General features: G+C 53.3%; 39 protein-coding genes and 3 tRNA genes. 16 read left to right on the forward strand and 26 right to left on the reverse strand.

Annotation, left to right across the window (positions count from 1 at the left end; all coding sequences use genetic code 11):
- From HMPREF3107_RS12620 to HMPREF3107_RS08270, 13 genes are all read right to left on the reverse strand, one after another.
- Positions 1–445, reverse strand: a 445-nt coding sequence (locus tag HMPREF3107_RS12620; RefSeq protein WP_246828618.1) for a tetratricopeptide repeat protein, incomplete at its 3' end; no start/stop codon positions are given.
- A 125-nt stretch (positions 446–570) separates the two neighbouring features.
- Positions 571–1,653, reverse strand: a complete 1,083-nt coding sequence (gene mraY, locus HMPREF3107_RS08220) for a phospho-N-acetylmuramoyl-pentapeptide-transferase (RefSeq protein ID WP_041961294.1) — start codon at positions 1,651–1,653, stop codon at positions 571–573.
- 91 nt (positions 1,654–1,744) lie between these two features.
- Positions 1,745–2,170, reverse strand: coding sequence for a DUF2127 domain-containing protein (locus tag HMPREF3107_RS08225; protein ID WP_070454864.1), 426 nt, complete (start codon positions 2,168–2,170; stop codon positions 1,745–1,747).
- Positions 2,171–2,184: 14 nt separating this feature from the next.
- A complete protein-coding gene (locus HMPREF3107_RS11935; RefSeq protein WP_141742863.1) occupies positions 2,185–2,349 on the reverse strand; it encodes a hypothetical protein in 165 nt (54 codons plus the stop codon).
- 2 nt (positions 2,350–2,351) lie between these two features.
- Entirely contained in the window at positions 2,352–3,719 is a 1,368-nt protein-coding gene (gene murF / locus HMPREF3107_RS08230) for a UDP-N-acetylmuramoyl-tripeptide--D-alanyl-D-alanine ligase (RefSeq protein WP_070454865.1), read from the reverse strand.
- A 39-nt stretch (positions 3,720–3,758) separates the two neighbouring features.
- Positions 3,759–4,619 (reverse strand): peptidase, encoded by an 861-nt coding sequence (locus HMPREF3107_RS08235; protein ID WP_070454866.1) that lies wholly within the window; start codon positions 4,617–4,619, stop codon positions 3,759–3,761.
- 27 nt (positions 4,620–4,646) lie between these two features.
- A complete protein-coding gene (locus HMPREF3107_RS08240; RefSeq protein ID WP_070454867.1) occupies positions 4,647–5,168 on the reverse strand; it encodes a M23 family metallopeptidase in 522 nt (173 codons plus the stop codon).
- Between the two features lie 130 nt (positions 5,169–5,298).
- Positions 5,299–6,315, reverse strand: a complete 1,017-nt coding sequence (locus tag HMPREF3107_RS08245) for a PDDEXK family nuclease (protein WP_070454949.1) — start codon at positions 6,313–6,315, stop codon at positions 5,299–5,301.
- A 98-nt stretch (positions 6,316–6,413) separates the two neighbouring features.
- A complete protein-coding gene (locus tag HMPREF3107_RS08250; RefSeq protein WP_070454868.1) occupies positions 6,414–7,892 on the reverse strand; it encodes a UDP-N-acetylmuramoyl-L-alanyl-D-glutamate--2,6-diaminopimelate ligase in 1,479 nt (492 codons plus the stop codon).
- A gap of 30 nt (positions 7,893–7,922) precedes the next feature.
- Positions 7,923–9,920, reverse strand: coding sequence for a peptidoglycan D,D-transpeptidase FtsI family protein (locus HMPREF3107_RS08255; RefSeq protein WP_070454869.1), 1,998 nt, complete (start codon positions 9,918–9,920; stop codon positions 7,923–7,925).
- Positions 9,921–9,941: 21 nt separating this feature from the next.
- Complete coding sequence (gene ftsL, locus HMPREF3107_RS08260; protein WP_070454870.1) at positions 9,942–10,202, reverse strand: cell division protein FtsL; 261 nt, start codon at positions 10,200–10,202, stop codon at positions 9,942–9,944.
- A 15-nt stretch (positions 10,203–10,217) separates the two neighbouring features.
- Positions 10,218–11,186, reverse strand: coding sequence for a 16S rRNA (cytosine(1402)-N(4))-methyltransferase RsmH (gene rsmH / locus HMPREF3107_RS08265; protein ID WP_070454871.1), 969 nt, complete (start codon positions 11,184–11,186; stop codon positions 10,218–10,220).
- Positions 11,183–11,638: a division/cell wall cluster transcriptional repressor MraZ gene (locus tag HMPREF3107_RS08270; RefSeq protein ID WP_003774032.1), complete on the reverse strand. Its 456-nt coding sequence runs from the start codon at positions 11,636–11,638 to the stop codon at positions 11,183–11,185. Before HMPREF3107_RS08270 ends, rsmH begins: the two co-directional genes overlap by 4 nt.
- A gap of 322 nt (positions 11,639–11,960) precedes the next feature.
- Here HMPREF3107_RS08270 and HMPREF3107_RS08275 point away from each other — a divergent pair, with 322 nt between their 5' ends.
- The 4 genes from HMPREF3107_RS08275 to HMPREF3107_RS08290 all read left to right on the forward strand — a co-directional run bounded on the left by HMPREF3107_RS08275 (position 11,961) and on the right by HMPREF3107_RS08290 (position 14,345).
- The gene (locus HMPREF3107_RS08275) at positions 11,961–13,115 is read left to right on the forward strand and encodes a class I SAM-dependent methyltransferase (protein ID WP_070454872.1); all 1,155 of its coding nucleotides are present in this window, start codon (positions 11,961–11,963) and stop codon (positions 13,113–13,115) included.
- A gap of 97 nt (positions 13,116–13,212) precedes the next feature.
- A tRNA-Met gene (locus tag HMPREF3107_RS08280) sits at positions 13,213–13,289 on the forward strand.
- A 6-nt stretch (positions 13,290–13,295) separates the two neighbouring features.
- Positions 13,296–13,371: transfer RNA gene (locus HMPREF3107_RS08285), tRNA-Ala, on the forward strand.
- A gap of 137 nt (positions 13,372–13,508) precedes the next feature.
- Entirely contained in the window at positions 13,509–14,345 is an 837-nt protein-coding gene (locus HMPREF3107_RS08290) for an alpha/beta hydrolase (RefSeq protein ID WP_070454874.1), read from the forward strand.
- A gap of 42 nt (positions 14,346–14,387) precedes the next feature.
- Here the strand turns inward: HMPREF3107_RS08290 and HMPREF3107_RS08295 are convergent, their stop codons facing one another.
- Positions 14,388–15,890, reverse strand: coding sequence for a YifB family Mg chelatase-like AAA ATPase (locus HMPREF3107_RS08295; RefSeq protein ID WP_070454880.1), 1,503 nt, complete (start codon positions 15,888–15,890; stop codon positions 14,388–14,390).
- A 230-nt stretch (positions 15,891–16,120) separates the two neighbouring features.
- On the opposite strand from HMPREF3107_RS08295, the gene HMPREF3107_RS08300 reads away from it, so the two are divergent.
- Entirely contained in the window at positions 16,121–16,894 is a 774-nt protein-coding gene (locus HMPREF3107_RS08300) for an SPOR domain-containing protein (RefSeq protein WP_070454881.1), read from the forward strand.
- Positions 16,895–16,920: 26 nt separating this feature from the next.
- Complete coding sequence (locus HMPREF3107_RS08305) at positions 16,921–17,619, forward strand: thiol:disulfide interchange protein DsbA/DsbL (protein ID WP_070454882.1); 699 nt, start codon at positions 16,921–16,923, stop codon at positions 17,617–17,619.
- A 245-nt stretch (positions 17,620–17,864) separates the two neighbouring features.
- Here the strand turns inward: HMPREF3107_RS08305 and HMPREF3107_RS08310 are convergent, their stop codons facing one another.
- Positions 17,865–18,557 (reverse strand): hypothetical protein, encoded by a 693-nt coding sequence (locus HMPREF3107_RS08310; RefSeq protein WP_070454883.1) that lies wholly within the window; start codon positions 18,555–18,557, stop codon positions 17,865–17,867.
- 232 nt (positions 18,558–18,789) lie between these two features.
- On the opposite strand from HMPREF3107_RS08310, the gene HMPREF3107_RS08315 reads away from it, so the two are divergent.
- Entirely contained in the window at positions 18,790–20,013 is a 1,224-nt protein-coding gene (locus tag HMPREF3107_RS08315) for an aspartate kinase (protein WP_070454950.1), read from the forward strand.
- A 79-nt stretch (positions 20,014–20,092) separates the two neighbouring features.
- Here the strand turns inward: HMPREF3107_RS08315 and HMPREF3107_RS08320 are convergent, their stop codons facing one another.
- The 4 genes from HMPREF3107_RS08320 to plsY all read right to left on the reverse strand — a co-directional run bounded on the left by HMPREF3107_RS08320 (position 20,093) and on the right by plsY (position 23,387).
- The gene (locus HMPREF3107_RS08320; RefSeq protein ID WP_003774023.1) at positions 20,093–20,521 is read right to left on the reverse strand and encodes an EamA family transporter; all 429 of its coding nucleotides are present in this window, start codon (positions 20,519–20,521) and stop codon (positions 20,093–20,095) included.
- A 39-nt stretch (positions 20,522–20,560) separates the two neighbouring features.
- Positions 20,561–21,079, reverse strand: a complete 519-nt coding sequence (locus HMPREF3107_RS08325) for a thioredoxin family protein (RefSeq protein ID WP_246828619.1) — start codon at positions 21,077–21,079, stop codon at positions 20,561–20,563.
- Positions 21,080–21,204: 125 nt separating this feature from the next.
- Entirely contained in the window at positions 21,205–22,689 is a 1,485-nt protein-coding gene (locus HMPREF3107_RS08330) for a patatin-like phospholipase family protein (protein ID WP_070454884.1), read from the reverse strand.
- 92 nt (positions 22,690–22,781) lie between these two features.
- Positions 22,782–23,387 (reverse strand): glycerol-3-phosphate 1-O-acyltransferase PlsY, encoded by a 606-nt coding sequence (gene plsY, locus HMPREF3107_RS11590; protein WP_083284660.1) that lies wholly within the window; start codon positions 23,385–23,387, stop codon positions 22,782–22,784.
- A 60-nt stretch (positions 23,388–23,447) separates the two neighbouring features.
- Here plsY and folB point away from each other — a divergent pair, with 60 nt between their 5' ends.
- Positions 23,448–23,804, forward strand: coding sequence for a dihydroneopterin aldolase (gene folB / locus HMPREF3107_RS08340; RefSeq protein WP_070454893.1), 357 nt, complete (start codon positions 23,448–23,450; stop codon positions 23,802–23,804).
- Positions 23,805–24,260: 456 nt separating this feature from the next.
- Here the strand turns inward: folB and fic are convergent, their stop codons facing one another.
- From fic to HMPREF3107_RS08355, 3 genes are all read right to left on the reverse strand, one after another.
- Positions 24,261–25,370, reverse strand: coding sequence for a protein adenylyltransferase Fic (fic, locus tag HMPREF3107_RS08345; RefSeq protein ID WP_070454895.1), 1,110 nt, complete (start codon positions 25,368–25,370; stop codon positions 24,261–24,263).
- A 2-nt stretch (positions 25,371–25,372) separates the two neighbouring features.
- Positions 25,373–26,413, reverse strand: coding sequence for a tyrosine-type recombinase/integrase (locus tag HMPREF3107_RS08350; protein WP_070454898.1), 1,041 nt, complete (start codon positions 26,411–26,413; stop codon positions 25,373–25,375).
- A gap of 220 nt (positions 26,414–26,633) precedes the next feature.
- Positions 26,634–26,718, reverse strand: a tRNA-Leu gene (locus tag HMPREF3107_RS08355).
- A gap of 222 nt (positions 26,719–26,940) precedes the next feature.
- Between HMPREF3107_RS08355 and HMPREF3107_RS08360 the strand changes: the two genes are divergently transcribed.
- The 4 genes from HMPREF3107_RS08360 (at position 26,941) to HMPREF3107_RS08375 (ending at position 30,364) form a co-directional block, all read left to right on the forward strand.
- Positions 26,941–27,627, forward strand: a complete 687-nt coding sequence (locus HMPREF3107_RS08360; RefSeq protein ID WP_070454900.1) for an SCO family protein — start codon at positions 26,941–26,943, stop codon at positions 27,625–27,627.
- An 84-nt stretch (positions 27,628–27,711) separates the two neighbouring features.
- Complete coding sequence (gene hisG, locus HMPREF3107_RS08365) at positions 27,712–28,362, forward strand: ATP phosphoribosyltransferase (RefSeq protein WP_070454901.1); 651 nt, start codon at positions 27,712–27,714, stop codon at positions 28,360–28,362.
- A 40-nt stretch (positions 28,363–28,402) separates the two neighbouring features.
- The gene (locus HMPREF3107_RS08370; RefSeq protein WP_070454902.1) at positions 28,403–29,107 is read left to right on the forward strand and encodes a hypothetical protein; all 705 of its coding nucleotides are present in this window, start codon (positions 28,403–28,405) and stop codon (positions 29,105–29,107) included.
- A gap of 93 nt (positions 29,108–29,200) precedes the next feature.
- On the forward strand, positions 29,201–30,364 hold the full coding sequence (locus HMPREF3107_RS08375; RefSeq protein WP_070454903.1) for an NnrS family protein: 1,164 nt from the start codon (positions 29,201–29,203) through the stop codon (positions 30,362–30,364).
- Here HMPREF3107_RS08375 and HMPREF3107_RS12175 read toward each other — a convergent pair.
- From HMPREF3107_RS12175 to HMPREF3107_RS08385, 3 genes are all read right to left on the reverse strand, one after another.
- On the reverse strand, positions 30,316–30,492 hold the full coding sequence (locus HMPREF3107_RS12175; protein ID WP_168160538.1) for a hypothetical protein: 177 nt from the start codon (positions 30,490–30,492) through the stop codon (positions 30,316–30,318). The two genes, HMPREF3107_RS08375 and HMPREF3107_RS12175, sit on opposite strands and share 49 nt — an antisense overlap.
- Positions 30,493–30,584: 92 nt before the next feature.
- Positions 30,585–31,775: a succinyldiaminopimelate transaminase gene (gene dapC / locus HMPREF3107_RS08380; protein ID WP_070454952.1), complete on the reverse strand. Its 1,191-nt coding sequence runs from the start codon at positions 31,773–31,775 to the stop codon at positions 30,585–30,587.
- Positions 31,776–31,873: 98 nt separating this feature from the next.
- Positions 31,874–32,077 (reverse strand): heavy-metal-associated domain-containing protein, encoded by a 204-nt coding sequence (locus HMPREF3107_RS08385; RefSeq protein ID WP_070454906.1) that lies wholly within the window; start codon positions 32,075–32,077, stop codon positions 31,874–31,876.
- Between the two features lie 443 nt (positions 32,078–32,520).
- Between HMPREF3107_RS08385 and lnt the strand changes: the two genes are divergently transcribed.
- Complete coding sequence (gene lnt / locus HMPREF3107_RS08390) at positions 32,521–34,068, forward strand: apolipoprotein N-acyltransferase (RefSeq protein ID WP_070454953.1); 1,548 nt, start codon at positions 32,521–32,523, stop codon at positions 34,066–34,068.
- 736 nt (positions 34,069–34,804) lie between these two features.
- Here lnt and serC read toward each other — a convergent pair.
- Positions 34,805–35,905 (reverse strand): 3-phosphoserine/phosphohydroxythreonine transaminase, encoded by a 1,101-nt coding sequence (gene serC, locus HMPREF3107_RS08395; protein ID WP_070454907.1) that lies wholly within the window; start codon positions 35,903–35,905, stop codon positions 34,805–34,807.
- Between the two features lie 290 nt (positions 35,906–36,195).
- Here serC and rimP point away from each other — a divergent pair, with 290 nt between their 5' ends.
- From rimP to infB, 3 genes are read left to right on the forward strand one after another with little or no spacing between them, the layout of a single operon-like run.
- The gene (gene rimP / locus HMPREF3107_RS08400) at positions 36,196–36,627 is read left to right on the forward strand and encodes a ribosome maturation factor RimP (RefSeq protein ID WP_070454954.1); all 432 of its coding nucleotides are present in this window, start codon (positions 36,196–36,198) and stop codon (positions 36,625–36,627) included.
- Positions 36,628–36,665: 38 nt separating this feature from the next.
- Complete coding sequence (gene nusA, locus HMPREF3107_RS08405; protein WP_070454908.1) at positions 36,666–38,168, forward strand: transcription termination factor NusA; 1,503 nt, start codon at positions 36,666–36,668, stop codon at positions 38,166–38,168.
- A gap of 14 nt (positions 38,169–38,182) precedes the next feature.
- A complete protein-coding gene (infB, locus tag HMPREF3107_RS08410; protein ID WP_070454909.1) occupies positions 38,183–40,951 on the forward strand; it encodes a translation initiation factor IF-2 in 2,769 nt (922 codons plus the stop codon).
- The last annotated feature ends 132 nt before the right edge of the window (positions 40,952–41,083 follow it).

The raw sequence follows: 41,083 nt of genomic DNA on the forward strand, positions 1-41,083 counted from the left end.
CTAACCCCTGATCCGCCGCCTGCCGATACCATTTGACCGCTTCGGCATCATCCTGGCGCACGCCTTGTCCATTTCCATACATCACACCCAAATTATATTGGGCTTGGGCTAACCCCTGATCCGCCGCCTGCCGATACCATCTGACCGCTTCGGCATCGTCTTGGCGCACGCCTTGTCCATTTTCATACATCACGCCCAAATTATATTGAGCTTGGGCTAACCCCTGATCCGCCGCCTGCCGATACCATCTGACCGCTTCGGCATCGTCTTGGCGCACGCCTTGTCCATTTTCATACATCACGCCCAAATTATGTTGGGCTGCTGCATTTCCCTGTGCTGCCGCCTGCAAGTTTTCCCGAAAATCCGATACGTCATCCGCCCACACCGCTTGGTTCAAGCCCAAGGCAATCAGGGCGGCGGCAAGCCATTTGACTGTCTGTTTCATGGTTTTACTCCTGTTCCAGTATAAGGCGGGTTTCAGCCGCCGTTAACAATAGGGCGGGGCGGATTGCCGCCGCAGGTTTATTGCGTGTTCAAATGCCGTCTGAAAGGTGTTCAGACGGCATAGGTTCAGCGGATTTTTAACGAAGACAGCCCGATTAACACCAAGACGATGGTGATAATCCAAAAGCGGACGACGACTTGGGTTTCTTTCCAGCCTTTTTGTTCGTAGTGGTGGTGGATGGGTGCCATCAGGAAGATGCGTTTTTTGGTTTTCTTGTACCAGCCGACTTGAAGCATAACGGACACGGCTTCGACGACGAACAGACCGCCCATAATCACTAAAACAAACTCTTGGCGAACGATGACGGCAACGGTACCAAGTGCCGCGCCCAATGCCAGAGCGCCGACGTCGCCCATGAAAACTTGCGCGGGATAGGCGTTGAACCACAAAAATCCGAGACACGCGCCGCACATGGCGGTACAGAAAATCACAACTTCGTTCGCACCTGCGACATAAGGCAGCTGCAGGTATTGGGCGAATTGGGAGTGGCCGCTGACGTAGGCGAAGATGGCGAGGCCGGCGGCAACGAGGACGACGGGGAAGGCGGCCAGGCCGTCAAGGCCGTCGGTGAGGTTCACGGCGTTGGACGTGCCGACGATGGTCAGATAACTCAGCACCATAAAGCCGACCACGCCAAGCGGCAGGGCGACCTGCTTGAAGAAGGGAACGATCAGGATATTGTTGGTTGAATTTTCGGCAAGGAAAAACAGGGCCAGTCCGGCAATCACGGCCACACTCGACTGCCACACCATTTTAAATTTGGCGGACACGCCGTTGGGGTCTTTATAGACCACTTTGCGCCAGTCGTCGTAAAAACCGAGCGCGCCGGTGGCAAGCAATACGCCCAAGAGAATCCAGATATACGGGTTCGCCCAGTTGCCCCATAACAGCGTGGACACGGTGATGGCGGTCAGAATCAGCGAACCGCCCATGGTCGGCGTGCCGTTTTTGATGAGGTGGGTTTGCGGCCCGTCGGTACGGACAGCCTGGCCGACTTTGAGTTCGGTCAGTTTGCGTATGGTCCACGGGCCGAACAATAATGAAAACGCCAACGCGGTCAGCGCGGCCATCACGGCGCGGAATGTGGTGTATTGGAACAGATTCAGCGCGGACAAAGAACCGCTGAAACGGGCAAACCATAAAAACATCTGTAACTTCCTAGATTTATTGTGTGTTAAACATCAAATTTCAAAATATATCCTTTTCAGACGGCCTACCATTGATGAGACCGTCTGAAAATCAATCCGTCCCCTCACGGGTGCGGAAATAATCCTTGGGCAACAGGAAAAACAGGCTGAAGCAGACCACGACACAGGTGGCAACATCTAACCAAGACAGCCCGCCCAACCACGGGAAGGCCAAATATTTTACCGTATTGACAGCGACGTACAGCATACAGCAAATCAAACACAACCAACGCGCCCAATTTTTGCCGCGCCACAACCCGACTGCCGTTACCACCATCATCAAGGACAACACAAACGGTTGGAAGGCCATCACCAGCCACCAGCCTATGCCGCTTGCGGCCTCCACGGCCTTGCGGTCAAACGCTTCGACAGCATGCCACACCGCCATTACCGCCCCCGCCGACCATAAAACCGCCACCGTCATCATCATCCAAACGATAAACTGCAACAGCAAAGGCCGCCTTGTTTCCTGCTTCATTTTCAGACGGCCTCTTACCGTTCCAGCACGCAAATCGGATAATTCCCCGGATTCTTGCCGCCACCCAAGTCCAGACAGAGGTCTTCATAAAGATACGCCTGCGTCCGCATTCCGGCATAAAACGTGCCAATCAGCGCGGCAATCAGCAATAAGGCTTTAAAAAAACGTCGGTTTTTCATTTTCAGACGGCCTCTTTATCCATCAACGCCTCGACCACTTCTTCCATTTTCATAAAGCGCGAACCTTTCACCAACACGGTGGCGCGTTCAGGCAAATCGTGGCTCAATACTTGAATCAGAGGGTCTTTGGCGGCGAACCACAAACCGTCCGCGCCAAATGTTTCCGCCGCTTCGACGCTGTTGTCGCCGACAAAATAAGCCACTTCGATGCCTTGGTCGCGAGCGTACGCGCCGACTTCGGCGTGCATGGCGACGGCTTCGTCCTCGCCCAGTTCACCCATATCGCCCATCACAAAAATACGCGGCGCAGGCATACGCGCCAACACGTCAATCGCGGCTTTCATGCTGTCGGGGTTCGCGTTGTAAGTATCGTCAATCAAGGTCGCGCCTTTGATGCCGGCTTTGACGTTCAGACGACCTTTGATGTTGCTGAAGCCTTTCAAACCTTCCGCCACATCGTCCAAACTCAAGCCCGCAGCCAAAGACAGCGCGGCGGCAGCGGCGGCGTTGTGGACATTGTGGCGGCCGGGAACAGGCAGCACCACAGCGGCGCGTTCGTCGCCGCACACCAAATCAAATTCGCAGGACAAAGGTTTCAGCACGATATTTTCCGCGTGGACATCGCCGCTATCGACGCCGAAAGTCCGCTGCTGATGACCTTGAGAGGTCGTCTGAAACACCGCAGCGTGTTCGTCTTCGCACGGAATCAAAGCCAATCCGTCTTCGCCCAAACCTTGATAAATCTCGCTTTTCGCCTTGGCAATATCGTTCGTGCCGTCAAAACCGCAGCCGATATGGGCGCGCAGGGCGTTGTTGACCAAAGCGGCATCGGGTTTGGCGATTTGCGTCAAAACCGCCAGTTCGCCGAAATGGTTCATGCCCATTTCGATGACGGCATAGCGGTGTTTTTCGTTTAATTTCAACAAAGTCAGCGGCAATCCGATGTGGTTGTTGAAATTACCCGCCGTCGCCAAAACGGTATCTTCGCCGAAACGGCGGCGCAATATCGCGGCCAACATTTCCTTCACCGTCGTCTTGCCGCCCGAACCGGTAATGCCGAACACAAACGGGTTCACATTATCTCGCCAAGTCTTTGCCAGCGTTTGCAATGCGGCAAGCGTGTCATCGACTTTCAATGCGCCGTCCATTGCAGCACAATCTTCGCGCGAAACCACAACCGCCGCCGCACCCGCAGCCAATACGTCTTCAACGAAATCATGCGCGTCAAACCGCTCGCCCGCCAATGCGAAAAACACATCGCCCGCGCGGATGTCGCGGCTATCGGTAACAATGCGCGAAACGGGTTGGTTTTCAGACGACGTCGGAAGATTGAGGGTTTGGCAGATGAAATTTAGGTCTAGTGGTTTCATGGTTTCTTTCGTTTGTTTTTTCAGACGGCCTTTTCACGCTTAACTGCCGATTTTCCCATACCGTTGATAATCGGAAAAACACAATACAATGGCTTTGTTGTTTTGACGGTAAGGGTGGCAGAGGCTGTAATTGCCATCATGCGCTTCATAACGTATTTCGTCGGTTTGTCTAGCAAATACTTTTTGCAGGTATTCACGTTCCTTTAAGTCAGGGGCATAGAGATACTCTGTTTTTCGGACTGCTTTTTTCTCACCGTTTCTGACAACCACGAAACCGCCGTCGTCCGTTTGCTCCTGACTGCCTTCCGGCACAGGTTCATCAACAGTCTCATCAAAGCGGGAATTGGCTGAAAAAGTCAGATAAACCGCTTTACCTCCAACGGTATCAGGCACAATGACTGCGGCAGAATTAAAGGCAGAATCATCTTTAGCCATCAGATTCAGAATTTCGGCAGATTTTTTAATATATGCCAAGTCGAAACGGTAATCTGCCAGCGCGTTCAGCTGATTTGGATTATCTTTGACGATGCGTGCTGCCGATTGAATCAGGATTTCACGTTTTTTCTGAACTGTCAGATAGTTACCACCAAACAACAACGCCGCCAAAACAGGAAATGCTGCCAACAGCAGATATACTGTTTTCCTACTGTTTCGAATTTCTTCCTCCTGTCCGCGCTCGGCGATACGAGTCAGGTTCAGCATGATGTTCAGCATCAGCGCACCCGCCATCACGGCAAAAATCCCTAGGATACTCATCATGAAGATTTCCGTAATGTATTCGCGGAAAATCCTAAGTCCGAAAACGCTGATTAAAATCTGAGCGAACACCCAGTACATCAGCAGGATGACTGCCGTCATACCGATGATATTTGTTGCCTTTACCAATTTTTTGGTATTCATTTTTCTTTCAAACCTTTTTCAGACGGCCTATCTATTCTGATCAATCAACGGATACGGATTCACTGCACCGCGTGCCAAATACACGCCATAATGCAAATGGGCGGGCGTGGTTTTGGCGTTGCCTGTTTTACCGACATAGCCGATGACCTGCCCTTCCTTCACACGGTCGTACAGACGGACGCTGGCGAATTTGTTGAGGTGGGCATAATAGTGCCATGTGCCCGGCCCTTGGATGCCGATGACTTTGCCACCCAATCGGTTGCGCCCGATTTTGGTGACGATGCCGGACGTCGTGCTGCGTATCGGCGTGTTTTTCTTAGCGAAAATATCCACGCCTTCATGTCTGCGTCCCTGACTGCGCGCTGCGCCCCAAGTGTCGTCAAAACGCTTGCCTTTAACAGGATTGGGCAAACTTTGTGCCGCCGGCGGTTCTTTCGCCCTCAGCTCGGCAATTTCGGCGCTCGGACGCGGCAGTTGTTTGGTGGTACAGCCTGCAAATAAAATCATGGCTGCACTGATTAAAAGGGTTTTTGTCGGCATTTTCAGCATCAAATCGGTCTCCTTGTTTTTCAGACGGCCTCTTGAAACGATAATCAGAGGCCGTCTGAAACAACTGCGATAGGTTTAATGGCTGACGTGCCGTAATGCATGTGTCGTGTTGCTTTTCTTCTAAAAAGGCCTACATAACAGTCTTCAAATGTTTCATTATGGTTTTCGTTGTAACGAAAGTCAGACCGTACATTCGGCTCAGGCCTACAATCTGACTGTCATCCACATCGGTGGCAAGGATGACAAAATGGCTGTCGGGCAAACCAAGACGTTTCTTCAACTGAACATATTTCTCAATATCGCGGCGGAATTCCCCCGATTTGCATTCGACAATGATCGGCATCCCGCCGGATGGAAGGAAAACCACATCCAACTCGTGCAAATCTTCGTTTCCGAAACGGATTTTCACATTGCGCGCACAAGAAAACCCATATTCCTTCCCGCGCTGTTTTGCCTCTGCAAGCAATTTGCCCAAGGCAAACCACTCCAGCCAGCCGCCCCCGAAGAAGTTTCTAACGGCAGTGGTGCGTTGTAGTGTAAGGCGGATGATTTTGTCCTGTTTTTGATAAAAATATTTTGCAAACAGGGTTTGTCCATAAAACCGACGGCATAAATCGTTGAGAATTTGTCCGTCCTGTTGTGAAAGTTTGCCTATATCCAGATTAATGCCCGTATGGTTTTTACCGTATGCCCAGTTCATCTGCCCCAACAAATCTTTGGTCAGACGGTATTGCTTCCCTAATTCTTCGGCCGCTTCGTCAAAAAAGCCGCCCATATCGACTGCCGAAAAGTCAAACTGCGGGGTGATTTGCCTCCCAATAAACCACTGCTTCAAAGGTTCATGCTGTTTTTCCGTTGCCAAAACGTCAGTGGAAGCAAGATTTACTCCTACCAATATATTATGTCCTTCCCCGTGCACTTTCGAATCAACAGAGTCGGAATTTGCCTCCCCTGAATTTTCATTTTGCATTAACGCTTGTAATTCCCTATAAGTGGAAAAATAACGCTCCAGCAATTTGCCGACAAAAAACAATGTATCGTAAACCTTTACCGGTTGGCTGCACTTTTGGCAGGCAATATCCGCCATCCCCTGTTGATAATCATGCTCTGCCATATTGCCGCATTTATTGCAACGATAAATACCCATCTTTTTTCCTCTTAAACTCAGATTATATAAATCAAGATTCATAATGTTTCAGACGGCCTCTTACCAGTCAGGCCGTCTGAAAACTTTGGTATCCGTTGTTATATCCGTTCTGCCAACGCTTTCTCTGCCACTTCGAAATCAGAAAAATGATGCTTCACACCCTGCATGTCCTGATAATTTTCGTGTCCTTTGCCGGCAATCAGAACGATGTCGTTTGCCGCGGCGCGTTCGACTGCGTAACGGATGGCGGCGGCACGGTCGGCTTCGACGCATTCGGGCGCGGGAACGGCAGGCAGGATGTCGTTGATGATGTCTTGCGGATTTTCCAAACGCGGGTTGTCGCTGGTTACGACGACTTTATCTGCGCTCTGTACGGCTGCTGCGCCCATCAGCGGACGTTTGCCGCGGTCGCGGTTGCCGCCGCAGCCGAATACGCACCACAAAGCCGCACCCTGTGGTTTGATTTCCTGCAAGGTGGAGAGTGCTTTTTCCAATGCATCAGGCGTGTGGGCGTAATCAACGACGACCAAGGGCTTGCCGCTGTTCATGATGCAGTCCATGCGACCTGAAGCGGGACGGATTTTTGCCAGCACATCCAATACTTTATCAAGCGGATAGCCGTTGGCACAAAGTAAGGCGATGCAGGCGGCGAGGTTTTGCGCGTTGAACCGTCCGAGCAGGCGTGTGCGGCAGCGGCCTTCGCCCCACGGGGTTTGAAATACGGCTTCCATGCCGTCTGAAGAGGCGGTGAAATGAACAATGCGGATGTCGGCGTGTTCGCTGAAGCCGTAGCTGTAAACGGTCAAATCAGGACAGTCTTTTTTCAGACGACCTGCGAGTTCTGCGCCATATTCGTCATCCACGTTGATGACGGCGTGTTTCAAGCCGTGCCAGTAAAACAGGCGCGACTTGATGGCACCATAGGCTTCCATCGTGCCGTGATAGTCGAGGTGGTCTCGGGTGAGGTTGGTGAAGATTGCGCTGCGGAATGGCACGCCGTTGACGCGCGATTGGTCAAGGCCGTGACTGGAGACTTCCATCGCGGCGGCTGTTGCGCCTTGTTGACGGAAACGGTAGAGCAGGGTTTGGACATCGACAGGGGCGGGGGTGGTATGCGTGGTTTCTTCCAATGCGCCCCAAAAGCCGTTGCCGACCGTGCCGATAATGGCGGTTTTTTCACCCAACAAATCGGCGGCTTGCGCCAGCCATTGTGTGATGGAGGTTTTGCCGTTGGTACCGGTTACGCCCCAGACTTTGAGGTCGTCTGAAACGTTGCCGTAAACTTGTGCCGCCAACATGCCGGCACGGTGTTTCAAATCTTTGATGCCTTGATTGGGGACTTCCCATTCGGGATTCCACGCAAATTTGCCGTCGTCGTCCCAAAAAACAAAAGCCGCGCCGTTGGCAATGGCTGCGGGGATATAACTGCGGCCGTCCGTATATTCGCCCTGACAGGCAACGAAAATATCACCTTGTTTAATTTGACGGCTGTCTGAATGCAACAAACGCCCTGCTGCGTTCGCACACAGCAGAGGCGGAATGTTGGTTTCAGCTAAAGGGGTTAACTTGCTGAACATAAATTAAAAATTCCTGATTGGCAGTTAGAGTTACTTCGCAGCCAGGTCGACGGCTTTGACGGCGTTGGTCGGATGTACGCCCAAGATATTCAGCGTACCCGCCATGATGCCTTTAAATGCCGGGCCTGCCACCACGCCGCCGTAATAACCGTTTGCCCGCGGTTCGTCGATGGCTACTGCAACAATCACACGCGGATTCTCTGCCGGCGCAAAGCCGATAAAGGTGCCGATGTGTTTGTCTTTGGCATAACGGCCGTTCAGGACTTTTTGCGCAGTACCGGTTTTGGCGGCAACATTAAAACCTTCCACTGCGCCATTCTGCCCGGTACCGCCTTTTTCCGTTACCGACACCATGATTTGGCGCATGGCTTTGGCTGTTTCCGGCTTCAGAATCCGTTCGCCGGCAGGTACGCTGTCTTGTTTTTCAAGAGAAACAGGCATCAGCTTGCCATCGGCGGTAAAAATCGTATACGCCCTGGCCAATTGCAGCAGACTCAGCTGCATGCCGTAACCGAACGACATGGTTGCCTGCTCGAATTTGCCCCATTTCTTCCAATCGCGCAGCGCACCCGTACTCTCGCCGGGGAAGCGGATGTCGGATTTTTTACCGAATCCGATGCTGCGGTAATAACTGTGCATCTCTTCCGGGCTGTACATCAAAGAGATTTTGCTGGTGCCTACGTTGGAAGACTTCTGCATGATGCCGCGCACGTCGAGCGACGGATAAAGGTGCGTGTCGCGCACCGGATGGCCGCCTACGTTGTACGGACGGGTATCGAAATGCGAACGCGTGCTGATTTTTCCATCGTCCAATGCTTTGGCAATCGGAAACGGTTTCAAAACCGAACCGAATTCGTACATATCGGTTACGGCACGGTTGCGCCTGTGGTCACTGTCGGCTTCGGCCGGTTCGTTCGGGTCGTAAGACGGGCCGTTAACCAATGCCAAAATCTCGCCCGTGCGCGCATCCAAAACTACCGCACTGCCGGATTTTGCCTGATGGTAGGCTACTGCTTTGGTCAATTCGTCGTAAGCCAAAATTTGGATACGTTGGTCGAGTGCCAAAACGATGTCGCTGCCGTTTTCAGACGGCCTATTGTTTTCGGAATCGATGTTTTCGACGATTTGGCCTTTATTGTCCCGCAAAACATTGCTTTGGCCGTCTTTGCCGTGCAGTTCTTTTTCACGCGACAGCTCCAAGCCTTCCTGCCCCTGGCCGTCGATATTGGTAAAACCGATGATTTGCGCGAACAGGCTGCCCATCGGATAGTGCCGCTGCGGCTCTTTTTGGAAAGCCAGCCCTTTAATGCCCATATCGGCAATCTGCTTGGCCAATTCGGGCTTCATCTGCCGTTTTAAAAAGACGAAATCAATCTTCTTGCCCATGTCCTCTTTCAGGACAGACACACTTTTCTTATCGAGCTTGGACTGGATTGCAGGGTTCAATACATCCGCCAACTGCTGCAACTTCTCATCGGAAGGCAAATTTTCCAGTTCAGACGGCTTAACGTACAGTTCATAAGTCCCCGAATCGCCTTTCGCTTTGCCTTTGCGGAATTTCAAACCCTCGATTCCTAAAGCCTGGACGGCTTGGATGGTATTTTCGTTCAGACGGCGTGCAATAATCGAAACGGTGCTTTTGCGGTCTAAGCGTTCGCGGATGATTTCAGACGGCAAATCGATTAAACCCGACAATTCCTCTATCTGTTCGTCGGTCAAATTAGCCTCTGAAGGAATGGCGTACAGCGATTCGGCCGGCGCACTCAGAGCCAGCGTGGCACCGTTGCGGTCGCTGATGACACCGCGTGAGGCCGGCAGTTTGAGCGTACGGACAAAGCGTTTATTGCCCTCTTCGGTCAAAAATTCGTGATTTGAGGTTTGCAGATATAAGCCGCGCCCGATCAATGCCAAAAAACCGATACCGAGCGCACCCAGGACGAAAACAATCCGCCCGTTGCTGGTAACCGGTTTTTTGCCTACAGCCTGCTTGGGCAACATCTTCGGCTTATATTCGTTTTTAATCAACATGTAACTACTTCCGACTGCTTTTTATTCTATTTCGATAACTTTGGTATCCACCGCGCTCGGCTGTACCAATTTTCCTTTTTCGGCCGCCTTCCGAATCAGTTGGTGATTGGACAACTCGGCCTGTTTTAATTGCAGGCGCGAATACTCCTGCTCCAATTCTCTCTGCTGCTTTTCTGCCGCACTCAGTTCCGCATGCCGCTGGCGTGCCAAATTTTGCTGGGTAACCACGGCAAATCCGGAACCAACCGCCACCGTCAACAAAATAATATTAATGTAATTCATTTAAAAATCTGTTTTTCAGACGGCCTGGCCGTCCTCCGAAAATATACCGTCAGTCCGCTCTGCAATACGCAACACCGCCGAACGCGCACGCGGGTTTACAGCCACCTCGTCTGCCGAGGCCTTGATTGCCTTACCTATACTTTTCAACGGCGGCTGCGGCAAATCGGCCTCGCGCACGGCAGCCCATTTCGGCAACGGCGCATGTGTGGAATAGCGTTTGACAAACTGTTTGACAATCCTGTCTTCCAACGAATGGAAGGCAATCACCGCCAATCTGCCGCCGCTTTTCAGACGGCCTACCGCCTGAGGCAGCACCGCCGCTATTTCTTCAAGCTCACGGTTGATGAAAATCCGAATGGCTTGAAACGTCCGCGTCGCCGGGTCTTGGCCGCGCTCGCGAGTACGGACGTTTTGCGCCGCAATCTGCGCCAGCTTGCCGGTTGTATCGATGGGGCTGTCTGCCCGCTGTGCAACAATGGCACGCGCAATCTGGCGACTAAACCGCTCTTCACCATAATTTTTGATTACCTCGTGAATCTCATCCTCATCCGCAGACATCAACCATTCGGAGGCAGACATCCCCCTCGTTGTGTCCATACGCATATCCAAAGGCGCATCAAAGCGGAAACTGAAACCGCGCGAACCGTCGTCTATTTGCGGCGAGGAAATACCCAAATCAAACAAGGCACCGTCGATTTGGCCGATACCCAACCCATCCAAGGCCGTCTGAAAAGAGGAAAAACCGTCGTGTACCACGCTGACCCTGCCATCCCGATCCGCCAATTCGTGCGCAACGGCAATCGCCTGCGGGTCTTTATCGAAAACGACCAAGCGGCCCTTTTCTCCCAATCTGGACAAAATCAGGCGCGAATGACCGCCACGACCGAACGTGCCATCCACATATACGCCGTCTGAAACGACATTCAAACCGTCCACCGCTTCATGAAGCAGGACGGTAACATGTTGGAATTCCTGACTGCTCATAGCTGAAATCCGGCCTGGCCCAATTCGGATGCCAATTCTTCGGGATCGATATCCAATGCGGCTTCGTCTTTGAGATGGTATTTCTCCCTATCCCACAATTCGAGGCGGTTCATACGGCCGGTGAGGGAAACCTCTTTATCCAGCCGAACCTTGCGCCGCAAGCCGGCCGGCAGGAGAATACGGCCTGCCGCATCCATTTCCAGAACTTCGGCATTATTCAACAACAAATCGCGCCAAGCCGACAGCACGGGATTGCCTGCCGCATTGACCGCCATCAGCCTGGCCGCCTCCTGCTCCCACACACTTTCCGGATACAGCAGCAAACGTTCGCGGTTTTCCAGAGTTGCCACCAAGGCAGGCGTATACCGGCGCAACAACAGATCGCGGAATTTGGCCGGAACAGCCAAACGCCCCTTACTGTCGATGTTTAAATCATGAATGCCGCCGAACATAATAAATACGCCTAAACCCCGTTCTCAGGGAAAATTGACACACTTTGCACCACTTTCCCCCACATAAGACGAAACTATAAAAAAAAACCGGCACGCGGTCAAACCGGTTTGCCGGAAAAATAAAAAGGAGTAACAGGCACTTAAAAACCAAAATTTAAAGTAAATATACCTATATTGTTTGCTCAGAGCATTACATTACCAATCTTCTCCCTATAAAATACACAGACTTAACATTACTGCAGCCATTTCACACATCTTTATAAGCTGTATACTTGCTTACCAAACCGCTCCAAATATCATTTTATTTTTACACAACTTAACTATGAACACCCTTCATTTGCCCACCCCAAACCCTCAAGCTAAACAGTCCTCCAAAAAACTAGAGCAAATAATCTATAACGAAATCAAAACCTCAGGCGGCTGGCTGCCTTTTTCCCGATTCATGGAACTGGCCCTATACGCCCCTCGCTACGGCTATTACACCGGCGGCGCGCACAAGATAGGCGCGGAAGGCGACTTCGTTACCGCACCCGTCATCAGCCCGCTGTTCGGACAAGCCCTCGCCCGGCAAATCGACTTTCTTCTGCCGCAAACTGCGGGCATTGTTTACGAATTTGGTGCAGGAACGGGAGAGTTAGCCGCCACCCTGCTGAACAGCCTGTCAAACGACAATCTGAAAACGTATTTCATCATCGAACTTTCCGCCGAGCTGGCGGAACGGCAACTCGCACACATTAAACAAACCGCCCCCGAAGCAGCACACAAAGTCCGCCATCTGTCCGTCCTTCCCGACTCTTTCGACGGCATCATCATCGGCAACGAAGTATTGGATGCCATGCCATGCGAACTGGTCCGACGCAGCGGAGGCCGATTCCTGCAAATCGGCGTCGGGATAGAAAATGGGGAATTTTCCCTCATTCCGCACACCCTGAGCGACACCTCCCTCATAGATGCCGCACATAGCTATTTTCCTGATACCGAACCTTACACCAGCGAACTGCATCCGGCACAGTATGCCTTTATACGCACATTGGCCGACAAACTGCAACGCGGCGCCGTCATCATGATTGATTACGGCTTCGACGCTGCCGAGTACTACCATCTGCAACGGCATATGGGCACATTGATCGGCCACTACCGCCACCACACCGTCCACGACCCCTTCTTCAACATCGGTCTGACCGACCTGACCGCGCACGTCAACTTTACCGACATCGCCCAAGCCGGAACCGATGGCAGCCTGGATTTGATCGGCTACACCACACAGGCCGATTTCCTACTGAATTTGGGTATCACTGAACTGATTCCGCCCGACATCGCCCACGACTCGCCCGCCTATATTCAGACGGCCTCCGCCCTACACAAACTGCTGATGCCGCACGAAATGGGCGAATTATTCAAAGTCATCGCGTTCGGCAGAAACATAAGCATAGACTGGCAAGGCTTTGCGCGCGGCGAAATCTGCCACAAACTATAAATACTTTTTTAGCCGTAAAATCATATGGAAAGAAAAAAGCTTCGACAGACCTGTTGCCAGTTCCTGCAAAATCCGTATAATCACGGCTTCACTTCACGGCGAATTAGCTCAGTCGGTTAGAGCAGAGGAATCATAATCCTTGTGTCCGGGGTTCGAGTCCCTGATTCGCCACCAAATTCCGGGGGTATAGCTCAGTTGGTAGAGCGCTTGCATGGCATGCAAGAGGTCAGCGGTTCGATCCCGCTTACCTCCACCATATTTTCAGACGGCCTAATCAACTAGATTAGGCCGTTTTGTTTTACCGATACTTTGCACCAATCCGCGTATAAAGAATAAACGCATTTTCAAAACCAAGCTCAACCCACAACCATCAGGCCGTCTGAAAGAATTTCCATGCGCCCGAACCGCAAACTCCCCCTCCTCTTCGCCCTCCTACTCGGCTGTTCGCTGTTCGGCCTGTCGTCCTGCTCCCAGCAAGCGTTTTATTATCCCGATCACGCCGACTACGGCACACCTGCCCAAGCCGGATTGCAACATGAAGACATATTCTTTCAAAGCGAAGACGGCACCCGCCTGCACGGCTGGTTCATCCCGGCACAAAACGCAGGCGGCCTGATACCGGCGCGCGCCACCATCATCCATTTCCACGGCAACGCCCAAAACCTTTCCGCCCACAAAGAAGCCGCACAATGGCTGCCCACGCACGGTTACAACGTCTTCCTTTTCGACTATCGGGGCTACGGGCTTTCGGAAGGCCGGCCGAATCAGGCCGGACTGTTTGCCGACAGCAATGCCGCCTTGAATTATGTCCGCAGCCGTCCGGATGTGGACAAAAACCGCCTGCTCGTCTTCGGCCAAAGTTTGGGCGGCACCAATGCGATTGCGGCAGTCGGCGCAGGCAACCATGCCGGCATACGCGCCGTCGCCATAGAATCGACCTTCTCATCCTACTCCGATATTGCCAACGACAAATTCAGCGGCAGCGGCCTGCTGGTTCGCAACACTTACAGCTCCCGCCGCTTCATCGGCCGAATCAGCCCGATTCCCCTGCTGCTGATTCATGGAACCGCCGACCAAGTGATTCCGGACAAACACTCCCAAACACTGTTCGACTTGGCCGGCGAACCGAAACAGCTGGCACTCATCCCCAACGGCACACACCTCGGCCTGCAAGGCAAATCGGGATACGAACAACTGCTGTTAAATTTCTTCAACCGACACAGCGAATAATTTTGAGGCCGTCTGAAAATCAGTTTCAGACGGCCTCTTTCGTCAAAACGCCCGCCTAAATGCCACCGCCCGATAAACATGGGCAGGCAGTACGGTTTCATCGCCGGCCAAATCGGCAAGCGTACGCGCAACGCGCAAAATACGGTGGAAACTGCGCGCGGAAAGCGACAGCTTTTCCAGCATACCCGCCAACACCGCCTTCGCTTCCGGGCTGATTAAATCAGGCTTGTCCAAATCCGTCGGCAGCAATTTGCTGTTGGGCTTCCCCTGCCTCGCCTGCTGTCTGTCCCGCGCCTGCAACACCCTCCGCAAAACATCGGCACTGCTCTCGCCGAGCTTCATATCCGACAGTTCGGCAGCCGATAACACAGGTATTTCCACAATCAAATCAATCCTATCCAGCAAAGGTCCGGAAATTTTCCCGCGATACCGCGAAATGCTGTCGGGCGTACAACGGCAGGGCTTGGTCGGGTGGCCGAGATAGCCGCACGGACAGGGGTTCATCGCCGCCACCAATTGAAATTCGGCCGGAAACACCGCCTGCCGCGCCGCACGCGAAATATGGATTTCCCCCGTTTCCAAAGGTTCGCGCAACGCCTCCAACACCTTGCGGTCAAACTCCGGCAGCTCATCGAGAAACAAAATTCCCTTGTGGGCCAATGAAATCTCACCAGGCCGAAGATTATTGCTGTTACCGCCGCCCACCAAAGCCACCGTACTCGCGCTGTGATGGGGGCTTCTAAACGGCCTCTTGGCCGACTGCCCTTCGCCCTGTTGGGACAACAGCGACTGTAAGGCCCACACCGCCACCAACTCTTCGTCATCCAAGGGCGGCATAATGCCGGGCAGCCGCTGCGCCAGCATCGACTTACCCGTTCCCGGCGGCCCCGTCATCAAAAGGCTGTGGCCGCCGGCCGCCGCGATTTCCAATGCCATCCGTGCCGTATGCTGCCCTTTGACATCGGCCAAATCAGGTTGTGCGGCATTTTCAGACGGCCTCAAAGACACCGCAGACTCGGCAGGAGGCAGCATTTCAATCCCGTTCAAATGCGCGGCCACCTGTCCCAATGATACGGCCCCGAACGCGCCGACACCCTTCAAAGCCGCCACCTGCGCGGCATTTTCCGCCGGCAGCACGAAGGCGCGCCCCGCCCTCATTCCCTGCCAAGCCATAGCCAACGCACCGCGCACCGGCCTGAGCAGGCCGGATAACGCCAATTCGCCGGCAAATTCGTATCCGTCCAACTTGTCCGCCGCCACCTGACCCGAAGCCGCCAAAATACCGACCGCTATCGGCAAATCGAAACGGCCCGACTCTTTGGGCAAATCGGCCGGAGCCAGATTGACGGTGATTTTTTTGGCCGGAAAATCAAACCCGCTCTGAATAATCGCCGCCCGCACACGGTCGCGGCTTTCCTTTACCTCGGTATCCGGCAGGCCGACGATATTGAATGCGGGCAAACCGTTGGCCAAATGGGTTTCCACCTCCACCAAAGGCGCGTCCATGCCGTACAAAGCCCGGCTGTTTACAAGGGAAAAAGTCATAAATCCACATCCTGAAATCCGCAAACGCGGTGCACATGGCGGGATTATAGAGAAATCAATAAGAAACCGATACAAAACGCGAAACCGAACCGGCACGGCGGGCAAGCCTGCATCCCGCTACGGTAAAGTTTCCGCAACTGGGGAAAATGACGGATACAGGCCGTCTGAATATTTGCTAGAATACGTCCCGCCGTTTTCAGACGGCCCGTACATCAACAAAAAGGTAGTTTATGAAAACAGAGAAACCATACGGCAAAGGCTTTACCGGCTTCATTATCGGCCTCCTCCTGGCCACACTGATTATCGGCGGCTTGGTTTACGTGCTGGAAAATAACCGCAAACGCGACTTCAAAGACCCGATTGTCGAAAAAGAACTTCCCCCTCCCGAAGTCCTGACACCGAAACAACCCGCACCGCCGCCTGCCGCACCGCCGCAGCAGGAGCCCGCGTCCCAAGAAAAAATCGAACCGATTGAGCCGGCCGAACCGCCCGAAACCGTCAATCCGCCCGAAGAACCGAAACAGACCCGGGACGACGAACCGGAAAAACCGGAAGACAAACCCGCCCCTCCTCCGCCAACGGACCGCAAACACAAAGCCGACAACCGCAAACAGGCGGATAAAGACAAAAACCAAAACGACAAACTTACCCCCGAGCAAATATTGAACGGCCAGGCGGGTAAAAGGCAACGCGAAGCCGAACGCCGCAAAGCGCAGGCCGCATTGAGCGGACAAGCAGGCAAACCCGCCCCATCCGAAAGCGGTAAAGGCGGCAGCCAATCCGTCATCGTCCAGGCAGGCGCATACGGCAGCCGCGACAAAGCCGAAACCCAGCGCGCCAAATTGGCTGCGGCAGGCGTTCAGGCCGAAATTGCCGAAGCTTCCGTACAAGGCAAAACCATGTACCGCGTCCAAACCGCCCCGATGGACAAAGCCCAAGCGGCCGATGCACGCGGCAAACTGCAAAACAACGGGATAGACAGCTTCGTCCGCCCCGCCCGATAACCCCGTCTTACCAAGGAATCATCATCGTGAAAACAAAACATACCCTGTTGGCCGGCGTACTGGCCTTAGCCTTAGCCGCCTCTGCACAAGCCGAACTGGTTGAAGGCAAGGACTACACCGTCCTCAGCAAACCCTTGCCCCAACTCCAAAGCGGCAAAATCGAAGTAACCGAATTCTTCGGCTATTTCTGCGTCCACTGCTACCACCTCGAACCCGTCATGCAGAAACACAGCAAGAAATGGGCTTCCGACACCTATCTGCGCCCGTTGCACGTTGTTTGGCAACCCGAAATGATCGGCTTGGCGCGCGTGGCGGCTGCCGTAAACAGCAGCAACATGAAATATCAGGCCAATCTGCCGATATTCCGCGCCTTCTACGAAGAAAAAATCAACTTGGCCGACAGCGCGACCTTTAAAAAATGGGCGGCTGCGCAAACTTCTTTCGACGGTGCGAAACTGATTGCCGCCTATGATTCTTTCGGCAACCAGGCACAAGCCAAACAAATGGCCGACCTGACCGTCGAAATGAATATAGAGGGAACACCCACCATCATCGTCGGCGGCAAATACATGATGCGTTTTTCTGGCGGCGACTGGAACGTCTCCATGAACAAAGTGGACGAAATGATTGCCAAAGTACGCCAAGAACGCGGCATGAAAACACCGGCAGCCAAAGCCGCCATCGGCAACACTGGTGCCGCCATCGCCAAGGCAGCCAACAAATAAACCGCTTTTCTTGCTTTTCCATACAAACAGGCCGTCTGAAAACATTTTCAGACGGCCTGTTTCATATCCAATTATTATTCGGCGGCAATCATCAAAAAGCAGCCGATAATCCATCCCGTGAATTGACAGCAGGTTCACCGGTTTTCACCGCAGGCGTACCTGCCCGTCATGCATAAAGGCCGTCTGAAAAAACAGCGGCGGCAAACCGCATCCCTTATTTTCAGACGACCCTTAAACTGCTCACATCAGCGTTTCGGCATCTCCGCACGCCTTACTTCAAACCTGCCGTTTTCCACCGCGTCGATTAAATCGGCGGCACGCTTGTCTTGAGGATATTTTTTCGCATAAGCGCGCAACTCTTTCAATGATTCGGTTTTTTTACCTTGAGACAGCAAAGCCATGCCTAAAGGAAGACGGGAACGGTCGCTACCGCCCTGTACCGCTTCGTTCAGCATCTTGACGGCTGCATCCGTTTGACCTACCGAGGCAAGGAAACCACCGTATTCACCCTGCATGCCCGCACGCTGTTTCTGTGGCAACGCGGCCAGCAGCATCCGATAATGCTGATCGGCATAGGCAGCCGCATTGGGCACATCCAGATTATGGGCAATCCAACTCAACCGCGCGATGCTGTGCAACACGGAACGATATTGCTCGGGCTGTTTTTCTGTCACGATTTTTTGTTCAAGCAGGCCGCTGTAAAGGCGAGCCAACGTAACCGCATCTTTTTCGGCACGCTTCCTATCGGCCTCATTATCGAATTTAGGCGGATACTCCCCCGCATGGTCGGCCAAATCCTTACGGATTTTATCCGCCGCATCACCGTCGAAACCCTGATCGTGCAATACGCTTTTGACCACGTCATACTTCAGATAAGGTTTGGCGAATACAGTGGCACAGGCCAGCAGCAAGGTTGCAGCCAAAGCGGTTTTCTTCATCTCGAACTCCATTTGATCAATGTGGGAAAAGCCGCATTGTAGCGGCCGAACCGCCGTTTGCAAATCCTGCATGTGCGACGAAAAAAATTATAGGCGATGAAACGGAAATATATTCAAAGGTTTGCACAAAAAGCTAAAAAACAATAACAAAATCAAAGCAAAAATCTTGTCTAGGCCGTGAAAAGCCGTGATAATGCCGCCTTTTGGTTTGTTCAAACAGAAAGCACGAAAAATGGCGTTAATCGTACAGAAATACGGCGGCACTTCGGTAGGCTCCGCCGAGCGCATCAAGAATGTGGCCAAACGTGTCGCCCAAACCCGCGCCGAAGGCCACGACGTAGTAATCGTGGTATCGGCCATGAGCGGCGAAACCAACCGTTTGGTGGCTCTGGCGCACGAAATGCAGGAACTCCCCGACCCGCGCGAAATGGATGTGGTGCTGGCCACCGGCGAACAGGTAACCATCGGCCTTTTGGCCATGGCCTTGAAAAACATCGGCGTGGATGCGAAAAGCTACACCGGCTGGCAGGTCGCCGTCCAAACCGACAACGCGCACACCAAAGCCCGCATCGACCATATCGACGGTGATAAAATCCATGCCGACCTCAAAGCAGGCAAAATAGTGATTGTCGCCGGTTTCCAAGGCATTACCGCCGACGGTGACATTTCCACACTGGGTCGCGGCGGTTCCGATACTTCCGCCGTCGCACTGGCCGCCGCGCTGAAAGCCGACGAATGCCAGATTTATACCGATGTCGACGGCGTGTACACCACCGACCCCCGCGTTGTCCCCGAAGCGCGCCGCATGAGCACCATTTCGTTTGAAGAAATGCTGGAGCTGGCCAGCCTCGGCTCGAAAGTCTTACAAATCCGTTCGGTGGAATTCGCCGGAAAATACCAAGTCCGCCTGCGCGTCTTGAGCAGCCTGCAGGAAGGCGGCGAAGGCACCCTGATTACCTTTGAAGAGGATGAGAATATGGAAAAAGCCGTTGTAAAAGGCATCGCATTCGATAAAAACCAAGCCCGCATCAACGTGCGCGGCGTATCCGACAAACCGGGCATCGCCTATCAAATCTTAGGCGCGATTGCCGATGCCAACATCGAAGTGGACATGATTATCCAAAATGTCGGCGCAGAAGGCACCACAGACTTCTCATTCACCGTGCCGCGCGGCGACTACAGACAAACGCTGGATTTAATGAACGGTCTGAAAGAAAGCTTGGGTGCTGCCGAAGTAAACGGCGACGACACCGTTTGCAAAGTATCCATCGTCGGCGTGGGTATGCGCTCGCATTCCGGCGTGGCGGCAACCATGTTCCGCTCACTGGCCGAAGAAGGCATCAACATCCAGATGATTTCCACTTCCGAAATCAAAGTTTCCGTGTTGATTGACGAAAAATACATGGAACTGGCTACCCGCGTATTGCACAAAGCCTTCGGTTTGGAACAGGCTTAAACCGCCGAATCAAACAAAAGGCCGTCTGAAAAAACCATTTTCAGACGGCCTTTTTTCTCATACCAAGAACTTTCAACTGCTAACGCTTTAAGGCCAAGGTCAGCACCCCACCGGCAATCAGCGCGATACCCAGCCATTCCTGAGAAGACGGCCTTTCCTTCAGAAATACCACGGCAAACAAAGCCACCAAAACGATGCTGAACTTATCCACCGGTGCCACTTTCGACGCTTCGCCCATCTGTAAGGCTTTGAAGTAGGCCAGCCATGATGCGCCCGTCGCCAAACCCGACAAAATCAGAAACGTCCAGTTTTTCGCACTAAAGTCGCCCACGCCCTGCCATTTGCCCGCATAGCTCAAAAAAGCCGCCAACGCCGCAATGATGACCAGCGTGCGGATAAAGGTGGCGAAATCGGAATCGATGCCCTGCAAACCCGCCTTGGCAAAAATCGCCGTCAGCGCGGCAAAAAAAGCCGATGCCAGTGCCCAATAAAACCAAGTATGTCCCATCAAACTGCCTCTTTCAGACGGCCTCTGCCGCACAACGGCTTACAAGCCGTTCGTTTTCAGCCATTTTTCCAAATCTTCCGCACTGATGCCGCCGTTGTCTTCAAAGTCCAATTTATTCTGCTGCCTGCCTTTGGCGTATTTGGCCAACACGGGCGTGCCTGAAAGGTTGTAACGCTGTTTGAACGCCGCCCACTCGTCCTTCTGCCCGCGCAGGCGGTGGACATTGACGAACCAAATCTTGCCGTCCAATTTGTGTTGGGCGATATAGCGTTTGAACAATGGTTCGAAAGCGGCGCAGTCGCCGCAGCTCGGCCGGCCGATGTAGACGTAGAGGGTCTCGCCTACCGCCACACGCCGCTCGAAATCTGCCGGAGTCAGACTGCCGAGGTGGAAATAAATGTCGCTGTAAGTATCCTGATAGTTTTTGGTGTTTTCCGCCGCCAGCTTGGCAGCAACCTGCGCTTCGTTGAGTTGCGCCTGCCATTTGCCGTTGCTCCCGCAGGCAGCCAAGGCAAAAACAGCAGTGGTTAAAGCGATGGTTTTCAGCGATTTTTTCATGTCGTTCTCCTTTCGTTGCTTGGAAAACCTATTTTAATCCCAGTGCCTCTTGCCGACAATCGCAGGGCTTGATTTTGACGATGAGGCCGTCTGAAAACGTTCAGACGGCCTCATGTTTGGTTTGCCTATTCGGCAGTCGGTGCGGCAGTTTCCGGCACTTTTTCCGTTTCGGCCTTCCCGCCGTGCTTAGGTGCGGGTTCGGGAACGGGTTTGACCTCGGGCGGCGGCAAGGAAAGGTCTTTCAGCAGGCGGCGGTATTCCTCGGAACGGCTGAGCAATACACGGCCTGCCTCCTTCAAATCGTTTACCTCGTTTGCGGGCAGATAAAAACTGGTCGGAATATTCAGCACACTGTTGCGCAGGCCGGATTCGGGCAGGTCGCGCAGGTTGAGGCTGACGAAATACATATTCGCATGGTTGGCATTTCCGCTGTTTTTGGCCTCTTCGTTCCATTGGTCCGCCAACATGCGGAAACGGCGCAGCGTTTCTTGCGAGAAACGGTCGATGGGGATGTCGATGACGGCATTGGTAACCGCACGCAGGCCGGGCACATTGGCCGAGCGGTCGATATCGTTAACCGGATTGTTTTGCGCGTTCACATTGATGATGACGATATGCCGCGCCCGGTTTGCCCGTATCTGTTCGCCGAGCGAATCGCCGTAAAGTTCGGACATATCGAGCAGGCTGCGCAGGCCGAGGTTGTCGGTCAAACCGCCGTCGAGCAAGTGGATGTACGGCCGCTCTTTGCTGTTCTGATAAGCCGCCACGCCCTGCCCCAACATTTCCAACCTGGTTTGCAGCTGCAACTTGTCGGCGGAAAAATTATCCACCACCGCGCGGCTGATTTTTTCCGGCAGGCGGTAGCCGCAATTGCCGCCGTTGTTGTTCAACGTCAGCGGTGCGAACACCAGCGGCACGGCACTGGAAGCGGCCACGGCACGGGCGATTTTCAAATCCGAAAGGTTCAGGCACATCATATCGAAATATTCCTGCGTGAACTCGAAACGGTTGCCCAGCGACATATCCGTGGCGGTAATCACCGCAAACGGCCCTTTGCGGCGCGAAGCCAAATCGCCGAAAGTAGCGTTTTTAAACAGGGTGCTCTCAAACTGCTCCTGCAACAGGTCGCCCCGGCCGAACTCTGGCGATGTCAGGCGCGGCACATTCGCCAGCGAAAAAACCTGTTTCGATACCTGCCGCTGGAAATTCTGCTTCAAAAAACGGCGTTCGAACAACGGAATCGTTTCCTTACCGTGCAGCGAAAAATAAGCCGCCAACACCGAACCGCCCGACACGCCATATACCAAATCCACCGCTTCCAACAGGCTTTTCTCCCGTCCGCCGCTGTAAATTTTCTGCTTGTCCAACTCTTCCAGCACACCGTAGCCCAAAGCCGCCGCGCGCGTACCGCCGCCGGAGAACATCAGCACCACCAGCATATCGTCGTCTTGGGGTTTGCCCGCCTCGCCATCGAAACGGTAGCCTTGCCAACGGTCCACCTTATCAATGGTTGCCACCGGCTGATACTGAAATTGGGCGCAGGCCGACAAACCGGACAAAGCCACCAGCAACACCGCCTTTTTCAGACGGCCGAAAAAACGTCCAGCCATAAAAACATCCTCCCCATCCTTTCAGACGGCCTCTCAATCCACTCAGACCGTCTGAATGCAAAGCTTCAATAAAGTCAAAACACAAGCGTGCATCACTGCGCCTTATCGCCGATTTTACTTTCCCGACCCTGCAACAAATTCAAAATATTCGCCTTATGGCGGAACAGCACCAACACCGCCACCGCCGCCGTTACCGCCACCCACGACCCGTGCGGCATAAAAAACCACGCCGCCGGCACACTGATTACGGTCGCCACCAAAGCCGCCAGCGACGAAACCTTGAAACCGAACGCCATCACCAGCCACACCAATGCACACACCAAAGCCGTCGGCCACGACAAAGCCAGCAACACACCCAAAGCCGTCGCCACACCCTTGCCGCCCTTAAAGCCGAAAAACAACGGCCACATATGCCCGACCAAAGCCGCCAGCGCAGTCAGCCCCACCGCCGTATCGCTCAAACCCAAAACACCCTGCAAACCCTTGGCCAGCAGCACGGCAAACAAACCTTTCAACGCATCGCCCAACAAAGTCAGCACCGCCGCCTTTTTCCTGCCGCTCCTCAACACATTGGTCGCCCCCGGGTTTCCCGAACCGTAAGTACGCGGATCGGCCATCCCGTAATACTTCGACACAATCACCGCAAACGACAGCGAACCAATCAAATAAGCCGCAGCCACCACCAAAAAATCAGACATCATCAATCCATCTTGTTTTAGAATGCGGCGCATTCTATCCGAAAACGGAGCCACGCGAAAATGGACAAAATCTTCCTACACGGCCTCAAAGCAGACACCCTGATCGGCGTTTACGAATGGGAACGCAAACAACCGCAAACCCTACTGATCGACCTCGACATCGGCCTTCCCCCGCGCCGCGCCGACGATGACGACATCGGCAGCACCGTCCACTACGGAGAAGTCTGCGACGCCGTCCGCAACAGCCTGGAAACCCGCCGCTTCCATCTGCTCGAAACCCTGGCCGAACACATTGCCTCACTGATTCTGAACGACTTTCCCGCAGTATGGGTGAAAGTACGGCTGGTCAAACCCGGCATCCTGCCCGACGTGCGCGAAGTAGGCGTGGAAATCGAACGGGGACAGCCTGTCGAATAAAACACTCTAACAAATAACAGAAGACCGCGTCTGAAAACAAATTTTCAGACGGCCTTCCTTTATCTTCTATTATCTTCTATCTTCAAACCACTTGGAATCAGGGAATACCAACAATCCCAACTCAGTCAATCACAACGGACACCTAGACTGAACCTGCCATCTAAACATCGTTTAGATAAAAAAATAACTGCCCGGAAGCAGTTAGATTTCACAGTGTACGGAGAAGACGCAAACTAGGCTTTTAATAGACTGTTTATTAAACATTTTATTTTCATAATACTCCAACATACCCCCAAATATACCCCCAATTTGCACAAGTCAAAATTTTAGGCAAGGGTTTTGTTGCTCCCATGATACGCGGGCGGATGCCAGCTTTTCGCGGGGGAAATACAAGGGGGCTCGGTTCGGGTGTCAAAATCCCTGTTCCGTGTTAGTCATGCGGGGATGAAGAGGGGGTTAGAATGAAGTAAAGCTGTTGCCCTCTCCCCGCAATAGTTCCATTAGGCGCGGATGAATGAATAGTTTGTCTCTGCCGATGGCGATTTCTTGCAGTACGCCTATGTCTGAAAGCTCTTTCAGGTACTTAGAGGCCGTCTGCCGTTTGGCTATCCCTGCCGCTTCTAGGTTGGCAATGCGTGTATATGGCTGCTCAAACAGAAGATTTACCAGTTCGTGCGTGTAGATTCCTTGTGCGTGTGTCCGTATATGTTGCCGTGTCTGCTCGAACAGGCGGCGTATCGCATCTATTTTCGCTACCGTCCAATCGGCAGTGTCGGCTACGCCGTCTAAGATGTAGATTATCCAGCTTTCCCAGTCCTGCCGTTCGGTTACGCCTAAAAGCAGGCGGTAATAGTCCGCCCTGTTTTCGATAATGTAGCGGCTCAAATACAAAATAGGCAAATCCAAAAGCCCTTTTTCAATCAATAACAGGCTGTTCAATATGCGCCCCGTCCGCCCGTTGCCGTCCGTAAACGGGTGGATGGCTTCAAATTGGTAATGTGCCGCCGCCATGATGATAAGCGGGTCTAAATCGCCGCTTTCGTGAATAAACCGCTCCCAATTTGCCAACTTGCCGCGTATGGTTTCTTCTCCTTCGGGCGGGGTATAGACAACATTTCCGCTGTTGCCTCCTTTTAGGGCTGTGCCGCCTGTTTTGCGGATGGCCATTTCATAGGGGTGCTTGATGGCGTTGCAAACCATGATGGCGGTTTGTGTGCATAAAGGGCGGCTCGTCAGTGATTCATATCCTGCAAACAGGGCGGTGCGGTATTGCAGGGCTTCTTTCGTGGCAGGGTCTTGCCGTTCCGTGTCCATTTGCAGGGATTGAAAAAGCTTGTCCGTGGTGGTTACGATGTTTTCAATTTCCGAACTTGCGCGGGCTTCCATAACGGGAAGGGTGTTAATCAGCATGGCTTGATTAGGTATCAGTTCTGCCGCCTGCTTTAAACGGGCAAGGGATGCACGGGCGGCTATACAACGTTTCAGAATGGTTTTGCTTTCAATATCCTGCTTTGGCGGCAGGGGTGGTAAATCGCTATAGGGAATATCGGGCTTCCAGTTGCTCATGTTTAAAATTTCGGAAAATTTAAAGACGTTTCCAGTATATGCTTACGCCGCGTACATATCAAGGATATATGTTTAAAAATTTGGCTTTTGTAAATATATGGGCGGGGAAGTAGTCCGTAAAAGTCAATTTGCATGGGGTTATGCCCCGTAATCTCCCGCAGTTCGGCCAGCAGTTCAAGCGGCCAGTCTGCCAGCGGTATCACGTGCGGCGGCTTCGGGACGGTCTTTTCGTGCTTCATTCGTTCGGCGGATATCGTCCACGTGCCCGCCTGAAAGTCTATTTCCTCCCACCTGCCGCCCCTTAGTTCGGTATTGCGGACAAACACCAGCATGATTAGCAGCAGGCCGATTCTGTTTGAATGCTCCACGTCTGCCGGTATCAGGCGGCGGTAAAACTCCGTCAGTTCTTCGCGCGGCAGGGCGGGGCGGTTGGTTGCGGGTTTGGGCGGGATATACTGCCGCAATATGCGGACGGGGTTTGATTCCGTGATTTCAAGCATGGCGGCATAGTCGAAAACCGCCGCCGTCCATTCCCTGATTTTTTCGGCTGTGTTATGCACGCCCCGCGTCATGATGCCGTCCAGCAGGGCTTTGATATGGGTTACCCTGATTTCCTGTATCGGCATTGCGCCGATGGCGGGGAATACTTCGGCTTCCAAATACCGAAGCACGCGGGCGGCGTGGTTCTCTTTCCAGCGGCGCAGGTTGTCGGAATGCCAGCGGCGGGCAATGGATTCAAAAGTATTTAGGGCGGCGGCTTTGCGTTCTTCCTTTTCCTGTTGCTTGGCCGCGCTAGGGTCTTGGCCGTCTGAAAGCAGGCGGCGGGCGTTTTCGGCGGCTTGGCAGGCTTCGGAAAGGGAAACGGCGGGATATTTGCCGATGGTCAGTGTTTTTTCTTTGCCGTCTATGCGGTATTTCAGGCGGAAGATTTTGCCGCCTGCGGGGGTAACTTCAAGATACAGGCCGCCGCCGTCAAACAGTTTGGCTTTCTTCCCTGCTTCGGTCGGCTTGGCGTTTCTAATTTGGCGGTCGTTTAGGGGCATTTTGGGGGTATGTTTTCGGGGGTATTTTCAGATGCCCCCAAATATACCCCCAGTTTTCGCTTTACTCAATTACACGGCAATGGGCGGGATTGGACAATCAGGAAGGGGCAAGCAGGATGGCAATCGGCCTGCAAGCCCCGTGGTTATTGGATTTGGTTTATGGCATTGGACGGTATTAGACAAAAAAATAACCGCTCGAAAGCGGTTGATTTTTATAGTGTGGTGCCCAGGGTCGGACTCGAACCGACACACCTTGCGGCGGGAGATTTTGAGTCTCCTGTGTCTACCAATTTCACCACCTGGGCAGGTAGGAAAGCCGCCATTATAGCGTGAAAATCATACTTGTAAAGTGAATTTTGCCAATAATATTTATTCTGTTGAAAATAAAAGAAATTAAGTAAAAGAATGTAGAAACTTTTCCCCACGTCAAATTTACTGCCTTTTTCCCTGCATCTTCATTCCACTGACTGTTAAAACAAGGTAATATTCGGTATCTATTTCCTTCTTAACCGAACAAAGGAGTTATCATGAAATACCGTCCTTTAGCCCTGTTAATGGCCCTTGCACTCGCCGCCTGTTCTCAGGAAGCCGCTCAGAATAACAGCGGGCAACAGCCTGCTTCGCCGACCACATCTTCTACCGGCGAACCTGCCGCATCTGCCGCTTCAAGCACATCTGCAATCGCGCCCAAGCACGGTGAATTTTTCGGCACCGACATGAGGAAAGACGATATCGGCGGTGATTTCACGCTGACTTCGGGCGACGGCAAGCCGTTTGCCATCAGCAGCCTGAAAGGGAAAATCGTTCTGCTGACTTTCGGGTATACCAACTGTCCGGATGTCTGCCCTGCCAGCCTGCTGACTTACAGCGAGGTGATCGATCAGCTGGGTGAGCAAGCCAAAGATGTGTCCGTCGTATTCGTCAGCGTCGATCCTGAACGCGATACGCCTGAAGTAATTGACAAATATGTGAAAACTTTCAACAAAAACTTTATCGGCCTGACTGCGACCGGTGATCAAAGCATTCCGGTCGTCAAACAGCAATACCGCGTGGTGTCGTCCAAATCGCAGGAGCAGTCGGCCGATATTTATTTGATCGACCATACTGCCGGCACTTATGTTTTGGATAAAGAAGGCAATACCGTTTTGATGGAGAATTACGGCCGCACTTCAACCGAGATTGCCGCCGACGTCAAAAAACTGCTGCAATCCTAACCATTTGCGCCAGGCCGTCTGAAACGCCTGCCGTATTGTTGCAGGCATAGCATTTTCAGACGGCCTTATCCACAGGAACACACCATGTCCGAGCAAAATCTGACCATCGCCTTGTCAAAAGGGCGCATTTTCGATGAAACCCTGCCGCTGCTCGCGGCGGCGGGCATTGAACCGGTTGAAGACCCCGAACAATCGCGCAAGCTGATTATCGGCACCAACCATGCCGACATCCGTTTGGTCATCGTCCGCGCCAGCGACGTTCCGACTTATGTCCGATACGGTGCTGCCGATTTCGGCATTGCCGGCCGCGACGTGTTGATTGAAAACGGCGGCGAGGGGCTGTACCAGCCTTTGGATTTGCAAATCGCCAAATGCCGCATGATGGTGGCCGTTCCCCAAGGCTTCGATTACGCTGCCGCATCACAGCCCGGCTGCCGCCTGCGCATCGCCACCAAATACCCCGATATTGCGGCGGAGCACTTTGCCGCCAAAGGCGTTCATGTGGATATTATCAAGCTGTACGGCTCGATGGAACTTGCACCGCTGGTCGGCCTGTCGGATGCCATTGTCGATTTGGTCTCCACCGGCAACACGCTGAAAGCCAACCGTCTCGAAGCGGTGGAACATATTTGCGACATTTCCAGCCGCCTGGTGGTCAATAAGGCGGCATTGAAAGTGAAACACGCGCGGCTGCAACCGATTATCGAAGCATTTGCCGCCGCAATCGGACAATAGGCGGCACTTCCCGCACCGCATCCTTTAGAAAGGAAGCAATATGGCACATCTGCTGATTGATACCGTAAAAACCGATGCCGGAAAAAAATACCTGCCCTTCGGCAGGCATGATGTCCGGTTGTTTGCCGACAAGAAAACCGCCCGTCCGTTCCGCAAGCTGGCCGCCTCTGCCGACGGAACCTGCCCTGAGTGCGGGGGCAACGCCGCATTGCACTTGGTCATCCCGCCCAAAGACAAATTCACCCGTACCATACTGAAAACGGTCAAAGTTATTTTGTCCGGCCATCCCGAAGCCAAAATCGCCGTCATCAGCCCGCGCGGAAAACTACAAAAAAAACTGGAGCGTTTGCAGCAAAAATATCCGGCGTCGCAGATTATGAGCAGTTCCAAACTGGGCAAAAAAGTCCGCAGCTTCCTGTATCACGACGAAAGACCGTCTGAAAGGCCGTCTGAAAACCCGCCGCAGCCGCTTTCCGCAGAAGAAGAAAACGAATTGATCAAACGCGTGGCTGAAGAAATAGAAATCACCGTCGGCCTCACCCTGCCGCCGCAGATGGAAGAAACCGCACTGCCCGGATTGTCCGACACCCTGCGGCAAATCAGGAGAAACCGGCCGAAGAAGAAAAACGCACTGCTGCACCTGCTGACACAGCAACACGGCAGTGAAGCCCAACAGTATTTGGACGCACTGCTGGAGCAAAACCTGATTAAAATCGATGCGGCGGAAAACGTCCGCTACCGCTGACTTTCAGTCGGCCCCTATCATCAACAGGCCGTCTGAAAACCAAACCGCAGCCGCACAAACATCTTTCCACCACTACCCAATCCATTAAAAAAAATGAAATTCTTCCAACATCCCGTTTGGGCGATGGCCTTCCGCCCGCTCTATTCACTGACCGCCGTTTACGGCGCACTTTCCGTCCTACTCTGGAGCTTCGGCTATCAAGGCACGCCGCAGCTGCCCGGATTCCTTTGGCACGCCCACGAAATGATTTGGGGCTACGCGGGCGGCGTGGTCGTCGCCTTCCTGCTGACCGCCGTCGCCACTTGGACGGGCAAACCGCCCGTGAGCGGGCAACGGCTGGCCCTGCTGGTCGGCCTCTGGCTGCTGGCGCGCCTGTTTGCCTTCATTCCGAACGCGGCCCTGCTCTCCGGCGTGGCCGGGACGGCCTTCTACTGGCTGGCGGCCTTTTATATGGGCCAGTCGGTTTTTGCCGCCGAAAGCAAACGCAACTATATCGCCGTATACGCCCTCATCCTGATGGGCATCACGCTGGCCGTCTTCCACACGCGCCTATCGGTCGGCAGCACCGCATCGCTGCAAGACGACCTGTTTGCCGGACTGGTCATGGTGGCCGGTTTTATCGGCTTGATCGGTTCGCGCATCATCGGCTTCTTCACATCCCGCCGTTTAGGCACGCCGCAACCGGCCTCGCCGCAATGGGCGTTGATGGCACCGCTGGTCTTGCCGATGCTGATGGCGGCTTTGATGACGCTGCGCCTTGCCCTGCCGTTGGCGGCATTGTGCGGCATCGCCTGCGGCCTGCTCGGACTGGTTCAAACCGTGCGCTGGTGGGCGAAAGGCACGGCCAAAGAGCCGCTGTTGTGGACACTGCACATCGGCTACGCCGCCACAGCCATGGGCTTAATTATCATGGGTTTCGGCCAATGGATACCGAAACTGATGAGTCCCGGCGTGCACTTTATCGCCGTCGGCGGCATCGGCCTGCTGACTGTCAGCATGATGACCCGAACCGCCCTCGGCCACACCGGCCGCCAGCTCTACCCCGCGCCGAAACTGATGCCTACCGCCTTCTGCCTGATGGTTGGCGCACTGTTTTTCCGCACGCTGGCTGCGATCATGCTGATGACCGTACATCCGACTGCCTACCTGCACAGCCTGCGCTGTTCGGGCGTATTGTTCGCCGCCTCGCTGCTGCTGTACGCATGGCGTTACATCCCGTGGCTGACGCGTCCGCGCTTGGACGGCAAACCCGGATAAGCATTGAGCTTGAAGAGGCCGTCTGAAAATGTTTTGCGCTTTGCATAAGCCGACGTTTTCAGACGGCCTCTCCGTTTGCTGTCGGATTCGATGAATGCATCAAAGCAGATAAACACTTTGTTTGACAAGGCAACATCCGTCCGCCATAAACAACAAAAGGCCGTCTGAAAACACGCAACCCGACTCCGGGCGGTTTTCAGACGGCCTCAAACCCTTATATTCAAGCGTGCCGGAATAGCGCAACCATCCGCCGCGCACCTTCCACGCATTCTTCCACGCCCGCCACCAGGGCGATGCGCACATAACCTTTGCCCGGATTGCCGTTCGGCGTATCCCGCGCCAAAAAGCGCCCCGGCAGCACCTGTATCGCCGCCTCGCGCCATAGTTTTTGCGCAAACGCCAAATCATCCCCGTCTGGCACTTTCAGCCAGATATAAAACGAAGCATCAGGCATTTTCACGTCGAACACCTGCTGCAATACAGGCACCACCTGCTCGAATTTGGCCTGATAAAGACGGCGGTTTTCCGCCACATGGGCTTCATCGTCCCATGCGGCAATGCTGGCGCGCTGCACCGGAACACTCATCGCGCTGCCGTGGTAAGTGCGGTAGAGCAGGAAGGATTGCAGCAGTTCGGCATCACCCGCCACAAAGCCGGAACGCAGGCCGGGCACGTTGGAACGTTTCGACAGGCTGGTAAACATCACGATCCCTTTGCGGCCGCGCCCCAGCATTTCAGCCGCCTGCAAAGCCCCCAGCGGTTTGCGGTTGTCGAAATAAATTTCGGAATAGCATTCGTCTGAAGCGATGACAAAGCCGAATCGGTCTTGCAACGCAAACAATTCGCGCCAGTCGTCAAGATTCATCACGCTGCCGCTCGGATTGTCTGGAGAGCAAACCAAAAGCAGCTTCACGCGCGGCCAAACGTCGTCGGGAACGCAACGCCAGTCGGGCAGGTGGCGCGGCGGGCTGCTGTTGGCAAAGCAGACTTCGCCGCCACCCAGCAGGGCGGCACCTTCGTAAATCTGATAAAACGGATTCGGGCAAACCACCACGCCGGTATCATCTGCAACAGGGTCGAGTACCACTTGGGCGAAGGAAAACAATGCCTCGCGGCTGCCCAACACGGGCAGGATTTCCGTTTCCGCATCCAATTGCAGGCCGTCATAGCGGCGCGCCAGCCAACGGGCGCATGCTTGGCGCAATTCGGGCAGGCCAGCGGTCAGCGGATATTTGGCAAACTCCGCGCCCGCCGCCTGCAGGGCATCGGTGATCACGGCGGGCGTGGGATGCTTCGGCTCGCCGATCTGCAACATAATCGGCACCAGGCCGTCGGGCGGATTGATGCCTTGCAAAGCCTCGCGCAAACGGGCGAAGGGATAGGGTTTGAGTTGTTTCAACAGGGAATTCATAATCATCAAAATGGCTGGTTGTAATCCGGCAGGATTCTAACAGAAGGAAAAGGCCGTCTGAAAAACTGTTTTCAGACGGCCTTCAATCGGTTATTGCCTTAGGCTACGCTAAAGCCTGCATCGGCAATGGCTTTTTTCACGGCATCCACATCCAAACCTTCACCGTGGGTAATCACCACCACACCGGTTTCAAAATTCGCGTTCACCATGCGGACATTCGGCACGGCTTCAGCTTGGGTAATCAATTTGCGGGAATCTTCCTTGCTGCTCATCCCGGTAACGTCAAATTTCATTTGCGGCATATTTTTACCTCTTTAAAAGATATCCAATAAAAATGAGTAATCCATCAGCTTTCCCGACATCATTGTTATTGTCTCGGAAAATTTGAGTGCTGCGGTGTAATCTGTCTTCCCTGTCACTCACAGCTTGGCAGATGCGCTTGGAAAGCATGTCTTTGATTTTGCCTTTAATTGCAGGCTTTGTCTATTTTGTTTAAACATATTTCATGCAGACAGGCACAATATTCCACGTTCAAAAACATATAAGGCATTATTTGTCATAAATAATATTTGATTTCCCCGAATCAGCCGAAGATATAATATTTTCATAACCATACGAATCTTTACCGCACTTGCCGAAATCCGGTTGGCAAACCGGCAGGCAACCGTCCGGCGATACGCCACCCTCTCAAGTAATTTTCTGTACAATGCGGCACCGTTTTCCAAACAATCCCATTAAACACATCATGACCGGTATCTTTTCCAAACTCGAAGCTTTCTGGTGCCGCCCGCCCGTATATTGGCTGCTGATTCCCCTGCTGGCCGCCGCCACGCCGCTCACTTTCGCCCCCTACTACCATTTCTGGCTGATGCCTTTGTTGTTCGCGGCCTTCATCCGCCTGTTGGAGCTCCGTCCCGACGTTCGAACCCGCAGTGCCTACCTGTTTGGCCTGGTTGCCTATACCGTTCAGTTTTATTGGATACACACCGCCCTGCACGACGTTTCCGGCCTGCCCAATCTCTACGCCCTCCCCCTCACCATGCTGCTGCCGGCCTATCTGGCACTATTCCCCGCCACCGCCGTTTGGCTCTGGAACCGCATCCGTTTAAACCGTTGGCTGCATACCGGCCTTGCACTGCCGGTTTTTTGGACATTGGCGGAATTTGCCCGCGAACGTTTGCTGACCGGATTCGGCTGGGGGGCATTGGGTTATTCCCAAATTGCCGACCACGCCCCACTGGCCGGTTTCGCTCCTTTGGGCGGCATTCATTTGGTTACATTCGCCACCGCGTTACTCGGTGCATGGCTGGTTTTACTGGTGGACAACAAAGGCCGTCTGAAAAAACGCTTGGCCCTTGCCTGCGCCGTTGCGGCATTATTATTCGGCGGCCATATCGCCAAGCAAACCGATTTCACCCAACCCACAGGACAAACCGCCACCGTCGCCCTGGCTCAAGGCAATATCGAACAACACTTAAAATTCCGCAACGACCAAGTCCTGCCGACTTTGGATCGTTATTTCCGACAAATCGCCGACACGCATGCCGATATCGTCATCCTGCCCGAAACGGCATTCCCCGTGATGCTCCAAGAACTGCCTGACCACATCATTGCAGAATTTGCCGAACAGGCCCGTCAAAACGGCAGCGCCTTAGCTGTCGGCACCATGCAATACACGGCTGACGGTATGAATTATCAAAATGCCGTCGTCAATCTGACCGATTACCGCATAGGAGCGGCCAATATTCCGTTTTACGCCAAAAACCACTTGGTTCCTTTCGGCGAATACAAACCCCTGCAGTCCTTAACCGCCCCGCTCTATCAAATGATGGATATGCCCTTGTCCGATATTCTGCACGGCGGAGAGGCGCAAAAACCGTTTCCCATGAAAAACCAACAGGTAGCATTTAATATTTGTTATGAAGACGGTTTCGGCGACGATTTAATCGCCTCTGCCAAACAATCCACCCTGCTCGCCAACGCCAGCAACTTGGCTTGGTACGGCGACTCCAATGCCATGTTCCAACATCTGCAGCAATCGCAAGCGCGCGCATTGGAACTGGGCCGTTACATGGCCAGAGCCACCAATACCGGCGCGACCGCCATCGTAGACAACAAAGGACGCATCGTTGCCATGGCACCCACTAATACCGCAACCGTATTGAAAGAAGAAATTCAAGGCTATCAGGGAGAAACACCTTATATGCGTTTGGGCGGTTCTTTGCCGTTCATCGGCCTATTATCCGTATTCGCGGCGGTTTTTCTGGCTGTCGGGCTCAAACGAAGCAGATAAAGAAAGCCTTCAAGTGAAGCAGATAAAAAATACCGGAACCACTTGATGGCTCCGGTATTTTTATAGTCATTACAAAAACTTTGCCTCAACAGTTTTACGGCACCCTGAGATTTTAGGCAAAAAATTTATGCAAAAAAATGCACACATTTTTTCAAATGTGTGCCAAGTCTACAAAGGAGAAATAGAGGAGAAACTGTTAAGCCGCTATTGCAAGCCACTTAACGGGTATAATTATCTTGTGGAACCCATTTCCGGTCAAGCCCTTCCTTCTTTTTTGCAATAACAGCACTATTCTTATCAAAAAATATACAAAAAAGGAAAAATAAATAAAATCGAGTTTTATTTTTTCAGTTTCAATCAAAAATTACTCTAGACAAAAAAATGCACACATTTTTTCAAATGTGTGCCAAGTCTACAAAGGAGAAATAGAGGAGAAACTAGTTAAGCCGCAACCAGCGACTTAACAAAGCGGATTATGAGCAAAAAACCATCTGCCGTCAAATTTTTTGCTGCCTATAAAAAATAATCTGCCTCTTTTTAGCCACACTCCGCCATATTCTTTTCTGTTCGTTTTGCAACAAATAATCAAAACAGGGTATTCCAAAATAAGCACGACGCCCAATATTAAGTATAGAAAGCGATTGCGACTTCACCCTAAAATCGTTTCAAACGGAAAATCCACCTTATTTCCTATGAAAGCCCCTGTTCAGACGGTCCCATGCCGCCTAAAAAGCAATCAGCCATTCTTTCTTTGGAAATCGGCCATAAATTCCACCAGCGCGGCCACGCCTTCTATCGGCATGGCGTTATAAATGCTGGCGCGCATACCGCCCAACGTTTTATAGCCTTTCAGTTGGCGCAATCCGCACAATGCCGCCTCCTGCGCGAAACGTTCGTCCAATCCCGCATCTCCCGTGCTAAAGATAACGTTCATCTGCGAACGTGCGTCCGGATGTATTGCATTTCGATAAAAACCGCCGCTGCCGTCTATCGCACGGTACAACATATCGGCCTTGCGGCGGTTGATAAACGCCATTTGCCCAACGCCGCCCTGAGTCTGCAACCAGCGCAGTACCAATCCCGCAATATAAATCGGATAGGTCGCCGGCGTGTTGTACATACCTTGCTTTTCAACATGTGCCTTGTAATTCCACACCGCCGGTACCGAATCCGGACAGCGTTCCAGCAAATCCTCTCGAATGATGACGATGGTTACGCCTGCCGGACCGAGATTTTTTTGCGCACCCGCATAAATCACGCCGAAATCGGCGACATCAATCGGCCGGGACAGGATTTCGGAAGACATATCGCATATCAAAGGAGGGAAGCCGTCTGAAAGCTTGGGCATCTGCCTGTATTGCAGGCCGTGTACGGTTTCGTTGGCAACAAAATGGACAAAAGCCGAATCCTTGCTTATATCCCACTCGTTTACGGGCGGCAGGTCGCAGTAATCATATTGCGTACCGCCGTGCGCAGCCAAATGGATTCCCGCCGCTGTGGATTTTTCCATCTGCCGGTGCGCGGTTTGCGACCAATTCCCGGTAACCACCGAATCTATCCGTTTGAAACCGTGGGAGAAGTTCATTGCCACCTGGCTAAATTGCGCACTCGCCCCCCCTTGCAGGAACAATATTTTGTAATGGTCCGGCACATTTAAAAGCAGGCGCAAATCCTGTTCGGCATGATAAAGGATGCTTTGAAACTCGGCGGAACGATGGCTCATACTCATCACCGGGATGCCGGTACCGTTGTAATCGAGCATTTCCTGTTGCGCGGTGTGCAATACGGCAGCCGGCAGCACGGCGGGACCGGCGGAAAAATTGTAGACGGTATTCATGTTCGGACTCTCTATTCTGACTTTCCCGTTTACGGGATGGCGTTTCCACCGTCTGTTTGAACCATATTGAAACTATGCTTTCAGACGGCCTCGTAAAGCGCCTGATTTTATGCCCGGCAAACAGTTTCGGCAAGAAACCCGACCACCGCGCAAAAAATCAAGGCCGTCTGAAACCGCTGAAATTTAACCGCTTTTCTTTTCTGTCCAAACACGATATAATCCGCAAAATTTTTCAAGTCAAACTGAGAAATGGCCATCGGGCCATTTTTTTATTTTCTCCGGAAGGAAAAATGGACATTCAACAAATATTGGATAAAACCCTGCCGGGTTTGGGTTACGAACTGGTGGATTTCGAGCTGACGGCGCAAGGCATCTTGCGGGTCTTTATTGACAAAGAAGGCGGAATTACCGTCGAAGACTGCGCCACAGTCAGCAACCACCTCAGCCGCCTGTTTATGGTGGAAGACGTAGACTACAAAAACCTCGAAATCTCCAGCCCGGGCCTCGACCGCCCGCTGAAAAAAGCGTCAGATTTCGTCCGCTTTGCCGGACAGCAGGCAAAAATCAAAACCCGCCTGCCGATAGACGGACAGAAAAACTTTATCGGCCGTATCGAAGCGTGTGAAAACGATATCGTTACACTCTCTTTCGACGGCAAGACCGCCTCCATCGAAATCAACAATATCGACAAAGCCCGCTTAAAACCGGAATTTAAATTTTAATAACACAATTAATCGGAAACATTTTTAGGAGATAAAACATGAGTCGCGAAATGCTGCAACTGGCCGAAGCATTGGCCAGCGAAAAGAATGTAGACACCGACGTAGTGTTTGACGCACTGGAATTCGCCCTATCCACGGCTGCAAAGAAAAAAGCCGGCCGAGAACACATGGATGTGCGCGTCGAAATCGACCGGAATACCGGCGAACACCGCACCTTCCGCCGCTGGCTGATTGTGGCCGATGAGGATTACACCTATCCCGATGTGGAAAAAACCATTGAGGAAATCCAAGAAGAAATCCCCGGCACCACCATCCAAATCGGCGAATACTACGAAGAGCAAATCGAAAACGAAGGCTTCGGCCGCCAAGCCGCAATGACGGCCAAGCAGATTATCCTGCAACGCATCCGCGATGCCGAACGCGAAAAAGTCCTGAACGACTTCCTCGCCACCCGGGAAGACATCGTTATCGGAACAGTGAAAAGGGTTGAACGCCACGGCATCATCGTAGAACTCGTTCCGGGCAAACTGGACGCGCTCATCCCGCGCGACCAATCCATTCCGCGCGAAAATTTCCGTAGCGGCGACCGCATCCGTGCCCTATTCTTGCGCGTTGAAGAAGTCGGCCAATCCGGACGCAAACAAGTCATCCTCAGTCGCACCTCGCGCGAATTCCTGGCCAAACTGTTTGAACAGGAAGTACCGGAAATTGCAGACGGCCTGCTGGAAATCCGAGAAGCCGCACGCGATCCCGGCCATCGCGCCAAAATCGCCGTCAAAGCCAACGACCAGCGCATCGATCCCCAGGGAACCTGTATCGGCGTACGCGGCAGCCGCGTCAATGCCGTTACCAACGAAATCGGCGGCGAACGCATTGACGTAGTACTGTGGTCGCCGGATACGGCGCAATTCGTCATCAACGCACTGTCGCCTGCAGAAGTCAGCCGCATTGTGATTGATGAAGACCATCATGCAGTCGATGTCATCGTTGCCGAAGACCAATTGGCATTGGCCATCGGCCGGGGCGGACAAAACGTCCGCCTGGCCGCCGACCTCACCGGCTGGCAGCTCAACATCATGACTGTTACGGAAGCCGAAGAGCGTCATGCCGCCGAAGATGCCGCGCTGCGCAGCCTGTTTACCGAACACCTGGATGTCGATGAAGAAACGGCCGATGTTTTGGTACAGGAAGGCTTTGCCTCATTGGAGGAAATCGCCTATGTGCCGTCTGAAGAACTGGAAGAAATCGGTTTCGATGCCGCCACCGTCGATACATTGCGCAACCGCGCCCGCGACGCCATCCTCACCCAGGCGATGGCGCAAGAAGAAAAACTGGAAGAAATCGCCGAAGACCTCCGCACACTGGACGGTATAGACGAAGACCTGCTGCGCGACCTGGCACAGGCCAGCATCACAACGCGCGACGGTCTGGCAGAACTGTCGATAGACGAATTGCGTGAAATTACCGGTGTAGAACCCGGCGAAGCAGAAAAAATCATTCTTGCCGCCCGGGCACACTGGTTTGAAACAGACGAACAATAAGGAGGGGCTGTCGTATGAGTAACAGCACAGTAGAACAATTTGCAGCCGAATCGAAAATGTCGGTGGAGCGGATGCTGGAGCACCTGAAGAAGCACGGCATCAACAAAAACAGCGGCAGCGACATGCTGACCGATGCCGACAAAGCACAATTAAGCGCGCAAACCGTCGGCACCATCCGCATCAACCGCACCAAGGTCGAAAAAACCACGGTTGACGGCGTAGCGGTCGAACGCCGACGCAGCCGGAAAGTAGTCGTCCCTTCCGCTGACGAACAACTCGCTGCCGCCAAAGCCGCGCAGGAAAAAGCGGCGCAAGAAGCCGCTGCCGAAGCCGAGGCGGCCAAAGCGGCGGCGGAAGCCGAAGCAGCCAAAGTACGCGCCGCAGCCGAACAGCGTAAAGCTCAAGAGGTTGAAAAAGCGGCAACAGCGGATCTTCAGACGGCCTCACCCGAACCGGCCGAGCCGAAAGAAGAAAAAACCGGACAGGAAACCAAACCGGCTAAAAAAGGCTGGGAGAAAAAAGCCAAAACCCCGCCGCAACCGGTAGAAGTCGTCAATGCCGCCGAAGCCGAGCGTCGTGCCGAAGAAGAACGCCGCGCCCAGGCCTTCCGCGAACACCAGGCTGCGCTGTTGAGAGAAAAACAGGAGCGCCAAGAACGCCAGGAACGGCGTGAAGCCGCCAAAAAACAGGCGGCGGAAGAAGCGCGTGCAAGCAAAGCCGGTGAACAGCGCACCGCCAAACCGAGCGAGAAAAAACCCCTGTCGGCATCGGCAAACAAACCGGCTTCCGCACCTGCTGCGGCATCCGAGACCAATCCGAGCAGCGGCAGCCGTAAAAAGGACGAACGCCGCAATCATCACGATGATGAAGGTCAAAGCCGCAATGCCAAAGGCAAAGGCGGCAAAGGCGGACGCGACCGCAATGCGCGCGGCAGCGGTGATGAAGAGCGCGTACGCGGTGGCAAAAAAGGCAAAAAACTCAAACTCGAGCCGAACCAACACGCCTTCCAAGCACCTACCGAACCTGTCGTTCACGAAGTCTTGGTTCCGGAAACCATCACTGTCGCCGATTTGGCACACAAAATGGCCGTCAAAGGCGTGGAAGTGGTTAAAGCCCTGATGAAAATGGGCATGATGGTAACCATCAACCAATCCATAGACCAAGATACCGCCCTGATTGTGGTAGAAGAACTCGGCCACGTCGGCAAACCCGCCGCTGCCGACGATCCTGAAGCCTTCTTGGACGAAGGAGAGGAACTCATCGAAGCGAAAGCCCTGCCTCGTCCGCCCGTTGTTACCGTGATGGGTCACGTCGACCACGGTAAAACCTCGCTGCTCGACTACATCCGCCGCGCCAAAGTGGTTCAAGGCGAAGCGGGCGGCATTACCCAGCACATCGGTGCATATCACGTTCAAACCCCGCGCGGCGTAGTTACCTTCTTGGATACCCCGGGTCACGAAGCGTTTACCGCCATGCGTGCACGCGGTGCCAAAGCCACCGACATCGTGATTCTGGTGGTTGCCGCCGACGACGGCGTGATGCCGCAAACCGTAGAGGCCATTGCCCACGCCAAAGCGGCAGGCGTACCGATTGTGGTTGCAGTGAACAAAATCGATAAGGAGGCCGCCAATCCGGAACGCATCCGTCAAGAGCTGACCCAACACGAAGTCATTCCAGACGATTGGGGCGGCACTACACAGTTTATCGATGTATCGGCCAAAAAAGGTATCAATATCGACGCATTGCTCGAAGCCGTCTTGCTTGAAGCCGAAGTATTGGAACTGACTGCACCGGTGGAAGCACCCGCCAAAGGCATCATCGTCGAAGCCCGTCTGGACAAAGGACGCGGCGCGGTAGCCACGTTGCTGGTACAAAGCGGCACATTGAAAAAAGGCGACATGCTGCTGGCCGGAACAGCCTTCGGCAAAATCCGTGCCATGATGGACGAAAACGGCAAAGCCATTACCGAAGCCGGCCCGTCCATCCCGGTGGAAATCCTCGGTTTGTCGGATGTACCCAATGCCGGCGAAGACGCCATCGTGTTGGCCGACGAGAAAAAAGCACGCGAAATCGCCCTCTTCCGCCAAGGCAAATTCCGCGACGTGCGCCTGGCCAAACAACAGGCCGCCAAGCTGGAAAACATGTTCAGCAACATGGGCGAAGGCCAAGTGCAGAACCTATCGGTCATCATCAAGGCCGACGTACAGGGTTCCTACGAAGCACTCGCGGGCAGCCTGCAAAAATTGTCTACCGACGAAGTACGCGTGCAAGTCCTGCACAGCGGCGTGGGCGGCATTACCGAAAGCGACGTCAATTTGGCGATTGCTTCGGGCGCGTTCATCATCGGCTTCAACGTGCGCGCGGATGCATCCGCCCGTAAACTGGCCGAAAATGAAGACGTGGAAATCCGCTACTACAACATCATCTATGATGCCATCGACGATGTGAAAGCGGCCATGAGCGGCATGCTGTCTCCGGAAGAAAAAGAGCAAGTTACCGGTACGGTGGAAATCCGCCAAGTCATCAGCGTATCGAAAGTCGGCAACATCGGCGGCTGTATGGTTACCGACGGCGTGGTCAAACGCGATTCCCATATCCGCCTCATCCGCAACAACGTAGTTGTCCACAGCGGCGAACTGTCCTCGCTCAAACGCTACAAAGACGACGTCAAAGAAGTCCGCATGGGCTTCGAATGCGGCCTGATGATCAAAGGCTACAACGACATCATGGAAGGCGACGTACTGGAATGCTTCGACATCGTCGAAGTTGCCCGCTCGCTGTAAACACACACATAACCAAAGGCCGTCTGAAAACTTTTCAGACGGCCTTTTTATATCCGACAAACATTTTTCAATGATGTATAGTGGATTAAATTTAAACCAGGTACGGCGTTGTCTCGCCTTGCCGTACTATCT

This window comes from Neisseria sp. HMSC31F04, from assembly GCF_001807735.1.
GTDB lineage: Bacteria > Pseudomonadota > Gammaproteobacteria > Burkholderiales > Neisseriaceae > Neisseria > Neisseria elongata.

Excerpts from the sequence above, each read along its gene's own strand:
- HMPREF3107_RS08300 (WP_070454881.1), top strand. The coding sequence starts at position 16,121 with ATGAAAACAGAGAAACCATACGGCAAAGGCTTTACCGGCTTCATTATC.
- HMPREF3107_RS08240 (WP_070454867.1), bottom strand. The coding sequence starts at position 5,168 with ATGCTGAAAATGCCGACAAAAACCCTTTTAATCAGTGCAGCCATGATT.
- lnt (WP_070454953.1), top strand. The coding sequence starts at position 32,521 with ATGACCGGTATCTTTTCCAAACTCGAAGCTTTCTGGTGCCGCCCGCCC.
- murF (WP_070454865.1), bottom strand. The coding sequence starts at position 3,719 with ATGAAACCACTAGACCTAAATTTCATCTGCCAAACCCTCAATCTTCCG.
- rimP (WP_070454954.1), top strand. The coding sequence starts at position 36,196 with ATGGACATTCAACAAATATTGGATAAAACCCTGCCGGGTTTGGGTTAC.
- folB (WP_070454893.1), top strand. The coding sequence starts at position 23,448 with ATGGACAAAATCTTCCTACACGGCCTCAAAGCAGACACCCTGATCGGC.
- dapC (WP_070454952.1), bottom strand. The coding sequence starts at position 31,775 with ATGAATTCCCTGTTGAAACAACTCAAACCCTATCCCTTCGCCCGTTTG.
- serC (WP_070454907.1), bottom strand. The coding sequence starts at position 35,905 with ATGAATACCGTCTACAATTTTTCCGCCGGTCCCGCCGTGCTGCCGGCT.
- hisG (WP_070454901.1), top strand. The coding sequence starts at position 27,712 with ATGTCCGAGCAAAATCTGACCATCGCCTTGTCAAAAGGGCGCATTTTC.
- HMPREF3107_RS08360 (WP_070454900.1), top strand. The coding sequence starts at position 26,941 with ATGAAATACCGTCCTTTAGCCCTGTTAATGGCCCTTGCACTCGCCGCC.
- HMPREF3107_RS08225 (WP_070454864.1), bottom strand. The coding sequence starts at position 2,170 with ATGAAGCAGGAAACAAGGCGGCCTTTGCTGTTGCAGTTTATCGTTTGG.
- HMPREF3107_RS08270 (WP_003774032.1), bottom strand. The coding sequence starts at position 11,638 with ATGTTCGGCGGCATTCATGATTTAAACATCGACAGTAAGGGGCGTTTG.
- HMPREF3107_RS08330 (WP_070454884.1), bottom strand. The coding sequence starts at position 22,689 with ATGGCTGGACGTTTTTTCGGCCGTCTGAAAAAGGCGGTGTTGCTGGTG.
- HMPREF3107_RS08315 (WP_070454950.1), top strand. The coding sequence starts at position 18,790 with ATGGCGTTAATCGTACAGAAATACGGCGGCACTTCGGTAGGCTCCGCC.
- HMPREF3107_RS08310 (WP_070454883.1), bottom strand. The coding sequence starts at position 18,557 with ATGAAGAAAACCGCTTTGGCTGCAACCTTGCTGCTGGCCTGTGCCACT.
- plsY (WP_083284660.1), bottom strand. The coding sequence starts at position 23,387 with ATGTCTGATTTTTTGGTGGTGGCTGCGGCTTATTTGATTGGTTCGCTG.
- HMPREF3107_RS08255 (WP_070454869.1), bottom strand. The coding sequence starts at position 9,920 with ATGTTGATTAAAAACGAATATAAGCCGAAGATGTTGCCCAAGCAGGCT.
- HMPREF3107_RS08320 (WP_003774023.1), bottom strand. The coding sequence starts at position 20,521 with ATGGGACATACTTGGTTTTATTGGGCACTGGCATCGGCTTTTTTTGCC.
- HMPREF3107_RS08350 (WP_070454898.1), bottom strand. The coding sequence starts at position 26,413 with ATGCCCCTAAACGACCGCCAAATTAGAAACGCCAAGCCGACCGAAGCA.
- HMPREF3107_RS08370 (WP_070454902.1), top strand. The coding sequence starts at position 28,403 with ATGGCACATCTGCTGATTGATACCGTAAAAACCGATGCCGGAAAAAAA.
- HMPREF3107_RS08325 (WP_246828619.1), bottom strand. The coding sequence starts at position 21,079 with ATGAAAAAATCGCTGAAAACCATCGCTTTAACCACTGCTGTTTTTGCC.
- HMPREF3107_RS08245 (WP_070454949.1), bottom strand. The coding sequence starts at position 6,315 with ATGGGTATTTATCGTTGCAATAAATGCGGCAATATGGCAGAGCATGAT.
- HMPREF3107_RS08250 (WP_070454868.1), bottom strand. The coding sequence starts at position 7,892 with ATGTTCAGCAAGTTAACCCCTTTAGCTGAAACCAACATTCCGCCTCTG.
- HMPREF3107_RS08375 (WP_070454903.1), top strand. The coding sequence starts at position 29,201 with ATGAAATTCTTCCAACATCCCGTTTGGGCGATGGCCTTCCGCCCGCTC.
- HMPREF3107_RS08235 (WP_070454866.1), bottom strand. The coding sequence starts at position 4,619 with ATGAATACCAAAAAATTGGTAAAGGCAACAAATATCATCGGTATGACG.
- HMPREF3107_RS08385 (WP_070454906.1), bottom strand. The coding sequence starts at position 32,077 with ATGCCGCAAATGAAATTTGACGTTACCGGGATGAGCAGCAAGGAAGAT.
- mraY (WP_041961294.1), bottom strand. The coding sequence starts at position 1,653 with ATGTTTTTATGGTTTGCCCGTTTCAGCGGTTCTTTGTCCGCGCTGAAT.
- nusA (WP_070454908.1), top strand. The coding sequence starts at position 36,666 with ATGAGTCGCGAAATGCTGCAACTGGCCGAAGCATTGGCCAGCGAAAAG.
- HMPREF3107_RS08275 (WP_070454872.1), top strand. The coding sequence starts at position 11,961 with ATGAACACCCTTCATTTGCCCACCCCAAACCCTCAAGCTAAACAGTCC.
- HMPREF3107_RS08290 (WP_070454874.1), top strand. The coding sequence starts at position 13,509 with ATGCGCCCGAACCGCAAACTCCCCCTCCTCTTCGCCCTCCTACTCGGC.
- ftsL (WP_070454870.1), bottom strand. The coding sequence starts at position 10,202 with ATGAATTACATTAATATTATTTTGTTGACGGTGGCGGTTGGTTCCGGA.
- rsmH (WP_070454871.1), bottom strand. The coding sequence starts at position 11,186 with ATGAGCAGTCAGGAATTCCAACATGTTACCGTCCTGCTTCATGAAGCG.
- HMPREF3107_RS11935 (WP_141742863.1), bottom strand. The coding sequence starts at position 2,349 with ATGAAAAACCGACGTTTTTTTAAAGCCTTATTGCTGATTGCCGCGCTG.
- fic (WP_070454895.1), bottom strand. The coding sequence starts at position 25,370 with ATGAGCAACTGGAAGCCCGATATTCCCTATAGCGATTTACCACCCCTG.
- HMPREF3107_RS08295 (WP_070454880.1), bottom strand. The coding sequence starts at position 15,890 with ATGACTTTTTCCCTTGTAAACAGCCGGGCTTTGTACGGCATGGACGCG.
- infB (WP_070454909.1), top strand. The coding sequence starts at position 38,183 with ATGAGTAACAGCACAGTAGAACAATTTGCAGCCGAATCGAAAATGTCG.